Source organism: Streptomyces sp. NPDC058246, from assembly GCF_042881985.1.
Classification (GTDB): domain Bacteria; phylum Actinomycetota; class Actinomycetes; order Streptomycetales; family Streptomycetaceae; genus Streptomyces.
Genome location: NZ_JBHVWZ010000001.1, coordinates 57,672 through 114,711, shown reverse-complemented (window position 1 = coordinate 114,711; position 57,040 = coordinate 57,672). Strand labels below are relative to the sequence as shown.

Below are 57,040 nucleotides of genomic sequence, written 5' to 3'. Positions count from 1 at the left end.
GCGGGTGACCAGGATCAGGCGCATACCCCGTCCCGCGTGGTGCAGGACGAACTCCAGCTGCTCCGCGATCTCCGGGTCGGTCACCCGGTCGAATTCGTCCAGCACCACGATCACGGGCCGGTCCCGAGCGCACAGGTCGGCGGCAAGGCGCGCCAGCAGCGCGCGGTCCACGCGGCTCGCGTCCGCGGGGAAGCCGACCTCGGCCGACAGCGGCACCCCGGAGGCGCGCAGGGCTTGGAGCAGGTAGGCCCAGAACATTCCGCACGCCTGGTCCGCCGCTTCGGTGGTGAGCCAGGCGACAGAACGGTCCCGCCCCGCGGCCCAGTCGGCGACCAACAGGGTCTTGCCCGCACCCGCAGCGCCGCTGACCATGGTCAACGGCGTCAGGAGCGCCTGGTCGAGGTGCTTGACCAACCGCTCCCGGCGCAGGTACGTCGCGGGCCGTGTGGGTAGGGCGAACCGCGTGCGCAAGAACGGGTCACCCTGGGGATCGGCGCGCGGCACGGTCGATCCCGGACCCCTCTCGTCCAGCCCGGTCATGGCGCTCACCACCACGGTTGGTCAGATCATGGGCAGCGCTCCTTCCCTCAGCGTCTCAGTGTTCCCGCGCATGTGCGCGCCGTATCGGGCCCGGTGATCGTCCGGAGGGCCGGCCGGCGCCCGCGGCGCGACGCCCATGGGCCCGGCACCGCCCGAGCTCAGCCGAGGGCGTTCATCTGGTGATCCAGCGAGAGTGCCGCCGTGATCAGCGCCAGGTGTGTGAAGGCCTGCGGGAAGTTCCCGAGCTGCTCCCCCGTCGGCCCGATCTCCTCGGCGAACAGGCCCGCGTAATTGGCGTAGGTGAGCATTTTGTCGAAGGCGTATCTGGCCGGTCCGAGCTGTCCGGCCTGCGCGAGCGCGTCGACGTACAGGAAACTGCAGAGGGAGAACGTGCCCTCGCTACCGCGCAGTCCGTCCGGGGACGCTTCGGGGTCGTAGCGGTGGACGAGGCTGTCGGAGACGAGTTCCCGCTCCATCGCCTCGAGGGTGGACAGCCACCGCGGATCCTTCGGCGAGATGAACCCGACGGTGGGCATGAGCAGCAGGGAGGCATCGAGGGTGGTGTCCTGGTAATGCTGGACGAACGCCTGGCGCCGCGTGCTCCAGCCGCGTTCCATGACCTGGCGCAGGATGTCGTCCCGGGCCGCGCTCCATGCCCCGATGTCGGCGGGCCGGGCGGTGTCGCGGGCCAAGCGGATGCCCCGGTCGAAGGCGGCCCAGCACATGACGCGGCTGTAGGTGAAGTCCTTCTGTCCGCCCCGGGTCTCCCAGATCCCCTCGTCAGGTCGGTCCCAGGCCCGGACCAGCCAGTCGAGCACCCGGGCCAGGGCCTGCCAGCCGTCGTACGGCGGCACCTCGCCGGCGTCCTCGATCGCCTGCGACAGGGCGAGCGCCACCTCTCCGTAGATGTCGAGCTGGAGCTGGTCCGCGGCGCCGTTGCCCACCCGTACCGGCGCCGATCCGCAGTAGCCCTCGAAGTGGTCGAGGACTTCCTCCGGCAGGTCCGGTTCGCCGTCGACGCGGTACATGATCTGCAAGGGCTCGCCGTTCACGGTGCCGGCCGCCCTGAGCCGGTCACCGAGCCATCCGCGGAATGCGTAGGCCTCCTCCTTGTAGCCGAGTCCCAGCAGGGCGTGGACCGACAGCGAGCCGTCCCGCACCCAGGTGTAGCGGTAGTCCCAGTTGCGTCCGCCGCCGATCTGCTCGGGCAGCCCCATGGTGGCCGCCGCGACGGGCGCTCCGGTCGGTGCGTACGTGAGCAGTTTCAGGGTGATGGCCGACCTGTTCACCATGTCCTGCCAGCGGCCGCGGTACCGGCTGCGGCGTACCCACGCGTGCCAGAAGTCCCGGGTCCCCTCGAACAGCGCCCTGACGTCCGCCTCCGTCAGCGGGGGTGAGGGCGTGTCGTCCCGGTCGCCCACCGTCAGCACCATGGCCGCCAACTCGTCCTCGCCCAAGGTCAGTTCGCTGACGACATCGTCCCCTTGCCGGCTCCACGTCACAGGGCCGAGGGTCTGCAGCACGGCCTGCGCGCCGGGAGCGTCGAAACGGATCGCGTCGTCGGCCACGTCGACCCGGTGCGCGGCACGGCCGTAGTCGAAGCGAGGCCGGCACTCCAGGGAGAAGCGGACCTGGCCTCGGGTCACCCGCAGGATCCTGACCAGCCGGTGCCGGGCCGCCGGGCGCTCGGGGTGATCCACCGGCATGAAGTCGATCACCTCGCCGACTCCCTCCTCGGCCAGAAAGCGGGTCACCAGGACCGCGGTGTCCTGCAAGTACAGCTGTACCGGCGGGCGTCGGGTGTCGACCGAGACGGTGAAGTGACCACCGCGGTCGTGGTCGAGGAGCGAGGCGAACACACTGGGTGAGTCGAACCGGGGCGCGCACATCCAGTCGACCGTGCCGTCGGACGAGACCAGCGCGGCGGTCTGCAGATCGCCCACCATCCCGTGGTCAGCGATCGGAGGATAGCGTCGCATGATCGGTGCTCCTTTCCGGAGCCGCGGCGTCCCGGCGCACCACCCCGGCGCACCACCCGAGGTGCCCCTTTCCCGAGTCGGAGCATCCCCGCGCATCCGGGGTGCGCCTTCCCGAGCCAGAGCCGCCCCGCGCACCACCCGAGGTGTCCCTTCTCGAACCAGAGCCGGCCCGCGCACCACCCGAGGTGCTCCCTTCCACAGCCGGAGCATCCCGCCGTACCCGAGGTGCTGCCTGCCCGAACCGGAGCGTCCCGCCGCACCCGAGGTGCTGCCTCCCGAGCCGGAGCATCCCCAGGCGTGCGCGTCCGGGGCGCCGTGTCGCGCCCCGCCTCTGCCACCCTCCGCGTGCCGGGCGGCGCCGGGCCTCCCCCACCACGGGTGAGTTCTCCGGCGCCCGGCGGCGGGGGTCCCGTGGATCTCGCCGGTGCGGAGCCCGGCCGTCAGCGGGTGCGGTCGCGGCTACCGCGGAGGACGCTGGAAATACGCCCGGACAAGGGGCAACCGTGCGCCGGAGCAAGCGCAGGACGGAGCTCGGAGGTGGTTTCCCGTGGCGCACAGCGATCCCGGCCGGCGCGTGGACGAGACGGCGGCCTCGATGCTGGAGGCGCTCTTCACGCAGTCACCGATCGGGCTCCACCTGCTGGACACCGGCCTGCGGGTGGTACGGGTGAACACAGCCGCTCCCGGCATGCGTGGCGTGAACCCGGACGACCTGCGGGGGCGCCGGCTCCGCGACGCGTACGACATCGTCGAAGGCGCAGAGATGGAGGCGCTCCTGCAGGAGGTGCTGGACACCGGGGTCCCCCTGCTCGAGCGCATCGTCCGGGCGCGTGTCAACGGGGACCCGCCGCAGGAGCGGCACTTCGAGGTCAACGCGCTGCGCCTGGAGAGCCCGCGCCGGTCGGTGCTCGGACTGGCGGTCACCGCGATCGACGTCACCGAGCGGGTGCGGGCCCGCACCCGCACCGCCGTGCTCGACGCCGTGCGCCGGCACGTGGGCCGCACCCTGGATCCGTTGATGACCGGCGAGGAACTCGTCCCGACCGTGGTCCCCGCGTTCGCGGATATCGCGATCGTGGAGGTGGTGGAGGCCGTGATCCGCGGCGACGACCCGCCGTCGGCCCCGCTGCCCACGGGTACACCCCTGATGCGTACCGCGTTCCGCAGCCACCGTACGCGGCCGCCGCAGGCCCATCCGGTGGGCGACGTCCACCGGATGCCGGCTCCGACCCCTTTCACCCAGGCCATGGCCGACCTGCGTCCGCGGGTGGTCGCGCTCCATCCGACCGCCGCCTGGCTGCCCGTCGATCCCCCGCGCGCGGAGGCGATCCACCTGTCGGGAGCCCATTCCCTCCTCGTGGTTCCCCTGGCACTGCGCGACGCGGCCCTCGGCGTCGTCAGTCTGTACCGCACCGGGGACTCACCCCCCTTCGACGAAGGGGACCGGGAGCTCGCGGTCGAGCTGGCCACGCACACGGCGCTGTGTATCGACAACGCGCGACGCTACACACGGGAGCACACGGTCGCCGCCACGGTCCAGCGCCAACTGCTGCCCCGCCTCCCGGAGAGCCACGCGTCCCTGGACACGGCCTACCTCTCCGTCACCGGCGCCGACCCCGGGGCCTGGTACGACACGATCGCCCTGTCCGGCGCCCGCACCGCCCTCGTCGTCGGCAAGGTGTCGGGACGCGGTCTGAACGCGGCCGCGACCATGGGGCAGTTGCGCACCGCCGTACGCTCCCTGTCGGCGTTCGACCTCACCCCCGACGAGCTCCTCGCCCGCCTGCATTACACGGCGCGCCAGCTCGCCGCCGAACGCGCCCATCTTCCGCTCGGCGATCCGCTGCGCCGCGAAGCCCTCACCGCCGACTGCGTGTACGCGGTGCACGATCCGCTGACCGGTACGTGCGCGATGGCGGCGGCCGGCCACCTGGCCCCCCTCGTCGTGCAACCCGACCGTAGGGTCTGCGTCCCCCATACACCGGCCGGACCGCGGCTGGGCGCGGCGGAGGGCGCGCCCTTCGCGGCCGTCGATGTCGAGGTGCCGGACGGCAGCGTTCTGGTGTTCGCCAGTGATCCGCTCCTCACCTCGTATCTCGCCGAATCCTCCGGGCCGTTGCCGTCGGCACCGGACTACCGCGACCGCCCCCTCCAGGACCTCTGCGACGCCCTTGTCTACGCGCTTCCGCAAGATCTGGGCGCCGGCGACGCCGCGGTGATCGTCGCGCGCACCCGCGACTTTCCCCCCGACCGGTTCGCCGCGTGGCCGCTCGCCCCCGACCCCGCGGCGGTGGCAGTCGCCCGGCGCCGTGCCCGCAGGCAGCTCGCCGCCTGGGACGTGGACGACGAGACCGCATTCAACACCGAGCTCATCGTCAGCGAACTCGTCACGAACGCGGTCAGATACGGAAGTCCACCGCTCGAGCTCCGTCTGATCCATGACCGCACCCTGACCTGCGAGATGCGGGACGCCGGCTCGGCCGCACCTCACCTGCGCCACGCCGGCACGGCCGACGAAGGCGGACGCGGCCTGTTCATCACCGCGCAGGTGGCCCAGGCCTGGGGCACCCGCTACACCCCTCCGGGTAAGACGATCTGGACCGAGCAGTCACTGCCCGAAGCCACCGGCCCGAGCCGCTCGAACTGACCACCCATGGTCAGTCCCGCGTCGCGCCCGTCCGGGCGGTGGGCCGTGTGGGCCCGCGGCCCCGGACGGGCGCTGGTGGTGCGTGCGGTCAGCAGGTCGCCGACGCCGGCAGCCCGCCGTACTGGTCACCCTTGAGGTAGACCGCGCTGACGTAGCCCTCGGCCAGACGGACCCAGACATCGTTGGTGTAGCCGTTGTCCTTGATGGGCTCACCATGCTTCCAGCAGGACGCCCCACGTACCTCTCCTGCGGCCACATGACCGGTGATGTCGTACGTGGTGGCCGGCCCGGAACGGACGTTCACGTTCTCGTAGGGGGTCACCGCGTAGGGCAGACCGGCGGCCGCCGCCTGCGCGCCCGCCGCCCCACTCAGCAACAGCCCCGCCGCCAACGCCCCCGTACCCGCCGCCGCGAGCACCCTGGTCTTCAACTCCATGCCGATGGTTCCTTCCCCGTTGTCGATGGTGTTCGGTCGTTCAGTCGGTCGTGACGACGGTTCGTCGTGACGACGGTCGGTCGTACGGTCCCGAGGTCAGCAGGGTTGAGGGATGCCGTTGCCTATGGTGTCGGGCAGGGGGTTGGTCTCGCTGTAGATGTCGGTGTCCTTCATGTAGCCCCACTGGCCGTTGTCGGCCTCGGTCCACTCCCACCGGTTGGGGTGCGGGCCGCCGACGTAGGCGCCGTAGTCCGTGCGGCATTCGAACCAGCTCGGGTTCGAGTACATCTTGCCGACCGGGTGGCTGGTGTCGGGGGTGGCATAGACGGTGGCCCCGACGACGTTGTTGCAGTACATGTGCTGTCCGTCCCTGCTCCACCAACAGGGGTTGGCCGCCTCGGCCGTACCGGTGAAGACGGTGCCCAGCGCGGCCAGTGACAGGCCGGCCGTGACGAGAGCCGAGATCTTGCGAGCGGATGCCCTCATGGTGTTCCCCCTGTGATGGTGCGGTGTCCTTCGGTCGGGCGGCGCCGTCTCCCACGCCGCGCGAAGGGTGACGCTGTGTCAGGCGACAGCTATTGAGCGCGACTTGGCGCGGACGGCAGCGAAGATGCCGTCACCTGTGGGAGCCCTTAGGCAGCCAAGTCCCGTTTGTCCGTTTCCCGTGCCCGTTGCCCGTTGCCCGCTGGTCGCTGGCCGTTGGCCGTTGAGCTGGCACCCCCGGTACGCGCGTCGAGCGCTCCTTCGCGGTGGTCGTGCCCGGAAGAGGTGCGCTGCGCCGCCGCGTACCTCGACCGTCGGCGCTCGGTGGTCGCTGACCAGCCTGCCCCAAGTGCCCCGCTTCCGCACGGCGGTTCGGCCTCAGCCGAATGACCTGCCCGTCGCACGCGAAAGGCTTGACATCGGGCCCTCTACGGAGCTCTTCGGGGTCGGGCCGCAGTCACTCAGCGGACGCGGTCCGCCTCGGTAGGCCGGGGCGGATACGTGCGGGGAGGCCGTCGGCCACGGGTGCCCCCGTCGAGGACCGCCCGCCCGAGTGGGGTCGGCAGGTGCCACACCGTGTTGGCGGTCCGGTGGCTGACGATGAGACCGGACTGCCGTAACACGGTGGCGTGTTCGCTCGCCGAGGCGGCCGAGATGTGCAGGCGCCGGACGATGTCCGCGCCCGTGACGCCCTCGGCCGCGACGATCTCCTCCAGAACGGCGGCGCGCGTGGCCCCGAGCAGACGCGCCAGGGAGTCGCCGTCGGACGTATGGGCCGGCTCCACCAGGCGGTGCGCGCCCCGGTTCGCCGGATAGACCAACACCGGGTCCAGCCCTGTGTCGTACAGCGCGATGGGGCGGCCCCAGCAGAAGTACGAGGGGATGAGCAGCAGCCCCCGGCCGCCCAGGTGGAGATCCTTCCGGACGGGATAGGCCACCGAGAGGACCGGCGCCTCCCAGCGGATCTGCGGATGCAGACCGCTCAGCATGCGCTCCACACCTCCGTCGAGCAGGTCGGCCGCGCGGGCTGCCCGCTCGGCCGCCACCACGGCGTGGATACGGTCCCAGGCAGGTGCCAGGACACGTTGGTGATAGCGGAGCATCGCGGTGCCCACCCGCCGTACGGCTCCGGCGTCGCCTTCGGCCAGTGGCCGCATCCAGGTGGCCGCGCCGCGCTGTCCGGCCAGGAGTGTGAGGTCCGTGCGCAGCCTCTCCCGAGCCGTGCTCCGCACGGCGTCCACGGCTGCCTCGACATCGTTGTCGGCCGGGGTGAGGAAGTCCGGGGAGTAGCCCCTCGGTGGAGCGAGAGACAGCAGCAGACGTGCGGACGGATCCAATGTGCCGAGCGTGCGGGCCCGCCACGGCCCGAAGATGCCGTGGTCGGCCGGCCCGCGCAGCGCATGCAGGCTCAGCAGCATCTCCCACGCCGGCACCGGCCCGGCGGCGATACGGATTCGCCCGACGTCCTCGCTGGTGAAGTGGATCCGCAGCACCTTCGCTCCCCCGACGCAGAAGCTGTTTCAGCGTATGACGCCCGAGGACGGTCGCCGGTTCATCGCGAAAGACATGTCGGAGGCATGGCCGACGGTCATCGCCATGGCCGACCCGCCCTTCCGTGCCGCGCACGGCACGTACGGGCCGTGAAGGTGCGCGGCGACAGCTGCACGGGAACAGCAGCACAAGAGCGGGGGGCAGGGCGCAGGCGGTCCGGCAGGGAATACCCCGTAGACGTTAAATATTCAATAACATGTCCCTGGCGGCGGACCGGACGGGAGGCTCGCATGGCACTTTCGACCTCGGGCACGATGTCTGAGCTGGGACTTCTCGACACGGGCGGCATCCTGCGACAGTCATGGGTGAGCCCTGAACGGACCAGCTCAGGGCTGGGCTGGGAGCAGGCGTATGTCTCTACCCAGCGAGAACGGCCGTATCAGGCGACCTTCGACGCTGCCCCCACCCATCTGCTGATCCTGCACCTGGGCGGCCCGGTGACCGTCCGGCGCCGCATCGGCCGGTCGATGCGGACCCAGCGGATCCCGGCCGGGGGGATCTTCCTCCACCCCGCGGGCCGCGCACTGGACGTGGAACTCCAAGGGGGACTCGACACCGTCCACCTCTACCTCGCCGACTCGGTCCTGCAGGGAGCGCACGGGCAGGGCGGGACGGTGGAGCTCGCCGAGGAACTGGGCAGCTCCGACCCGCTCATCGAGCAACTCGTCCTGGCACTGGACGGCGTCGTACGGCGCCCGGAGCCCTCCGCCCGGACCTACGTCGATCACCTTGTCGGGACGCTCGCCGCTCAGCTCGCCCGCGCACACTCGGCCGGCCGGCCCGTGGCCCCCGACAGGGCGTCGTCGGGGCTGACCAGCCGGCAGCTCGTGTCCGCACGCGAGCTGATGGAGACGCGGATGTCCGAGCCGCTGCCCGTCGCCGAACTGGCCTCGGCCACAGGTCTGAGCGCGAGCCAGTTCAGCAGACAGTTCAGGGCCAGCACCGGGAAGTCACCCCACCAGTTCCTGCTCCAACTGCGGCTGGACCACGCACGTCGGCTGCTGCGCACCACGACGACACCCATCGCCGACGTGGCCGTCCGCTGCGGCTTCTCCCATCAGGAACACCTCACACGCGTGATGCGCGCCAAGCTGGGCACGACCCCCGCCGCCTTCCGCCGGGCGGGCTGACCCTCGGTTCCTCGGCCCGCCCGGCCGCGTTCACCCGCGCCTTCCCGCCGTATCCACCCTTGCGCGCCCCGCCGCAGCCCCGTGCGCCCCGAACCTGTTCGCAAGCCGTCGACCACGGCGCGCCGATCCGGCAGAAACACGCGTGGAACGTGCAGGAAACGCGACCCCCACGGCCCCGACACTCGGTGGCAGACGTCCGAGGACCCACGGCACACGCGAAGGCGGCAAGCGATGCGGAACTTCGTCTACACCTCCCACCCCTCGCGGGTCGTCTTCGGCACCGGCACGGTGAGCCAGGTGGTCGACGAAGTCGAGCGGCTCGGCCGTTCCCGCGTCCTTCTCCTGTCCAGCCCGCCGGTGGCCAAGGCCGCCGCCCGAGTGCGCGATGCCCTCGGGGACCTCACCGTGGCGGAGTTCGACGGTGCCGCGATGCACACCCCGGTGGAGGTCACCGAGCGAGCGCTCCGCGTACTGCGGGAGCACTCCGCCGACTGTCTGGTGGCCGTCGGCGGCGGTTCCACGACAGGGCTGGCCAAAGCACTGGCGCTGCGCACCGGTCTGCCGCAGCTGATCCTTCCCACCACCTACGCAGGATCCGAGGTCACCAACGTGCTGGGTGAGACGCGGGGCGGACGCAAGACCACACAGTCCTCGGCCGCGATCCTGCCCGAGACCGTGGTCTACGACGTCGAGTTCACCCGGGACCTGCCGCTGGACATGTCGGTCACCAGCGCGGTCAACGCCCTGGCCCACGCCGTGGAGGCCCTGTACTCGCCGCAGGCGAACCCGGTGATCGACGCCCTCGCACTCGACGCCGTCGCCAGGATCGCCCGCGCCCTGCCCGCGCTCGTCGCCGAGCCGTCCGACACCGAGGCACGCGCCGACCTCCTGCATGCCGCCTGGCTGGCCGGCACCTGCCTCGCCTCCGTCGGGATGGGACTGCACCACAAGCTGTGCCACACACTGGGCGGTGCGTACGGCCTGCCGCACGCCGAGACCCATACGGTGATCCTGCCGCACGCCATGGCGTACAACGCCGCTGCCGCCCCGGACGTCATGAGCCGCATCGCCGAAGCGCTCGGCGTGGTGGACGCCCCGAGCGGGGTGTTCGACCTGATCGCATCCTTCGGCGGGCCCACTTCGCTGGCCGGACTGGGCATGGCGGAGGCGGATCTGGCGGAGGCCGCGCGGCTGGCCACGGCAACGCCGTACCCCAACCCCCGGGAGCTGACGTCCGAGGGGATCGAGAGCCTGCTGCGCGATGCCTGGCGAGGCCGCCGTCCGGCAGTGCCCGCGGTGCGGGCCCCCTCGGCACCCGGTGCGGGCACGGGCACGGACCTGGAGCGCCTGACCGATCAGGTGGTGGCGAGCTTCGCCGACTCACCCGATCCTCGGGTCGGACAACTCCTCGGTGACCTCGCACGGCACCTGCATCACTTCGTGACGAGCAACGACGTCACCGATTCCGAGTGGCAGTACGCCGTCGACTTCCTGACCCGTACCGGGCAGATCTGCACGAACACCCGCCAGGAGTTCGTGTTGCTGTCCGACACGCTCGGCGTCTCCAGCGTCGTCGACCTGCTCACCCATTCACGCACGCCCGAGACCACACCGTCGGCGGTCCTCGGACCGTTCTACACGGAAGGTCCCCCCGAAACCGCGCACGGCGACGACATCTCACGGGGCGTCCCCGGCACTCCGCTGTGGGCCGACATCCACATCACCGACACCGATGGCCTGCCCCTGCCGGACGCCATCGTGGATGTCTGGCAGGCCGACAAGGACGGGTTCTACGACGTCCAGTTGCCCGAGTGCGAAGGCCCGGTGCTGCGCGGCCGCCTGCGCACGGACGAGCGGGGACGGCTGCGCTTCTGGACGATCCTGCCGGCCGAGTATCCGATCCCGGACGACGGACCGGTGGGACAGATGCTCCAGGCCGTGGGCCGCCATACCTACCGCGCCCCCCACCTCCACTTCATGATCTCCGCACCGGGCCACCAGCGCCTGGTCACCCAGTTGTTCGTGAAGGGCGGGCACTACCTGGACTCCGACACCGTGTTCGGAGTCAAGGAGGGCCTGGTCGTCGACTTCCCGCCCCGCGTCGGACCGCCCCCGGGCGGCCGCGCGATCGAAGGGGAGTGGCGCAGCCTGCAGTTCACCTTCCGCGTCGCCCGCCTCGCCGCCGAACCGACCCGCTGATCAGGAGCAGTCCCATGGAATCGACCCACGCCTACGACACCGACGTCCTCGTGGTCGGCAGTGGCCCCGCAGGCGGATCCGCAGCCCTGCTCCTGGCCACGTACGGAATTCGCACGCTGCTCGTCACCAAGTACGGCTGGCTGGCCAACACCCCCCGCGCGCACATCACCAACCAGCGCACCATGGAGGTGCTGCGCGACCTCAGTGTGGACGCCGAGGCCGCCGCGGCCGGCAGCCCCGCCGATCTGATGGGCGACACCGTCCTGTGCACCGCCCTGACCGGCGAGGAGATCGGCCGGATCCGCAGCTGGGGCACCGGCCCGCACACGGCCACCGAGTACGGTGCCGCCAGCCCCACGCAGATGATCGACCTTCCGCAGACCTATCTCGAACCGATCCTGGTGAACAACGCCGCCGCACGCGGAGCCAAGATCCGCTTCGACACCGAGTTCCTCAGCCTGGAGCAGGACGCCGACGGCGTCACCGCCCGGCTCCGGGACCGGGTTCGCGGGGACGAGTTCACCGTGCGGGCCCGCTATCTGATCGGTGCGGACGGCGGCCGTAGCAAGGTCGCGGAGCAGATCGGTCTGCCGATCGCCGGACAGAGCGGCAAGGCCGGCAGCATGAACATCACCTTCAAGGCCGACCTGTCCCGGTACGTGGCCCACCGCCCGAGCGTTCTGTACTGGGTGCTGCGTCCGGGTGCCCACATGGGCGGCATCGGCATGGGTCTGGTGCGCATGGTGCGGCCGTGGAACGAGTGGCTGCTGGTGTGGGGATACGACATCGACCAGCCGCCGCCCGAGATGGACGAGGCGACCGCCCGGGAGATCGTCCACGACCTCGTCGGCGCCCGGGACATTCCCGTCGAGATCACGTCGAGCTCGCTGTGGACGGTCAACCACAGCTACGCCACGACGTACTCGGCCGGGCGGGTCTTCTGTGCCGGAGACGCGGTGCACCGGCACCCGCCGTCCAACGGTCTCGGTTCCAACACCTCGATCCAGGACTCGTACAACCTGGCCTGGAAGCTCGCCCTGGTCATCCGGGGTCAGGCCGGGCCGGGGCTCCTGGACACCTACACCGCGGAGCGGGCACCGGTCGGCAGGCAGATCGTCGATCGCGCCAACCTGAGCCGCGACCAGTTCGGCCCGATCTTCCAGGCGCTGGGCCTCGACGGGTACAGCGAGGACGACGACATCGCGAACGGCCTCGCGGCGTGCCGCAGCGAGACGGCCTACGGCGCCAAGCGGCGGCAGGTGCTGGAGGAAGCCATCCAGCTGAAGAACTACGAGTTCAACGCCCACGGTGTCGAGATGAACCAGCGCTATGTCTCCTCCGCGGTCATCCCGGACGCCGGTTCCGCCGAGGTGTGGGCAGGGGACCCGGAGCTGGTCCACCAGCCCACGACCCGTCCCGGCGCCAAGCTGCCGCACGCCTGGCTCGTCGACGGCGACGGCCATCGCGTGTCCACGCTGGACGTCGTCGGCAAGGGCACCTTCACTCTGGTGACCGGGCCGTCCGGTGGCGTGTGGGAGGCCGCCGCGGCCGCCTGCGCGTCCACCCTGGGTGTTCCTCTCATGTGCGCGCGCATCGGCGGCGAGAACCGTCGCGACGCCTACGGCGAGTGGCGCCGGACATCCGAGGTGGCCGAGGACGGCTGTCTGCTCGTCCGCCCGGACGGATACATCGCCTGGCGGTCCGCCGCGGCGCCGGAGGACGACTCCTCGGCCTCTACCGAGCTGCTCGGCGCGTTGAGGACCGTGCTCCAGCGTTGACGGCTCGGCGGGGGCCCCACACAGGACCACACGAAGCACGGCAGCCGCCCGTCCGGCGAGCTGCCTGACCCGAACGGAGTGCAGTGCACATGGACAAGGTGGTTGCCACCGCCGAGGAGGCGCTGGCCGGCGTCATGGACGGAGCGTCGCTGGCCGTCGGCGGCTTCGGCCTCAGCGGTGTCCCCGACGTGCTCATCCAGGCGCTGTACGCGACGGGCTCGAGCGGCCTGAGCGTGGTGTCGAACAACTGCGGGGTGGACGGCGGCGGCCTCGGCATCCTCCTCGCCGCGGGCCGCATCGCCCGCGTCACCGGCTCCTACGTCGGCGACAACAAGGAGTTCGCCCGCCAGTACCTCTCCGGGGAGCTGCTGCTCGAACTCACGCCGCAGGGCACGCTCGCCGAGCGGCTGCGGGCCGGCGGCTGCGGAATCCCCGCCTTCTTCACCCCCGCCGGTGTCGGCACCCAGGTCGCCGAGGGCGGCCTGCCCTGGCGCTACGCGCCCGACGGCAGCGTGGCAGTCGCCTCACCGCCCAAGGAAACACGCGAGTTCGAGGGCCGGCGCTACGTGCTCGAGCACGGCATCAGCACCGACTTCGCACTCGTACGGGCCGCCAAGGGCGACCGCCACGGCAATCTCCTCTTCCACCGCTCGGCCCGCAACTTCAACCCGCTCGCCGCCATGGCCGGCCGCGTCACGGTCGCCGAAGTGGAGCAGCTGGTCGAGCCCGGCGAGCTGGACCCGGACGAGATCCATCTCCCCGGCGTCTTCGTCCAGCGGGTGGTCGAACTGACGCCGGAGCAGGCCGCGGACAAGCAGATCGAACGGCGCACTGTCTCCGCGCCTCTTGCACGAGGGACGGTACGGCGCTGATGGCATGGACCAGGGACGAGATGGCCGCACGGGCGGCGGCCGAAATCCGGGACGGCGACTACGTGAACCTGGGCATCGGCCTGCCCACATCGGTGCCCGAGCACATCGCCAAAGGCGTCCATGTGGTGCTCCAGTCGGAGAACGGCATCCTCGGTGTCGGCCCGTACCCGGCCGACGCGGACGTGGACCCTGACCTCATCAACGCGGGCAAGGAGACGATCACGGTGCTGCCGGGCGCGAGCTTCTTCGACTCCTCGCTGTCCTTCGGCATGATCCGCGGCGGTCACATCGACGCCGCGATCCTGGGAGCCATGCAGGTCTCCGCCGCGGGGGACCTCGCCAACTGGATGATCCCCGGCAAGATGGTCAAGGGCATGGGCGGTGCGATGGATCTCGTCCACGGCGCCCGGCGGGTGATCGTCGTCATGGACCACTGCGCCAAGGACGGCAGCCCGAAGGTCGTGGAGGCCTGCACCCTCCCCCTGACCGGCAGGGCGTGCGTCGACCGGATCATCACCGGCCTCGGCGTCCTGGACGTCACCGCGGACGGTCTCGTCCTCGTCGAGACGGCTCCCGGCGTCAGCGCGGACGAGCTCGTCAGCCGTACCGCCGCCCGCGTACGCGTGCCCGACCCCGTCGGCTGACTGCGGGTCAGCCCGCCCCCGATCGCCCGCCGGCCGGGTTCCCGGACAGCACCCCGGACCGGCGGGCCGACATCACCCACCTTCCGCTGCTGCCTCTCCACCACAAGGAGTCCCGATGAACGAGCGCCTGCGGGACGTCTACGTCGTCGACGCCGTCCGTACACCGATCGGCCGCTATGGTGGGGCGCTGTCCTCAGTGCGCCCCGACGACCTCGCCGCCGGCGTGCTGCGCGGCCTGCTCGACCGCAGCCCCGCCCTGGACCCGGCCCTCATCGGCGATGTGCTCTTCGGCAACGCCAACGGCGCCGGTGAGGAGAACCGCGATGTCGCCCGCATGGCCGTTCTGCTGGCCGGCCTGCCCGTCACGGTCCCCGGCGCCACCGTCAACCGGCTGTGCGGCTCGGGCATGGAGGCCGTCATCCAGGCCGCCCGCGCGGTGGCGGTCGGCGACGCCTCCATCGCCGTCGCGGGCGGGGTGGAGTCCATGAGCCGCGCCCCGTGGGTCCTGCCCAAGCCGGACAGGGCCTTCCCGGTCGGCAACCAGCAGCTGTACTCCACCACCCTGGGCTGGCGGATGGTCAACCCGCGCATGCCCGAGGAGTGGACCGTTCCGCTCGGCGAGAGCGCCGAGCTGATCGCCGACAAGTACGGAATCACCCGCGTGGCCCAGGACGCCTTCGCGCTCGCCAGTCACGAGAAGGCCTCGCGAGCATGGAAGGACGGTGCCTACGACGCCGAGGTGGTCCCCGTCGACGGTGTCGACCTGCCCCGCGACGAGGGAATCCGGGACGACACGTCCCTCGAGGCGCTGGGCCGCCTCAAGCCCGTCTTCCGCGCGGGCGGCACGGTCACGGCGGGCAACGCCTCGCCCCTCAACGACGGTGCGGCGGCCCTGCTGCTGGCCGACGAGGCAGGGCTGGCCCGGATCGGCCGTGAGCCGCTGGCCAGGATCCGGGCCTGCGCCGTGACCGGCATCGAGCCGCAGTACTTCGGTCTCGGCCCGGTGGACGCCATCCGCGCGGCGCTGACGAAGGCCGGGCGCGATGTCGGCGACCTGCGCACCGTCGAGCTCAACGAGGCTTACGCCGCACAGGCGTTGGGCTGCCTCGCGGCCCTGCCCGACCTCGACTCCGGCCTCCTCAACCCGAAGGGCGGCGCGATCGCCCTCGGGCATCCCCTCGGTGCCTCGGGCGCCCGCATCACCGGAGCGGTGGCCCACCAACTCGCCACAGCGGGGGCGGGCACAGGCCTGGCCGCGCTGTGCATCGGTGTCGGGCAGGGCCTGGCCCTGGTCCTGGAGCGCTGAGTCACGTACTGCGGTCCGGTGACCCACGGCGCTGAGGAACCTGGACGCCAACGGCCGTTACGAGCTGGCCCCCTTCTCCTTCCCCGTGCGGCCGGACGGGTGAGCGGCGTCTCGCGTCCTCGTGCCGATCTCCTTCCCGACGAGCCCCCGCGAACTGCCGCAGCCACTCCGTGAGTCCTTGCGGGGACCCCGCATGAGTAGCGGGGCGGGCACCCGCTGCGACACGGGCGTGACGAGCGCCGGGTGCGGCACCGGCGTAGAAAGGGAACGGGAGGCCGGTACGACTCAGGGAGTGACCAGCCATGCAGACCGTTGTGGACCTCACCCGCTGCCAGGGTTATGCGCAGTGCGTTTTCCTCGCGCCGGAGGTGTTCGAGCTGCACGGTGAAGAGGGGCTGCTGTACGCCCCGGCCGTCCCGGACGACCAGGTCGAGCGTGTGCGCCAGGCCGCGGCGGCGTGCCCGGTCCAGGCCATCCTCGTCGGTGAGGAGGTGAGCGCCGGTGTCCGGTGATCTGCGGGACGGCCGCATCGTCATCGTCGGCGCGTCGCTGGCCGGGTTGCGGGCTGCCGAGACGCTCCGTGACAAGGGCTTCACCGGTTCACTGACCGTGGTGGGGGATGAGCCGTATCCGCCCTACGACCGGCCGCCGCTGTCCAAGCAGGTGCTGCTCGGTAAGGCGCCGGCGGACACCACGGAGCTGCCGACGCGCCGGGCCCCGGACGCCGACTGGCGGCTGGGCGTCCGCGCCACCGGCCTGGAGCCGCTCGGGAAACGGGTGCTGCTGGCCGACGGCGACTCTCTGCCGTACGACCGGCTGCTGATCACCACCGGGACCCGGGCGCGGCCCTGGGCCAACCCGGAGGAAGCCGCCCTGGACGGGGTGTTCACCCTGCGCACCCGCGACGATGCCGGAGGGCTGGCCGATCGGCTGGACGCCGGGCCGGAGAGGGTGCTGGTGATCGGTGCGGGGTTCACCGGTTCGGAGGTCGCCTCGGCCTGCCGGGAGCGGGGCATCGAGGTCACGGTCGCCGAACGCGGCCCCGCACCCCTGGTGGGCGCGCTCGGCGGGACGCTGGGGAAGCTGGCGGCCGCCATGCAGCGCAACCACGGCGTGGACCTGCGCTGCGGGGTGACCGTCACCGCCCTGCACGGCGACGGGAACGGCCGGTTCACCGGTGCGGACCTGTCCGACGGCAGCCGTGTCGACGCGGATGTGTGCGTCGTGGCGTTGGGGGCGGTCCGCAACGTCGAGTGGCTGGAGGATTCCGGGCTGGCGGCGGGCCCGCGCGGGATCGCCTGCGACGCCGGGTGCCGGGCCTTCACCATGTACGGGATCGTCACCGACGACGTCTTCGTGGCGGGTGACGTCTCCCGGTTCCCGCACCCGCTGTTCGGGTACCAGATGCTCGCGCTGGAGCACTGGGGCAACGCGGTCGAGCAGGCCGAGGTGGCGGCCCACAACATGGTCAGTCCGGGGCCGCTGCGGCGCCCGCACCTGGCGGTTCCGGTCTTCTGGTCCAGCCAGTTCGGGCTCAACATCAAGTCGGTGGGCGTGCCCACCTACTCCGACCATGTGGTCATCGCCCAAGGCTCGCTGGAGGCGCGCCGTCTGGCGATGGTCTACGGCTACCAGGGGCGGGTCACCGCCGCGGTCACCGTCGACATGGCCAAGTCGCTCGACTACTACCAGCATCTGATCGAGACGGCTGCTCCGTTCCCGCCCCCGCCCGGCGCGGCGGACCGTGCGATCGCGGCCGACGTCCCGGTCGCCTCCGACGTCCCGGACCCGAAGGGACTGTCCCACGGCCCCACCGTGGCGCTCACCGGGTACCTGCCCGACCGCCGACTGACCGTGGTGCAGCCCACCCGCTGACCCACGTCTCGCCCGACCACGAGGAGCCACCATGGACTCCGACACCTTGCTGGCACGGATCACCGACTACGCGAACCGCCCCAACCCCTACCCGCTGTACGCGGAACTCCGCGACGCCGGTCCCGTGGTGCGGCAGGCGGACGGCAGCTATCTGATCGGCACCTACCACGAGATCGCCGCTCTGCTCCACGACCCTCGGATCAGCGCCGATCCGCGCTCCAGCACCGCCCCGGCCGCGTCCGAGGAGACGGCGAGGCCGCCGTTCCTGCGGCTCGACGATCCCGAGCACCACAGGCAGCGCACCGCGGCCATGCGGCCGTTCGGCCCGCCGCACAGCCCGGGCCGGGTCGACGCCATGCGCGGCGAGATCGCCCAGATCACCAAGGAGTTGGCGGAGGCCTTCCCGACGGGCCGGCAGATCGACGTCGTCGACGATTTCGCCTACCCGCTGCCCGTCACCGTGATCTGCCGGCTGCTCGGCGTCCCGCGCGAGGACGAGCATCTGTTGCAGGCATGGACCGACGTACTCGTCACGTCCGCCGACCTCGGGCCCGCCGGAGACACCACCGAACGGGACCGAGCGGCCCACCAGGCCCGGCAGGAGATGGGCGGGTACCTGGTCGACCTGGCCGAACAGCGCCGAGACCGGCCCACTGGCGACATGCTCTCGGACTTCATCAACGAACCGGACCCCGCCCTCCGGTTCACCGACGAGGAGCTGGCGATCAACACCATTCTGTTGTTCATCGCCGGACACGAGACCACGGTCAATCTGATCACCAACGGCGTCCTCACCCTGCTGCGCCGGCCCGACCAGCTGGACCGGCTGCGCCGCGAACCCGGCCTGCTGCCGCGCACGGTGGAGGAACTGCTGCGCTACGAACCCCCGGTCCACATGCGCGAGAGGATCCCTCTCGTCGACATCGACGTCGCCGGCACCACGATCCCCAAGGGCGCGTCCGTCGTACTGGCGCTGGCCTCGGGCAACCGCGACCCCAAGCGGTTCCACGATCCTGACCGGTTCGACCCCACCCGACCCGACAACCAGCACTTCGGCTTCGGCAGCGGCATCCACCTGTGCTTCGGCGCACCACTCGCCCGCATCGAAGCCGAAGCCGCGCTCGGCGCGCTGATCCCGCACCTGAGCACGGCACGCCTGGTCCAGGACCCTCCCCCCTACCGGCAGAACGCCATGCTCCGCGGCCCCCGCCACCTGCCCGTGCACCTGTGACCGGGTCGCGTGGCGGCATACGGCAGCAACACGTGGCGGCATACGGCAGCAGACAACGGAACGGTGTCGGTCTGCGCCGTGTCCCGCTGGTCGGATCCCGGCACTCGGGCTGACTCCCGATCAGCCCAATCAGCCCGATCAGCCCGAACGGCCGGACCGGAGGCGATGAGGCCATGAGGCCATGAGGCGATGACCGTCGGTCGCATCGCCCGGAGCAGCGCGAAGCCCACGGGAGAGCTGACGTCGACAGGCCTGTGACGAGCGTCACACTCCGAGATGCGAACTTCGACACTCGCCATGCATCTAGTCGGCGTCGGTCACTGGACGGCTTCGGAACAGCACCCCTCCGCAGCCGCCCACTTCATTTCACCAAGGAACACTCAATGGGTTATCTGCGCGGATTCATCCCCTGGATCATCTCCGGCGTCGTCTCGTCCTTCGACTGGCGCTGGGGCGCGGTGGCGGGTCTCGCCTCGGGGCTGCTGTTCCTGTTGCAGGACCGCCGTCGCGGGATCGGCCTCGATGCTCTGATCCTGGAAATCAGCACCGTCGCGTACTTCGTCGTGGTCGGCGCCGTGGCCGTCGCCCGTCCGGACTCGGCCCTGGCGGACCACACCGACGTCGTCTCGTTCGGCTGGCTGGCCGCCACCGCCTGGGGAACTCTGGCGATCCGTCGCCCCTTCACGCTAGGCATCGCCCGGCGCCAGACACCCCGCGAGTACTGGGAGATGCCGGAATTCATCCGGGTCAACAACCACATCACCACCGCCTGGGGCGCCGGCTTCACCTTCATCGGCGTCAGCCTGGCCGTCTGTGGCGCGGTGGACGCCCCGGCCTGGGTGGCCATCGCCGCCCATGTCGCCGGCCTCGTCGGCCCCGCCGTCTTCACGAAGGTCCATCCCGCCCGCGCCCAGGCGCGACTGGCGGCCCAGGCCCCGGTGACGGGCTCGCCTCGACAGGCCGGGTCCTCCGCACCACTCCCGCAACCGCGTATGAGCCGCAACTCCCATGAAGGAGCTGGTCGATCGTGAACGCCATCCCGGAAGCAAGGAACGTCGTTCTCGTCCACGGCGGATTCGTCGACGGATCGGGCAGCCGAGTTCCCCACGCACAACGAAGTCCTCACCGGGCGCCCGAACTACTACCTGTACACCGTCTCCGGTGACGGCATCGCCAAACACGACCTCACGTACCACACCAGGCATGCCTATGAGACGCCCGGCAGCCGCTACGCCGGCGAGGCGGTCTTCGTACCGGCGGCGGACGGCACCGGCGAGGACGAGGGCTGGCTCCTGTCGCTCGTCTCGAACGACGACGGTGCGGCGGGGGAACTGCTCGTCCTCGACGCCGCGGAGCTCTCCGTCCAGGCAGTGGTGGAACTGCCTCACCCCGTCCCGGCCGGCTTCCACGGGAGCTGGCTGCCGGAGCCCGTGCACCGGCCCTGAGATGCTTCAGCCCGCAGAGGCCGGTTCTCCACGATCGAAAGGCGATCCTCGCCGTGGTGGACGCCGATGATCCGCCCTGGCGTATCTTCCTCGGCACGGGCCCACTTGACCTGCTGCGCATGGTCCACCCCGCGCGTATCGTCGAGTGGAAGCGGTGGGAGGGACTCCATCTCCCCAGCAGCGCACGGTTCGTGACTCGTCGGCACGGAGGCGTTCAGTTCATGGTGCCCCTCAATCCACCCACGGATGAGGAACTTGTCCGCAGGGCCCAGGCCGGCGAGACCGGAGCCCTTGGACTACTGCTGGCTCGCCATCAGGCGCCGATGCGCGCGGTGGCGCTGAGCCTGCTCGGTTACGGCCCCGACGCCGAAGACGCGGTGCAGGACGCCGCGTTGACCGCGCTGCGACGCATCGGCGACGTGCGGGACCCGGCCGCCGTGGGGGCGTGGCTACGGGCGGTCGTGCGCAACGCCTCCCGTATGCGCCTGCGCGCCACTCGTGAGACGCCCGGACTGGACGACCTCGACCACCTGCACCTTCGCGACCACGAGCCGTCGCACCCGGAGCGGGTCATCGAGCAGCACGCGATGCGTGACTGGATCTGGTACGCGGTGGAGAAACTGCCGCCGCAGCTTCGGCTGGTGCTGATGCTGCGCCATTTCAGCGGCATCACCTCCTACCAGGAGATCGCCGCGGCTTGCGAGATACCGGTCGGCACGGTGCGAAGTCGGCTCAACCAGGCCAGAGGGAAAATGGCCCGGGTGCTGCTGTCGACCACCGCTCAGACGCATGACGACGCTTCCGCTCTCACCGAGGAGAGCAGACACGAGGCCCTGGCGACTCTGCAGGCATCCGAGCGCGGCCGCCTGCCCCGGGAGATCTCCGAGATGTGGCCGGCGGAAACCGAACTGGTCGGCACGCTCAGCCGGCAAGGAGAACGCACCCACCCCGTCCCGGTCAGGCGACAGACCCTGGAAGTCGGGGTCCGCCAGAGCCTGCGACATGTGGTGGCCAGCCGTGAGATCACCATCTGGGAAATGGACGTCACCAACCCCGTGGGCACCCCCAATCCCTGCCCGCCGACCCTCGCCTGGCTCATGTTCCGCAAGAACGGGAGAGTTCAAAGACTGCGGCTGGTCTTTCCCGAGCCGCAGTGACGAGAGTTGCTCCACCGGGTGCGGTGCGGCTCGAACATCCGCCGAGAGGCGCTGTGGTGGGCGGCCACGGGGTGGAGACACCCTCCCAGTGGGTCCTCCCGCAGTGGGTCCTCCCCCAGTGAGTCCTCCCCCAGCGGCGGAATTGTGCCCCGACCCCGGGCCCACTACCTGGCGCCGACCGTCTTCTCATCCTTGACTGCCGCGTCGAACAGCGCCGCGGCCGCGGCGCGCGCGGTCGTCGCCGCCGACGGGTCTCGGTCCATCCGCGCCGAAACCCCCGCGCCGCCCGCGCCCTCCTGGGCCTTGGCATCGGCGGATTCTGGGCCATCGCGGTAGGTGTCGGCACCCGCCTGGTTCCTGAGCGGTTCGGGCCACGGGCCACCTCCCTCATCTTCGGCGGCATCTCCATCGGCACCGTCGTGGGCGTACCCGCCGGCCCACTCCTGGGCCACCAATTCGGCTGGCGCGCGGCCTTCTTCATCGTGGCCGCCCTCGGCCTGATACCGGTGATCCTCCAGGCGGTCTTCCTGCCCCGTCTCTCGGTCGCCAAGGCAGTCACACTGCGCTCGCTGGGCGCCCTGCTCCGCAACAGTCGTGCGCGCGTCGCTCTCGCCATGACCCTTTTGACCATCACAGCGCAGTTCTCCGCCTACACCTTCGTGGCTCCCTTCCTGCAGCAGCGGACGGGAGCCGGCCCCACCCTGATCAGCACCCTGCTGCTCGTCTTCGCCGCAGCCGGCATCCTGGGCAACTTCGCCACCGCGGCAGCACTCACCAAGGCTCTGCGACCCACGGTGCTGGGCGTGCTGGCGGCACTCGCCCTGTCACAGCTGCTCATGCCCGTCCTCGGACCGTGGACGCCCGGGGCGTTCATCGTCCTCGCGATCTGGGGACTGACGTACGGCGGAGTCCCGGTCGCGCTGCAAACCTGGCTCTTCCACTCCGATCCCGAAGCGGCGAACGAGAACGGGTCGGGCATGTTCGTGGCCACCTTCCAAAGCTCCATCGCCGTCGGATCGCTGCTCGGCGCGGTGATGGTCGATGCCTCCGGCACCCGTACCGCGATGTACGCCGGAGCAGCGCTGGCCACAGCGGCGCTCGCCCTGACCGCCTTCGTGGCCCAGAGAACCGGTGCCCAGACCCCGGCGGACGCGGAGGGCTCTTGAGAGCGGGCCGCCCGTGATCTCCAGCCGCTCCCGGCAGGCCCGCCTTGATGACATCGAAATGCTGGTCCAGAGCCCGCAGTTGTTCGCGCCGCATCGCCCTGCCCCCATCCCCGACACCGCTCATTCGCCTCAGATCGACCGCGCACTGTGGACACCTGAGCGCTGACATGGAGGTCACACTCACACCCCGCTCCCGAACTATGGTGTCTCACCACATGTGCGCCTGACCTGCGTGTTCCTACCGTGTGCCGACACGTACCCGTCCCCACCGAACACCGGAAGTGGTGCACATGGCCTCCGCAGGAACCGCTCCCCCACCACCCGCGAACCTCCGGCGCATCGTCGCCGCCAGCCTTATCGGCACCACCATCGAGTGGTACGACTTCTTCCTGTACGGCTCGGCCGCGGCGCTCGTGTTCAACAAGCTGTTCTTCCCGGACTCCGACCCGCTCGTCGGCACGTTGTTGTCGTTCCTGACGTACGCGGTGGGCTTCGCGGCCCGGCCTCTCGGTGCGCTCGTCTTCGGGCACTACGGCGACCGGCTCGGGCGCAAGAAGCTGCTGGTGCTGAGCCTTCTGCTGATGGGTGGGGCGACGTTCGCGATCGGCCTGCTGCCCACGCACGCGACCGTCGGCGCGGCCGCCCCGGTGCTGCTGACCTCGCTGCGTCTGGTGCAGGGCTTCGCCCTGGGCGGCGAGTGGGGCGGGGCCGTGCTGCTGGTGTCCGAGCACGGGGACGCCGAGCGGCGCGGGTTCTGGGCCTCGTGGCCGCAGACCGGAGCGCCCGCCGGCCAGCTCCTGGCCACCGGGGTGCTCTCGCTGCTGACCGCCACGCTGTCGGACGACGCCTTCGTCTCCTGGGGCTGGCGCATCCCCTTCCTGCTCTCCGGCGTCCTGGTGATCGTCGGTTTGTGGATACGTCTTTCTGTCGATGAATCACCCGTTTTCAAGGAGGCGTTGGCGCAGGCCGAGGCGCGCAAGGCGGTGCGGTCCGATGAGCCGGAGAAGCTGCCGCTCGTCTCCGTGCTGCGCCACCACTGGCGTGACGTGCTGGTCGCGATGGGCGCCCGCATGGCCGAGAACATCAGTTACTACGTGATCACCGCCTTCATCCTCGTGTACGCCACCACCTCGGCCGGTGTCTCCAAGCAGACCGCGCTCAACGCGGTGCTCATCGCGTCCGCCGTGCACTTCGCCGTCATTCCGGCCTGGGGCGCGCTCTCGGACCGCATCGGCCGCCGGCCCGTCTATCTGCTGGGCGCCGCCGGGGTCGGCCTGTGGATGTTCCCGTTCTTCTCCCTCATTGACACCGGCCGCTTCGGGAACCTGGTCCTCGCCGTCACCGTCGGCCTGGTCCTGCACGGTGCGATGTACGCGCCCCAGGCCGCCTTCTTCTCCGAGATGTTCGCGACCCGGATGCGGTACTCCGGTGCATCCATCGGCGCCCAGTTCGCCTCCGTCGCCGCGGGCGCGCCCGCCCCGCTCATCGCGACCGCGCTGCTGTCCGACTACGGCAGCTCCACACCGATCGCCCTGTACGTGATCGGGGCCGCCGTCCTGACCCTGATCGCGGTGGGAGCCGCGAAGGAGACCAGGCACCGCGACCTGGCCGAGGTGGAGGAGCCGACCGGCGAACGGCCCGCGGCGGCCCCGGCGGCGGATGCCCGTACCGCCTGACCCGGGACCACCACCCCTTTCCTTGCCCCCGTGCGCAGATGATGCGTGCGGGGGTAAGTGCGGTGCGGCGGACGGGGGTCAGTGCGGTGCGGCGGACGACAATCTGTGCAGTCGCAGGGCGAGTTGGATCTCCAGTGCGCGGGCCGGGCTCTGCCAGTCGTCCCCGAGCAGCCGGCCCACCCGCTCCAGCCGTTGCGCGACCGTGTTCACATGCACATGCAGATCGTCCTTCGTGCGCGCCGGACTCATGCCGCAGGCGAAGTAGGCGTCGAGGGTGCGGAGGAGATCGGTGCCGCGCCGCTCGTCGTACGCCACGACCCGGCCGATGGTGCGCTCGACGAAGCCCGAGATGTCCCGGTCCCCGGCGAGCAGGAGCCCCAGGAAGCCGAAGTCCTCGGCCGCGGCGCCGTCTCCGGCCCTGCCGAGCAGCCGCAGGGCTTCCAGGCAGCGCTGGCCCTCCGCGTACGCCGCGACCACGGTGTCGGGGCGGGCGGCCAGCTGCTCGACGGGCGCGGAGGCGCCGACGGTGACCCCCTCGGGCACGGCGCTGCCGAGCTCCTTGGCGGTACGGCGGGCCAGGGCCGTCGCGGTGTCGCCGGGCCCGAGGGGCAGCAGCAGGACGGTGCCGCCGTCGCGGGCGGCGGCCAGTCCGTGCCGGGTGGTGGCGAGGTGGGACGCGGCCGACCACAGGCGTCTGCGGGCGGCGGCTTCCTGGTCGGCGTCGGCGGCGGTGACGTCGATCCGGGCGGCCAGGACCACATGGGGGCCGTCGAGGTCGGCGTGCACCCGCGCGGCCCGCTCGCGCAGCAGGCGTGGATCTCGGTCGCGGGCGTCCAGCAGGTCGTCCAACAGCTCGCCGCGGACGCGCTGTTCGGCCTCGGAGGCCGAGCGTCTGGCGAGCAGGAGCAGCGAGGTGACCATCGCGGCACGTTCCAACGTGCGCTGGTCGACCGGGTCGAGGCCCGGATGCCCGCGCAGCACCAGCGCACCGAGCAGCTCGCCTCCGGCGGCCACGGCGGCGACCCAGTCGCCGCCGTGCCGCACGGCGTGGCCCTCGGCCCGGGAGGCCTCCAGGGCGGCACTCGGCGCGTCGCCGGGTTCGGTGAACTCGACGGTCCCGTCGAGGACTTCGGACACGGCGGCGGCCACGTCGTGGACTCCGCCACCGCGCAGCACCAGCTCGGCGAGGCGGTCATGCACGTCCGACGCCCGCTCGATCACCCCGCTCCGGTCGCGGATGATCTCGTTGGCGCGGCCCAGGCGGTCCAGGGCGGACCGGGTCTCCGTCAGCCAGTTCGCCGTGTCGATGGCCGCCGCGGCCAGGGCCGCGAACGAGCCCAGGAGGGCGATCTGCTCCCGCTCGAAGACCCGCGCGCGGCGGTCCGCCGCGAACAGCACGCCGATGACCTGGGGCCCGATCATCAACGGCACGCCGAGAATCGCGACAAGCCCTTCGTCCCGTACCCCGGAGTCGATGGCCTGGGTGTGCTGGAAACGCTCGTCCTTGAAGTAGTCGTCGGTGACATAGGGGCGGGCCGTCTGGGCGACGAGGCCGCCGAGCCCTTCCCCCATGCCGAGCCGCAGCTGCTGGAAGCGGGCGGCGACCGAACCCTCGGTGACCCTCATATAGGTGTCGCCCCTGGCCGCGTCGTTGAGACTCAGGTACGCCACGTCCGTGCCCAGCAGCGACCGGGCTCGCTGCACGATCGCCTGCAGTACGGCGTCGAGGTCGCGCAGGCCCGCCAGATCGTGCGCGGTCTCGAACAGCGCGGAGAGCTCGGCCTCGCGGCGGCGCCGCCCCTCTATCTCCGAGCGCACCCGCAGGGCGAGCAGCTTGGCCTGTTCGAGCGCGGCGACGCGCTCCGGCGGACGGCCCTCGGCGCGGGCGAGCAGCACGGGCTGCTCGTACGCGTCGGCGGACGCGCCTCTGGCCAGGAGTTCCAGAAACGGCGCCTCGGCGCTGTCGGCGGAGTGCTCGGTGGATGGCAGGTGATCGCGGGACATGCTCACAGGATCGCGTATCGGCGGGCCGGCACCGCGGCCCTGTGGATAACTCACGGCTGACTGGGGATCGCCTGTGCGCCGTCTCCGGACCGGCTCTGCGTCCGGTCCGGGTCGGCTGTGTATCGGCTCGGGACCAGACCGGCTCCGATCGGGCGCCAGGCCCAGTGCCTACTCCCCCCAACCCCCACCTCTTGCTCCCGGCTCCGGCCCTGGCTCAGTGGGCCGTCCAACCGCCGTCCAGCGCCAGGGACGTACCGGTGATGAAGGCCGCCTGCGGACCGCACAGATAGGCCACCGCCTCCGCGACCTCCTCCGGCTCGATGAGCCGCTTGATCGCGCTGTCCTGGAGGAGCACCTCGGTGAGTACTCGCTCCCGCGGAATGCCGTGTGTCTCGGCCTGGTCATCGAGCTGCTTCTCGACCAGAGGGGTGCGCACATAGGCGGGGTTCACACAGTTCGAGGTGACTCCATGGGACGCTCCTTCCAGGGCAGCGGTTTTCGAGAGGCCCTCGAGACCATGTTTCGCGGCCACGTACGCCGACTTGAACGCCGAGGCGCGCAGGCCGTGGACCGACGACACATTGATGATTCGGCCCCAGCCCTGCCCGTACATGTGGGGCAGGGCTCCGCGGATGAGCCGGAACGGTGCCTCCAGCATCACGGTCAGCACGGTGTGGAAGACGTCGGGCGGGAACTCCTCGATGGGGCGGACCAGTTGCAGCCCGGCGTTGTTCACGAGGACGTCGGCGCCCGCGGCGGCCTGCTCCGCCGCGTCGAGGTCGGTGAGGTCGAGGACATACGGCTCGACGGTGCCCAGGCCCTGGGCCTGTTCCGCCAGCGTGTCCAGCCCCACCGCGTCCCGGTCGACCGCTCTCACCTTGGCGCCGGCGGCGGCGAGCCGCAGTGCGCAGGCGCGGCCGATACCGCTCGCGGCGCCGGTGACGAGCGCGGTGCGGCCGCCGAGGTCGAGTGCGGGAGTGTGGGAGCCCGGGAGGGCGCTGGGCACGGTCATGCCTCGACCCTAAGCAGCGGCCCTGCCTCCACCGATGTGGTCACCACACACACTTCACTCTCAGGGCATAGGTTCGAACCATGTGGGTGCATCGGACAGTGCCTGCTTGATCCGGAAGAGTGCGTGCTCGCTCAGCTCCGGCAGGGCGTCCACGTCGAACCAGCCGACCTCCAGCGACTCGTCGTCATTGACGCGGGCCTCGCCGCCGACGGCCCGGCACCGGAACGTGGTGTCCATGAACTGGCAGATGTCACCGTTGTGGAAGGTGACCTGCTCACCGGCCCGGACGAGGACGACCCGCTCGACCTCGCAGCGTACGGCGGTCTCCTCGTACACCTCGCGCACAGCGCAGGCCGCGGGCTGCTCGCCCGGATCGGGGATACCGGAGATCAGCGCCCATCGACCGTTGTCCGAGCGCTGTCCCAGCAGCACTCGGCCCTCGTCGTCGAAGACGACGGCGCTCACGCCGGGGAGCCAGAGAAGCTGATGGCCGGCGGAGGCCCGGATCGTGCGGATGAAGTCAGGAGTGCCCATGACTCGACCCTAACGGCCCGGTTCCTTGGCCCCCGGCGATCCGGACTGCCTAGATACCGGCGTTCCGGCGCCCACGCACCACGGTCGCCACGGCCCAGCCGAGGCCGCCCGCAGCGAGCAGCACCAGGGCCATCTCGGGGAGGATTCCCAGCTTCGTGGCCGGGGTCTCGGAGGAGCGCAGCGGGACCTTCTGGACCAGCGAGTCGGCCACGAACATCCCCGTCTTCTGGGTGATCTTCCCGTCCGGCATGATCACGGCACTGACACCGCTCGTCACCGGAACCGTGACGGTGCGGCTGTGCTCCACGGCGCGGACGCGGGACATGGCGAGCTGCTGGTAGGTCATCTCGCTGCGATCGAAGGTCGCGTTGTTGCTGGGCACCGAGATCAGCTGCGCGCCGTCGGTGACGGTGCTGCGCACGGCCCAGTCGAAGGCCGCCTCGTAGCAGGTGGCGAGACCGACCTTGGTGCCGTCCATGGTGAACACGCCCGCCTTGGTGCCGCGGCTGAAGTCCTGGCGCACCATGGTCGTCCAGTTCTTGTTGATGGCTCCCAGGAGCGATCGCATCGGGAGGTACTCGCCGAAGGGCTGGACCTGCCGCTTGTCGTACGTGTCGACCGGGCCCTTGGCCGGGTCCCACAGAATCTGCTCGTTGTAGAGCTTGCCGTCCCGCTCGACGACGCCGCCCACCGAGATGGGGGCGCCGATCGCCTTGGCCGCCGCGTCGATCACGGCGCGTGCGTCGGCGTTCGCGAACGGGTCGATGTCGGAGGAGTTCTCCGGCCACAGCACGAAGTCCGGCTGTGCGACCTTGCCCGCCTTGACCTCGGCGGCCAGCCGTTCGGTCTCCCGCGCGTGGTGGTCGAGGACCGCGCGCCGCTGTGCGTTGAACTCCAGCCCCGCTCGCGGCACATTGCCCTGGATGACCGCGACGGTCGCCGTGCCGTTCTCGGCCTTGTCGCTCACCAGCGTCCGTGCGGCGAGCGCCCCCGCCACGGGAACCGCGACGCTGAGGAGTGCCACCGCGGCGGCCCCTCGCCGGACGGCACGCGTACGGCGGCCTTCGACGACCAGGCGCACGATCTCGTACAGCGCGAAACCGCAGAGCACGACCGCGAAGCCGAGCACAGGGGTGCCGCCCAGCGCGGCGAGCGGCAGGAAGACGCCGTCGGCCTGCCCGAAAGCGATCTTTCCCCAGGGGAAGCCGCCGAACGGCGCACGCGCGCGTGCCGCCTCGCCCGCGATCCACAGCGCGGCCGCCCACACCGGCCACCCGGGCAGCCGGGAGACGAGCGTGATCCCCGCCCCGACGAGCGCGACGAACACCGCCTCCACAGCGACGAGAGCGAGCCACGGCCCCGAACCGACCTCGACACCGGTCCAGACGAGGAGGGGCAGCAGGAACCCGAGGCCGAACAGATAGCCGAGCCCGAGGCCCGCCTTCCACGTGCGGCCGCGCAAGGCCCACCCGAAGACCGCGAAGGCCGGCAGGGCCAGCCACCACAAGGTCCGGGGCGGAAAGCTGACGTACAGCAGCACTCCGGAAAGCGCCGCGGCGGCGGCCGGAACGAGACGCCGTACCCATCCGGCCCCGCGCGAGGCGGCTGCGGCCTGGGGTTCGAGCTGGTCCGGCTCGTCTACGGTGGTTGCGGTGGCGGTCACTCGGGGAGTGTACGGCGCGTGACTTGGGCACCGACAGCACGGTCTCGCCCGCCCCCGTGCGAGACCTGACGAGAGACCCGGCGAGAGACCCGCTGTCCGGTGGTCCGCTCGGCGGGCGTCCCGAGTCGCTCCGCACACATCTGCCGCAACGTTCCTGCGCAACGTGTCCACAAACCGGGGCACCACCCGTTACGGTGTGCCCGAGCCTCTGACGTGCGGCCTGACGCGGCCACGGCGCCCGGGGCCCGTCAAGGTCGGGGGGCGACGGGGTGGGGTCCACGGGGATGACGTCCGCGGCCGACGCGGCGGCAGCGGGCGAAAGACACAGCGCCGCGGACGCCACGGGAGTGATCGCGCTCGCGGCATGCGCCGTCTGGTCGTTGGTCACGGCGGCCGTGCAGGACGGCAGACCCGAGGGCGTACTGCTCGCGGTGCTCGCCGTGGCGGCCGGCTACGCCTCGGGGCGGATCCTGGGGGCACTCCTGCCGGTCGCCGCCCCTTGCGCCGGAGCGCTTGCCGGGCTCACCCTCGCGATCGCCACTCCGGGCCCGCAGATCCTCTTGCCGCTCGGACACACCGGCGCCACGGCCGCCCTGCTGACCCTGGCCACCGGTGGGGCCTGCTGCGCGGCCTGGGCGGCGCGCCCGCCCGCGCTGCGCCTGGCCCTGCGCCTGCTGGCCGCCGCGATCGCGGTGACCGCGGCGGTGCTGGGGTCGACCACTGGATTCGTCACCTGTGCCGGGGTGCTGATGTGTTCGCTCGCCGCCGCCCGTACACGCCATCGCGCTCCGGGACTGGTGGGTCTGGCGCTTGCCGCGGCGCTCGTGGCGGGAGCGACCTGGGCGATGGCCGAGGACGCGCTGCCCGAAGGTCTGACCGCCTCCCTGGAGGGGCGGCTCACCGAGCACCGTGTCCTGCTCTGGCACGACGCGCTCCGCCTCGCCCACCAGAACCCCATGCTGGGTGCGGGGCCAGGGCGTTACGGAGACCTCAGCCCGACGGTCGCGCAGTCGCTGCTGCCTGACGGCAAGCCCCACTCCGCGCCCCTTCAGCAGGCGGCCGAGCAGGGCGTGATCGGGGTGGCGCTGCTCGCGGCGGTGTTCTGCTGGGTCCTGTACGCCTTGTGGCGCTCTCCGCGTCCCACGCCGATCGCGCTGACGGCGGGTGCGGCCCTGACGGCGCTGGCCGCCATCGCGTCGATCGGCAACGCGCTGAGCTTCACCACGGTGACGGTCGGCGCGGGTCTGCTCGCGGGGTTCGCCACGGCGCGGCCGCTGGCCGACGATCAGCCGGAGAACGCCATGGACGCGGTGGAGCGTCTTCGCGGCAGTCGTCAGGAGCCATGAGCGGGACAACAGGACCCATGACCGGGGACAACCTGCACGCGCCTGGCACGGGGTCCTCACCGGCCCGCCGCGAGTCACGCCGATCGAGCCGGCCCGGGTCAGATCGCCGTGCCGGTTTACGCGGTCGGGCTCAGCCGGTCACGAATGATCCGTACCGCCGTCTCGGCGTTGTCCACCGTGATGGTGAACGTATGGCCGTCGCCGAGACGCAGCACCATGCCCTCGCCCCGCCGGACGATGACGGCGGTCCCCTTCTCGGGCCGCCAACGGTAACCCCACCCACCCCACTGACGCGGGGTGACCCGGGGCGCGAAGTCGGCACCGACGACGCTGGAGAGCGGGATACGGCGGCGCGGCAGACCGATGTGGCCGCAGCGCACCTCGACGCAGTCCTTGTCGACCTTCACGGCGACGTGCAGGAACGCGAGCGTGCCGAAGAGAATGAGCAGCCCGGCCGCGATGCATCCGACCACGGACATGGCGAGCGGGGCGGCGCCCGACGTCCAGACGGAGTCGACGGCCAGCTCGATACCGAGCGCCAGGCAGGCGACGCCGGCGAGTGCGGGCAGCCACTGGACGCGGTTGGTCGCGCGACCGGTCCAGATCTCGGGGTGCGAGGTGTCTTCGCCGTGGGGGTGGTCCCTCATGCCATGAGCGTACTCAGGTTCCGCTCCGCGGGCACCGTGTTGCGGAGCGTCACTGCTCCGGCCAGGCGGCAGCCGGACGGAGCGCGCCCCCTCGTGACGGAGCGTGATCGTGCGGTGCATGACCGCCCGTGAACGGCAGCGGTCGTACGCGGAGGGGCCGCGGGTGGCTCGCCGTCAGCGGGCGGGGCTGACCGCATGCAGGAGACGGCCTTCCGCGTAGCTCAGTGCGGTCTCGGGCAGCTCGGCCTCGCGCCCGCTGAGCAGCACCGTGAGGGAACCCTCGGGTGCGGCCTCCGCGGCGGGGTCCGCTCCGATCCTGCGCAGCCCCTGGGCAGCTACAGCCCCGGCAGTTCCGTGCAGGATGAGTGGCGCGGCGCCGGGCTTCTGCACGGCCGCGCGGATGCGCTCGGCGACCAGTTCGTAATTGGTGCAGCCCAGTACGAGCGTCGTCACGTCGTCGGGGGTGAGTGCGGCGGCCGCGGCGACCGCCGCGTCGATCGCCGACTCGTCGGCGTGGTGCACGGCGTCCGCGAGCCCCGGGCACGGCACTTCGGCGACACTCACGCCGTCGGCGAACTCCCGGATGAGACCACGCTGGTAGGGGCTCCCCGTGGTGGCAGGTGTCGCCCAGATCGCGACGGGACCGCCTCCCGCGGCAGCCGGCTTGATCGCCGGGACGGTGCCGATGATCGGCAGGGCCGGTTCGAAACGTGCCCGCAGCTCGGGCAGGGAATGCACGGACGCGGTGTTGCAGGCGACGATCAGGACGTCGGGACCGTGTGCGGCGGCGGCCTCGGCCACGGCCAGGGCGCGCCGCGTGATGTCCTCCGGAGTGCGCGGCCCCCAGGGCATGCCGTCCGGGTCCCAGGAGAGTACGAGATCCGCGTCGGGTCGCAGACGTCGTACCGCGGCTGCGGCGGGCAGCAGGCCGATTCCGGAGTCCATGAGCGCGATCTTCACCCGGCCACGATAGACGATGCCCTCCGGTGGACCGGTCCCGTGGGGCAGACTGCGCCCGTGAGCGCCCTCGTGTGGATTGCCGCCGTATCACTCGCCGCCTGGTTGTGGCTGCTGCTCTGCCAGGGCTTCTTCTGGCGTACGGACATCAGACTGCCGCGCCGCACGGACCCCGCAGACTGGCCCTCGGTCTGCGTCGTCGTGCCGGCCCGCGACGAGGCCCCCGTGCTTCCCGCGAGCCTGCCGTCGCTTCTCGCCCAGGACTATCCCGGGCGGGCGGAGGTCTTCCTCGTCGACGACGCAAGCTCGGACGGCACCGGGCAGCTCGCTCGTGAACTCGCTCGCACGCACGGCGGGCTGCCGCTCACCGTCGCCTCGCCCGGGGAGCCCCCCGCGGGCTGGACGGGCAAACTCTGGGCCGTGCGCCACGGCGTCGCCCTGGCACGCGCGCGTGGACCCGAATATCTGCTGCTGACGGACGCGGACATCGCCCACGCCCCGGACAGCCTGCGCGAGTTGGTGGCGGCGGCGCGCACCGGTGGCTTCGACCTCGTCTCGCAGATGGCCCGGCTGCGTGTGGAGAGCGTGTGGGAGCGGCTGGTGGTGCCCGCGTTCGTCTACTTCTTCGCGCAGCTCTATCCCTTCCGCCGGATCGCGGTGAAGGGCTCGCGGACGGCGGCGGCGGCGGGCGGTTGCGTCCTGCTGCGCGCGGACACCGCCGAGCGGGTGCGGATTCCGGACGCGATCCGGCATGCCGTCATCGACGATGTGGCGCTGGCGCGGGCGGTCAAGCGCGGCGGGGGTCATATCTGGCTGGGGCTCGCCGAGGGGGTGGACAGTGTGCGCCCGTATCCGCGGCTGCACGATCTGTGGCGGATGGTCTCGCGCAGCGCGTACGCCCAACTGCGGCACAACCCCCTGCTGCTCGCCGGCACGGTGCTCGGTCTCGCCGTGGTCTATCTGGTGCCGCCGGTCACGCTCGCCGTCGGCCTCACCGCGGGCCATGGGTGGGCGGCGACGGCCGGAGGGCTCGCGTGGCTGCTGATGACGGCGACGTACGTGCCGATGCTCCGCTACTACCGGCAGCCGCTGTGGCCGGCTCCGCTGCTGCCGGTCACCGCGTTCTTGTACCTCCTCATGACGGTCGATTCCGCGGTGCAGCACTACAGGGGGCGCGGCGCAGCCTGGAAGGGGCGCACTTACGCGCGCCCCGAATCCGCCCTCGACGAGAGCTGATCGTTCACTTCCTGCCGGGGGTCCAGTTCATGCCCCACCCGTAGGCGTAGTCGACGGTGCGCTGCGGGCTCACGCCGCGCTCGGGGACCAGGTAGCGGGCCTCGCGCTGGACGACCAGGTCGCCGCCGTGGTGGGTGATCAGGGCGAGTGCGCAGACGGTCGAGGGCACCGTGCACTCGTCGAGCGAGAAATCGATCGGCGCGCCGTTCAGCGGCTGGAGGGTGACGGTGGCGTGCAGGTCGGCGAAGGAACGCGCTCCTTCGTAGATGGTCACGAAGATGAGGATGCGCCGGAAGCTCTGCTTGTGGTCGAGGTTGATGGTCAGGTTCTCGCCACTGGCCACCGCGCCGGTGCGGTCGTCGCCGTCGAGGTGGATGTACGGCGGCTGGTGCAGCGCCCCGAAGGCGTTGCCGAGCGCCTGGACGACTCCCTTGCGGCCGTCGGACAGCTCGTACAGGGCGCACAGGTCGAGGTCCAGGTCCGCGTGCGTCGCGACGGCCCGGCCCCGCTTGCTGCCCCACCCCGAGAACTGCTTGCGCACCTGCCAGTTGAGGTTCACGCGCATCGCACCGGAGGTGCCGCCCTGTTTGGCCAGCGAGACCGAGGGGGCCTCCTTGGTCAGCGTGACCTTGGACAGACGCACCGGAGCCGGCGGGGCCGCGGGCGGCGGCGCCATCGGGGGCGGAGGCATCGTCACGGGCGGGGCGACCGGGGGAGGCATCGTGACGTGTGGAGCGACCGGTGGGGGCATGGTCACGGGGGGAGCCACGGGCGGCGGGCCCTGCACGCGGGTGCCGGGCGCCGGAGGTGCGGGGGGCGGCGGTGCCGCATGCTGCGGCTCGTCCACCGTGATCCCGTAGTCCGTGGCGAGCCCCTCGAGGCCGCTGCTGTAGCCCTGTCCCACGGCACGGAACTTCCAGGCGCCCTGGCGCCGGTAGAACTCGCCGAGCACGAAGGCGGTCTCCACGGTCGCGTCGGCGCTGTCGAATCGCGCCACCTCCGCGCCCCGCCGCGCGTCGACGACCCGGATGTAAAGGCCCGGCACCCGCCCGAAGGTGCCACCGTCGGCGGAGGCGGCCAGCACCACGGACTCGATCGCGGGCTCCACGCTCGCGAGGTCGACGAGCAGTGTGTCGGTCACCTGGCCGCCGGCGTCCCGCTTGCCCTCGTGCCGTACGGCGCCGGAGGAGTGCGCCGGCTGGTTGTAGAAGACGAAGTCGCCGTCCGAACGGACCTTTCCGGACACCAGCAGCAGCGCGGAGGCATCCGCGTCGGGTACTCCGGGTCCTGAACTCCATCCCAATTCGACGCGCAGTGCGGTCGTCGGGACGGGAACATTCGATCCCTTAGGCATGGACATGTACGCCCCCATCACGTGTCTCCGCGCCGAGTCGCGCCCCAAGCAGGCCGCCGGCCCCGTTCCCGCCAAACCTAATGCCCCGACCCACTGAACTCCCATGACCCGCACAGGAAGATCCGTGGTCAACCGCCGGTAACCCGTCAGGAACTCGGCCTTTACACGATCTGAACGCTCCTTGGCGTCCTTTTTTGCCGAGTTCGCTCGCATTGGGGATCCCGCGTCACTGCCGACACGGAAAACAACCCTCTTATCGGTCTCCCCAACCAGCACATCGTGGGCTTAACTTATGTGCCATGACCTCCCCCCGCTCCACCTATGGCGGCGGTTACTACTCCGCGCCGTCCTTCTTCCCGGACACCCCGATCTACGACTCTCTCGTCGCCGAGCGGGGTACCCCCCAGATCGCTCCGATCCGGGTTCCCGCCGCTTACGACACGGGCAGTCATCTGCCCGCCCTCCCCTCGGCGCTTCCCGCCCTGCCGGCCGGACCCTCCCACCAGGTTCCTTCGTACGGCTACCCGCAGGCCCAGCAGCCCGCACCCCTGCAGCAGGCCCCCGCGCCGTACATCCCGCAGCAGGCGGGCGGACCGCGCGGTTACCCGGGCGCCCAGCCCCAGCAGCAGCGTCCGATGGCGACCGGCACGGGCTACGAGGCGATGCGCCCCGCGGCTCCCCGTCCCGCGCCGGCTCCCTACCAGGATCCGTACAACGGTCAGCAGTACCGCGGCTACTGAGTCCTTCGCGCCGGTATGTCGGTGCCACCTGGCACCATGGCGGTCATGGGGAACGCGGAGCTGCACTCGATCCATGTCCATCCGGTCAAGGCGTTCCGGGGCCAGTCGCCCCGGGAGGCCGTGGTGGAGCCCTGGGGGCTGGCCGGTGACCGACGCTGGGTACTGATCGACGACGGGGGAAAGGTCGTCACGCAACGCCAGCAACCACGGCTGGCACTGGCCGCCGCCGAGCTGTTGCCCGGCGGCGGTATACAGCTGTCCGCACCAGGCCGTGCGCCGGTGAGCATTCCCGTGCCCGAGCCGATCGGCACGACGACGGTGGACATCTTCGGCGACAAGGTGGAGGCCGTCCTCGCCGACGCCGCCGCGCATGCCTGGTGCAGCGACTATCTGGGTGCCGAGGTCCACCTCGTCCACATGGACGATCCCGCGAGGCGCCGGCCCGTCGACCCCGACTTCGCGCGACCGGGCGAGACCGTGAGCTTCGCCGACGGCTATCCGCTGCTCGTCACCACGCTCGCCTCGCTGGACGCCCTCAACGCCTTGATCGCTCAGGGCGATCACGCCCATGAGGGTCCGCTCCCGATGAACCGTTTCCGGCCGAACGCGGTCGTGTCCGGTGCGGCCGCCTGGGCCGAGGACGACTGGTCCCGGATCGCCATCGGCGAGGTCACCTTCCGGGTCGCCAAGATGTGCGGCCGGTGCGTGGTGACCACCACCGACCAGAGCACCGCCGAGCGCGGCAAGGAGCCCCTGCGCACGCTCGGGCGCCACCGTCGCGTCGGAAACCAACTGATCTTCGGGCAGAACCTGGTGCCCGAGTCCCCCGGCACCCTGCGCGTCGGCGATCCGGTCACCGTCCTCGAATAACCCGCGCGATCGAGTTCCGTGAAAGAGCGCGCAAGGTGGGAACCCGGGCCCCGGACACGATCGTTGAGTCGTCGTGAGAAGTTCATGAGAGGCCCATGGGGAAGGGTGATTTCGCTCTCTCTTCCCCGGGCTCTCGCGTGAAGGGCTCCGCTGCGGGTTATCACAGACGCGGAAGGGGGTGCGGGACGGTGCGTGCTATCAGTGGGCTGTGGCGCTGGCGGCGCAATCCGCTGCGCCGCGCGACCGATCTCGTCGAGGCATGGCTGGCCCTGGCGGCCATCCTGCTCATCCTCGTCGCCGCGCCTCTCATCGGCGCCGTCGCCGGGGCGGCGGCCCAGGGCGTCCTGCAGGAGTCCGTGCGGGACCAGCGCGAGGCCCGCCGCGAGGTGGCGGCCACCGTTGTCAGGCGCCTGTCTCTCGGCCCCCTTCAGCCCGACCCCGAGACGTCGTCCGCGCAGGACGCCCACAGCCGTGTGCTGGCCGACTGGACCGCCCCGGACGGCACCGCGCGTCACGGGACGGTGATAGCCACCCTCAAGTCCCCGCACCACGGGGACCACTTCACGATCTGGACCGACCTGCACGGCCGAATAGTCGGCCGCCCGCTGGACAGTGCCACCGCGACGACCCACGCCGTGCTGGCCGGGTTCGGCGCGGCCGCGATGTTCGCGGGACTCGTCGAGGGCGGCAGACGGCTCCTCGTCTGGCGCATGGTCCTTGGCCGGTACGCCCGTTGGGACCGGGCATGGGACAAGGCGGGCCCCGACTGGGGCAGGACGGGCACCGGCAGCTGACCGCCTTCCCGCTCCGGTCAACCCGGCGCCCCCGCGCACGCTACGGTGGACCGGCCGAAGTGTTCGGCACCGCCGTGAGAGGCTGTCCGTCCGGGACCAAGATCCCGACGGCCTTTCAGCACGGCCTCGCAGGACCCGCGTACGACGAGGTGGGGGCACAACAGCGCCATGGCACAGGGCACGGTCCAGGTGACGCACACCGGCACCTCGCGGTGGCGGCGCCGCACGGGAGAGTACGCATCGCTGGCCGCCGCCCTGGAGGCCGCCGCGGACGGTGACGTGCTCACCGTCGCTCCCGGCACCTACCGGGAGAACCTGGTGGTGCAGCGCGCGGTGACGCTGCGCGGCCCTGAGGGCTCCCCCGGCTCCGTGCGGATCGCGCCGGTGGACGGGGTGCCGCTGACCGTGCGCGCCTCCGCCGTGGTCCAGGACCTGCATGTGGAGGGCCAGGACTCGGCGGCGCCCGCGCTGCTCGTCGAGGAGGGCACTCCGGAGCTTCTGGACGTGCGGATCGTGACGCGGTCCGCGGCCGGGATCGAGGTGCGCGGCGGCGCCCGCCCGACCGTGCGCCGGTGCACCGTCGACAATCCGGCCGGTATCGGCATCGCCGTACTGGACGGCGGCGGTGGGGTGTTCGAGGAGTGCGAGGTCGTCTCCGCCGGTCAGTCGGGCATCGTGGTGCGCGGGGGCGCCCGTCCGCGGCTGGAGCGGTGCCGGGTGCACCACGCCTCCGGCGCGGGCCTGTCGGCGACCGGTGAGAACTCGTCGCTGGAGGCGGTCGGCTGCGAGGTGTACGAGGTCAAGGGGTCCGGGGTGCAGATCACCGCGCGGGCCACGGCTCATCTCACCGACTGCGATGTGCACCGTACGACCGCCGACGGCGTCACGCTCGACACGGACGCGGTGCTCACACTCGCCGACTGCCGCATCCACGACATCCCGGAGAACGCGGTCGATCTGCGCTCCCGCTCGGTTCTCACCCTGACGCGCACCACCGTGCGGCAGTTCGGGCGCAACGGTCTGTCGGTGTGGGACCCGGGCACGCGCGTGGACGCCAACCAGTGCGAGATCTTCGACAGTACGGGCGACTACCCCGCGGTGTGGGTCAGCGACGGCGCGACCGCCGTACTCGACTCGTGCCGGGTGCACGACGTGCCGGACGCCCTGTTCGTCCTCGACCGCGGTTCCCGCGTGGACGTCGTCGACAGCGATCTCTCGCAGGTGCGCAACACGGCCGTCTCGGTGAGCGACGGTGCCACCGCGCAGCTGGACGACTGCCGCATCAGGGACGCCGCGACCGGCGCCTGGTTCCGCGACCACGGCAGTGGCGGCACCCTGTCCGGCTGCACCGTGGACGGGACGCAGACCGGTGTGATCGTCACCAAGGGCGCCGATCCCAGCATCGAGCGCTGCACGGTCACCTCGCCTGCCGAGGCGGGCTTCTATGTGTCGGCGGGCGGCCGGGGCAGCTTCCTCAACTGCCGGGTGACGGACAGCGGGGGCTACGGCTTCCATGTGATCGACGGCTGCCGCGCGACGCTGAAGAAGTGCCGTACGGAGCGTTGCGCGCGCGGCGGTTACGAGTTCGCCGACGGCGGCGCGCAGGGTGCGGGCGGCGGCCCGGTCGTCGAGGACTGCACGAGCGACGAGAGCGCCGGACTGCGTCCCCCGGCGCACGAGATCGCCGTACAGACGTCCAGGCCGTCGCCCAGCCTGCTGGGCGCGATCCCCGGCCAGCGCGGCACCGAGCAGGAACCGCTCGTCGTCGCCACGGAGCCCGAGCGGCCGACGCGCACGTCGAAGGCCGTCCTCGGTGAACTCGACGCGCTAGTGGGCCTGGAGAGCGTCAAGCGCGAGGTGCGGGCCCTCACCGACATGATCGAAGTGGGCCGCCGACGGCAGCTGGCCGGCCTCAAGGCGGCGTCCGTCCGCCGCCATCTGGTCTTCACGGGCTCCCCCGGCACCGGCAAGACGACGGTCGCCCGGCTGTACGGCGAGATCCTCGCCTCGCTCGGCGTCCTGGAGAAGGGACATCTGGTCGAGGTCTCCCGGGTCGATCTGGTGGGCGAGCACATCGGCTCCACCGCGATCCGTACGCAGGAGGCGTTCGACCGGGCGCGCGGCGGTGTGCTGTTCATCGACGAGGCGTACGCGCTGTCGCCGGAGGACTCGGGCCGTGACTTCGGGCGCGAGGCCATCGACACGCTGGTGAAGCTGATGGAGGACCACCGGGAGGCCGTGGTCGTGATCGTCGCGGGCTACACGGCCGAGATGGAGCGGTTCCTTTCGGTCAACCCCGGTGTGGCGTCCCGCTTCTCACGGACCATCACCTTCAGCGACTACGCACCCGAGGAGCTGCTGCGGATCGTGGAGCAGCAGGCCGAGGAGCACGAGTACCGGCTGGCGCCGGGCGCGGCCGAGGCGCTGCTGAAGTACTTCACGGCGATCCCGAAGGGACCGGCGTTCGGCAACGGCCGTACCGCGCGGCAGACCTTCGAGGCGATGGTCGAGCGGCACGCGGGACGGGTGGCCCAGCTGGACGAGCCGAGCACGGACGACCTCACGCTGCTCTACGCGGAGGACCTGCCGGAGCTGCCCTGAGAAGGCGCCATCAGCTGCACCGGGGCATGCCACGACCGGTCGGCTGTCGGAGCACGCCGCCTCCGGTCGGCTGCCTCGGGGCACCGCCCGAGAGGGTGCCGTCAGCTGCCCCGGTGGATGCCGCCCCCGTCGTCGTCCTGCGCGCGCGGCGCCGGTACGTCCGGCTTCAGCCGTGCCAGTAGCTGTGCGCGCTCCTCGGCGAAGACCGGGTCCGCCTGGTAGTCGGAGTGGCCGAGGATCGGCGCGGGCAGCGGATGCCGTTCGGTGCGTCCGTAGGCGAGCGGATCCCCCAGGGGCTCGTGGTCGACCTGGGGGCCGCAGTCGCCGGGCAGCCGGACGGGTCCTCCGATGGGGTCGGTCCGGCGGTGCAGATTGCGCCAGCAGGCGACCTCGCGGTGCAGCGAGGTGAGGGCGGCGGGGCCGAAGTGGGCCGGGAACCAGCGCCCGTACAGGCGCTCCAGTGGTGAGCCGTAGGTGAGCAGGGCGATCCGTTTGCGTACCGACGGTTTCAGCTGCCAGGCCGCGGCGGCCGCCAGCACACTGCCCTGGGAGTGGCCGGAGAGCACGAGCCGGCCCCCGGTGCTCTGGGTCCAGGTCGCCATGCGCCAGGTCAGGTCGGGCACGGCGCGCTCGGCGTAGCAGGGCGGTGCGAAGGGGTGGGCGGCACGCGGCCAGAACGTGCCGACGTCCCACAGGATGCCGATGGTGCGGCGCGCGGCCGGGTCCTTGTAGGCGCGGCGCCCCCAGGTGACGAACACTATGAAGCCGAGGCCGATCAGCCAGGAGCCGAGTGCCTGCGCGGTCTCCGCGGCGCCTTGGACGACGGCGTACGACCCCTGTGCGGCCTCGCTCGGAGGGTCCTCGGTCGCGAAGGCACCGGCCAGGGCTCCGGCGCCCAGCAGCAGTGTCACGAACGAGATGATGCCGACCATGCGGGGCGCCCGGTCGGTGAGGGCGGCCATCGCGCGTGTGCTCGCGATGCGGCGGGTGCGTGCGGTGTCCTTGGGTTCTCCCTTGTAGTCGAGCTCCACGGCGTTCATCTCCCGGCGGCGCAGCGTCCAGGTCAGCCGGGCCAGCCAGCCGATGAGACCGAGCAGGACGACGAGCAGTGCGGGGATCACCGAGGCCTGCCAGGTGAGCAGGACGGGCGGGCCCGGAATCGAGTCGCGGGTGCCGTCCAGCCAGTCGGCGACGCGCTGGGACACGCCGCCGGACATCACACCGCCCAGCGCGCAGGAGAGCATCGCGACGGCGGGACCGGCGAGGCCGCGCATGGCGGTGCGCGTGTCGGGACGGGTGCGGTACAGGATGCGGGCGACCACGCCGAGCACGACGACCAGCAGGCACTGTACGAGGGTGATGCAGCCGAACGTCATGTCGCCGGGCAGTCGCCCCGCCGAGTGCCAGCCCGGCCGTGACCACCCCGCGTACACCAGGGTCAGGGCGAACAGGACGATCGAGCCGATGGGCAGCCAGCGGACGAGGGTCTGGTCCAGTTCCTGGTCCAGCCGGTTCTCGCTGCGGCCGCGGCGGCAGACCACCCACAGCACGACCACCGCGCCCACGACGAGGATCGCGTCCAGGAGCCGGCCCAGCGTGTCGAGCACGGCGGGGCCGCCCGGGGCGCGGTCGTAGCGGGCTGCGGAGGTGCCGACGGCCGCGGCGACGGTCAGGAAGCCCGCGGCGGTGTGCGCGGCACGCAGTCTGGCGACCAGGCGGCGCCCGTACCAGAAGCCGGGCCGGCCGAGCCCGGTGCGCCCGGTCTCCTCGTCGGGCTCGGCCCGGCGGGACATCGGCTGCTGCGATTCGTACGCGCTCCAGGTGCGGTGGGACAGGTACCACAGGAGGCCGGTCAGCGCTGCGGGCACCAGGCCGGCCAGGGCGAGGCGGCGGCCGGGGCGGCTCCACCAGCTGTCGCCCGACGTGGCCGGGGACAGGAATCCCAGCCAGGAGTGTTCCTGGGCGCACGCGCGCGTGCCCGCGCACTGCCAGGCGGTCAGGTCGAGGGCCACCTCGCACGCGGCGGCGACCAGTAGCACCGTGAGGGTGAGTCCGGTGAGCCGGACCAGCAGGCCGTAGAGGCGGACCGTCCGGGTGCGGCCGCGCGTGGTGGGGCGCATCCAGTGCGCGAGGTTGACCACCATGAAGGGCAGGAGCAACAGCCACAGAGCGCGGGCTCCGTTGCCCGAGGTGAGGTTGCACCACACATAGGCCTCGCGGACCGGGCCGGTGCGGTGGTCGTCAGGGCGCCGTTCCGTGTCGGCGTCGGGTAACCCGTCCCCCTCCGCGTCGGCGTCGTCGGCACGTCGGTAGACGGCCGCCGTCTCGTCGCCGGTGATCCGGACGGTCCGCGGATCGCCCAGCATCTCCTCCGGTGTGGCGCCGCCGACTCCGTGGACCAGGAGTTCCAGGGCGGTTCCGGCCGCTTCGGGCCGCTGTGAGGGGCCCTCGGGCTCCCCCGTCGAGACATGTTCCCGTGCACGTTCCACTGTTCTGCACTTCCCCCGTGCCGCGTGTGGCGTGTGTCATGTGCAGGCACAGGATCTCCCTTCCTGGTCGTCCGCACACCTGTAGTCACGGAATCTCCCCGATACGTGTGACAGTGGCGCGGCGGGTGGGGCCCGATGTCCCTGCGGGCAGTGGCGCGACTGTCGGTGAGCCGTGCGAGGATGGGACGTCCTCCAGACCTCGGACAAGGAGAATGTCCACGTGGGAGTGGGTTCGGACGGAGTGTCGGGCAGACAGCGGCGAAGGGACCGGAGCGGACGTGAGTGAGAATCAGAACCTCCTCGCGGAGCAGCGCCGTGCCCTGATCCTCGACGAGGTGCGGCGCCGCGGTGGCGTCCGCGTGAACGAACTGACCCGCAAGCTCGGCGTCTCCGACATGACGGTCCGCCGAGACCTCGACGCGCTGGCCCGTCAGGGCGTCCTGGAGAAGGTGCACGGCGGCGCGGTTCCGGTGGTCGAGGCGAGTACGCACGAGCCGGGGTTCGAGGCCAAGTCGGGTCTGGAGCTGACCGCCAAGGAGGACATCGCGCGCGCCGCCGCCGAGTTGGTCACGCCGGGTTCGGCGATCGCGCTCTCCGGCGGTACGACGACATACGCGCTGGCCCATCAGCTCCTGGACGTGCCGGACCTGACCGTGGTCACCAACTCGGTACGCGTGGCGGACGTGTTCCACTCCGCGCAGCGCACCTCCGGCCAGCGGCAGGGTGCCGCCACGGTGGTCCTGACCGGTGGGGTGCGTACGCCGTCCGACTCGCTCGTCGGACCCGTGGCCGATCAGGCCATCGGAGCACTGCACTTCGATGTGCTGTTCCTCGGTGTGCACGGGATATCGGTCGAGGCGGGACTGTCGACGCCGAACCTGGCGGAGGCCGAGACCAACCGACGGCTGGTGCAGTCGGCGCGACGTGTCGTCGTGGTCGCCGACCACACCAAGTGGGGCACGGTGGGCCTGAGTTCGTTCGCGGCGCTGGAGCAGGTCGACACGCTCGTCACCGACGCGGGGCTGCCGCCCGAGGCCCGCGTGGAGATCGCGGAGCACCTGAGGCGGCTGGTGGTGGCCGGTGAGCCTGAAGACGGTACAGACATCTGACGGTCCGCCAGCTATGGTGTCGCTGCCCGCGCCGCCGTGACGCTGCCCGCGCCGGTCCACGCAGCGGGTGCGCCCCGGTCATCGCCCACTGCCGTCCGGGACTCCGTTCCCGCTGGGGGGTTTGGTACATGGCACGCCGTCTGCGTCCGGTGGGACTCGACTTCGTCGAGACCGCTCCGCTGCGTCTGGTGTTCGCGCGCGAGATGGCCGCGTCCCCGGAGGCGGTCTTCCACGCACTCGCGGAGGACGTGCCCGGCTGGAGCCAGTGGTTCCCTGCGGTGACGCTCGCCCGATCGACCGCCGAGGGTGCCGGCCGCGAGATCCGGCTCAGGGGCGGCACACGCTTCGAGGAGGCGGTCCTGGTGGCCCGGGCGCCCGAGGTGTACGCCTACCGCGTGGACGTCACGAACGCGCCCGGGGCCCGCGCCCTGGTCGAGGAGTGGCGCCTGACGCCGGCCGGCGAGGGCACGCGCGTGCAGTGGACCTTCGCCGCCGACGGCGCGGCGCCCTTCCGGCTGGCACTCCGGCTGGGCCGGGCAGGTCTGGGCCGCGCCTTCCGCGAGGCGGTGAAGGCGCTGGACCGGCGACTGGCGTCGACGCTCGCCTGAGGCCGCTTCCGCGAGCGCGGATGTGATGAGCCGTGACCGCCCGCGAGCTCGGTCACGCCGCCGCTGTGAGAGCGGAGGGCGACGGGACGAAGCGGGACTCGTTTCCGTTCACTCGGCCCCTGGGGCGGCAGTCGGCGTGCTAGGTGTATTGCCCCGCAGGGTTGTTGACTCGGCTGATGGGTGGCTTGCCTTCGAGTGCGGTGTGGCAGCGGTGGTGGTTGCAGGTGTGGAGGAAGTCTGCCAGGGCGGCGGTGCGTTCGGTGTTGATGCGGCGCCGGAGCCATCCTCCGACCTGATCCGCCGGCCAGGCCCTAGTCCGGCCACACGCCCGTCTCCAGCAGCGAGGTGATCGCCGCCGTGTACGGCGCGATGTCCAGGCCCTGTTCGGCCAGCCAGGCGTCCGAGTAGTACTTGTCGAGATAGCGGTCCCCGGGGTCGCACAGCAACGTCACCACGCTCCCCGTACGCCCCTGCGCCACCATCTCGGCGACGATCTTCAGCGCGCTCCACAGGCCGGTGCCGGTGGAGCCGCCCGCCTTGCGGCCGATGGCCTGTTCCAGCGCGCGTACGGCGGCGACGCTCGCCGCGTCGGGCACCTTCATCATCCGGTCGATGGCGCCGGGCACGAAGCTCGGCTCCATACGCGGCCTGCCGATGCCCTCGATGCGCGAGCCGCAGTCGCAGGTGACGTCCGGATCGCCGGTGGTCCAGCCCTCGAAGAAACAGGAGTTGTCCGGGTCGGCGACGCAGATGCGCGTGTCGTACTGCATGTAGTGGACGTAGCGCGCGAGGGTCGCCGAGGTGCCGCCGGTGCCGGCCGTGGCGACGATCCAGGCGGGTTCCGGAAACCGCTCCAACTCCAGCTGACGGAAGATGGATTCGGCGATGTTGTTGTTTCCGCGCCAGTCCGTGGCCCGTTCCGCATAGGTGAACTGGTCCATGTAGTGGCCGCCGGTCTGTACCGCGAGGGCGGCGGACTCCTCGTACATCTTGCGCGAGTCGTCCACGAAGTGGCACTGCCCGCCGTGGAACTCGATCAGGCGGCACTTCTCCGCGCTCGTGGTGCGCGGCATGACCGCGATGAAGGGGACGCCGATGAGCTTGGCGAAATAGGCCTCGGAGACGGCCGTGGAGCCGCTGGACGCCTCGATGACGGGGCGGCCGGGCCGGATCCAGCCATTGCACAGCCCGTAGAGGAAGAGGGAGCGGGCGAGGCGGTGCTTGAGGCTGCCGGTGGGGTGCGTCGACTCGTCCTTCAGATAGAGGTCGATGCCCCACGTCTCGGGGAGCGGGAACCGCAGCAGATGCGTGTCGGCCGAGCGGTTGGCGTCCGCCTGGACCTTGCGGACGGCTTCTTTGAGCCAGCTCCGGTATTCCGCGTCGCTGTGGTCGACGTCGAGGGTTTCGCCGGTCCGGGTCTGCTGGGGGGTGCTCACGGCGGGGCTCCTTACACATCGCGCCGACGCCGGTTCAGCTGGTCGGACACCTCGATCATAGACACACTCCGCACGCTTCTCACCTGCATAAACACAACTTTGGGTCCCCCCAAGGCACCCCTGGGGCAGGGGTCTGCGAGGCGGTGGGGGCGCATCCCGGCGAGTGCTCCCGTCCGTGCTGTCACCTCGTCATGCGCACTGGTGCTCCTCGCCCGGTGCGGGCAGACTGCACCGCGTGGGGCGCACGGCCCCGCAGCGGGACGCACACTGGATCAAGACCCACGCCGGAGCACCACGCGCGCGGGGTCACGACAGGGCACAGCCGAAGCGCACAAGGGGGCGGGGCATCATGGCGGAGCCGGAGTTCACGGCCACGGGCGTGCGGATCGGGAAGAGGCTGCGCTCGCTGACGCGGGCCGGACAGGTCCGGATCAGCGACGGCAGGCTGCAGTTGCTCACCAGTTACGGCAGTGAGATCGACAGCGCGCCGGTACAGGCGGTGCGGGCGTCGAAGCCCTGGTTCGCGCACGAGGACCGGGCGTTGGCGGACGTCAACGGCACGCGCTACTCCCTCACGCTCGGCGAGCACGACCCCGCACCCGGCAAACCGGGGCCGCCCTCGGCGCGCCGGTTCATCGAGGCGGTACGCAGGGCGGCGGGGCGCAATCACTGAAGCGCTCGGCGAGGCAGCGGGCCGACAACAGAATCATCACGCACACCGGCGGGGCGCGGCGGCTGAAGTCGACCGCCGGCGGCACGGCGCAGCAGCTCAAAGGGTTGCCGCAGCGGCGGAACGTGCCGCGAGTTGCAGGACCGCACCCCCTGGGTCACTCTGGTCTCACATCATCACTCTGGGTTTACCGGCGATAACGCTGCGAACCAGCCCGCCGGCCACCACAGCAGGCGGCCGTTCCACTCAGCCACTCTGCTGGATCCGATCTCCGTCTTCTTCCGGACCTCAATTCGGGGAGTCGCAGCCGTGATCAGCCAGCCAAGCAGGCATTGCACGGTGGAGCTCCAAGCCCTGCCGTCGCGGATCGGCCAGGTCCGCAGAATCGTATCTGCGCAGTTGCGCTACTGGCATATGGACCCCTTGATAGACCGGGCCGCGCTCGGTGTCACCGAACTGTTGTCCAACGTCCACCGGCACGCCGAGCCCGACAAGCTGTGCACCGTGGAGATCGAGCTGCTGCTCGACCGGCTCACCGTTTCGGTGCACGACCACGACCCCCGCCTGCCCGAGCTGCGGGACGCGGAAGCCTCCGCCACCTGCGGACGCGGCCTCGCGATGGTCGCCGCGGTGAGCGAGAGCTGGGGCGCGCGCCCGGACGGAGATTCCGGCAAGGTCGTGTGGTTCACGCTTCCCGCGCCGACACCGGTGCTGGTGGCGCCCGGGGTGGCCGCGCCCGTGGTGACGGCACCCGCAGTGGCGGCGCCCGTCCGTACGCCGTACGACACGGCCCGCGAGACCCCGCGCAGGCACGCTGTCGACGAGCGCAGGCCGGAACACGCTCCCGCCCGGTCCGCCGTTGCCGGCTGACCGGGCGGTGACCCCCACCTGGCACATCGCGGTGCCCTACGCCCCCTGGTGGCTCACTCGGTGGCGATGGCGCGCAGCACGTCCAGGCGCGCCGCACGCCGTGCCGGGCGCAGGCCCGCGAGAGCTCCGGCCGCGAGGCCCACCAGCGCCACCACGACGAGTTGCGCGGGCGGCACCGCGAAGGCGAAGGCGCTGTCCGACGCTCCGTCGGACGCCTTGACGAGCACCCAGCCCAGGAAGGCGCCGAGGGTGAGCCCGCCGGCCGTGCCGAAGGCGGCCACCAGGACCGACTCCCAGCGGACCATGGCACGCAGTTGCGCCCGGGTCTGTCCGACGGCCCGCAGCAGACCGAGTTCACGGGTGCGCTCGTGGATCGCGAGCGTGAGGGTGTTGGCGATGCCGAGCAGCGCGATGAGCACCGCGAGGGCGAGCAGCGCGTAGACGAGGGTCAGCATCATGTCGATGCCACTGGCCGAGGACTGCGCGTACTCCTGCCGGGTCTGCACCTCGGGATTCCCGTACTGTGCCGCGACCTTCCGCACCGCCGCCTTGCCCTCGGCCGTGCTCACGCCGCCCTTGAAGGAGACGGCGACGAGGCTGTCGGAGTCCTGGGTGCGGTGCGGGGCCCAGGCGGCCCGGGTGATGACGTAGTCGCCCGCGAGTTCCGACCGGCCGTAGACCGCGCGGACGGTGAAGTTCTGCTTCTTGCCGTCGGTGAAGGTGAGTCGGGCCGTGTCGCCGGTGGTGAGGTGCTGCTTGTCGGCCTCCTTCCTGGTGACGGCGAGGCCATCGGTGCCCAGGTGGTCGAGCGAGCCCCGCACGTCGCCGAGGTCGAAGACCTTGCCGAGCGTGACGGGATCCGTGACGGTCAACGCGCGCCCCTTGCCGTCGACTTCGGCGACACCACGGCCCAGGCCTACGGCGTGCTCGACGGTCGGCTGCCCCGCGAGCGCGGGTGCCAGCCTGGGGCTGAGCCCGCTGCCTCCCGCGCCGAACGACGGGGTGCTGACGGCGACGTCGCCCGCGAAGGAGCGGGAGACCGTCTGGTCCATGGTCGCCTTGAGCGAGGCGCCGAAGACCGTGAACAGCGAGACCACGGCGACGCCGATCATCAGGGCACTCGCGGTGGCGGCGGTCCGCTTTGGACTGCGCAACGCGTTGCGCCGGGCAAGCGCGCCCGTGACACCGCGCAGCTTGTCGAGCGGCGCGCCGATGGTTCGTACGGCTGTCGAGGACGCGACAGGGCCGAGGACCACGAACGCGGCGAGCGCGAGCACGGCGCCGAGGCCCGCGAGCCACAGGGAGGGGTTCGCCAGGACTCCGGTCAGGGTGGTGCCCACCGCCAGTGCGGCCAGGCCGCCGCCGACGACCGCACGTCCACGCGAGGCCCCGGACTGGTCGACGGCCGTCTCGCGCAGCGCGGCCAGCGGGGCGATGCGTCCGGCGCGCACGGCGGGCAGCAGCGCGGAGCCGAGGCAGACCACGATGCCGACCGCGAGCGGCAGCAGCATGGACAGCCCGCTGATCACCAAGTCGCCGCCCGGGAACGGGAATCCGATGGCCGGGAAGAGTGCCTGCAGCCCGGCCGCGATGCCGATGCCGCCGGCGAGCCCGACGCCCGACGCGGTGACGGCGACGACGCTCGCCTCGACGAGGCTGGCGACGGTGACCTGACGGCGGGAGGCGCCGAGGGCGCGCAACAGGGCGTTCTCACGGGTGCGTTGGGCGACGACGATCGCGAAGGTGTTGTGGATGGAGAACGTCGCGACGAGCAGGGCGATGCCGGAGAACACCAGCAGGAAGGTCGTGAAGATGGTCAGGAACTGGCTGGAGATCATATCGGTGTTCTCCTGCGCCGAATCCTGGCCGGTGATCGCCTCGACTCCCTTGGGCAGGACGGGAGTCAGGTCGGCGACGAGCCTGTGCTGACTGACACCGGGGCCTGCCCGCACGCGGATGCTCGCGGCCTCGCCCGGCTTCGCGGTGAGGTACTTCTCGGCGTCGGCCTGCGTCATTCCGGTGAACGTCACCTGCGCCATGCCGTCCTCGCCCCCGAAGGTCGCGAGGCCCACGATCGTCACCTGGACGGGATCGGGCGTGCGCAGCGTCGTGGTGTCGCCGATCTTCAGGTGGCCCTTCTTGGCGGCGCCCCGGTTGACGACGACCTCGCCGGACTTCGACGGGAGGCGGCCTTCGGCGAGTCGGTACGGGTTGAGCTTCGGGTCGGCGATCCAGTTGCCGGCGAGGGTGGGCGGCCCCTGACCGCCGATGGGCTTGCCGTCGCGGCCGACGAGCTGGCCCGCGCCCTCGATGTCGGGGGAAACGGCCGCGACGCCGGAAACCCGCTCGATGGCCGCCACCAGGGCGGTGTCGACGGGCCGGCGCACGCCCTGGCTCTCGCCGGGCGTCGTGATGGCGTCGGCGCTGCGGACGACGGCGTCCGTGCCGCTGGTCGCGTTGCCGAACATCGTGTCGAAGCTGGCGCGCAGCGTGTCGCCCATGACCAGCGTGCCGGCCAGGAAGGCGACACCGAGGAGCACCGCGAGGAACGTTCCGGCGAAGCGTCGTTTGTGGGCGCGCAGCGAGGAGAGGCTGATGCGGAGCGAGGCGTTCATGAACGCGCCCCCTGGCCGTCGAAGGCCTTCATCCGGTCGAGGACCTTGTCGGCCGTCGGGGCTTCCATGCGGTCCACGAGGCGTCCGTCGGCGAGGAAGACGACCTCGTCGGCATGGGCGGCGGCGACCGGGTCGTGGGTGACCATGACGACCGTACGGTCCATCTGGCGCACCGCCCGGCCGAGGAGGTTCAGGACCTCCTCGCCGGAGCGGGAGTCGAGGTTGCCGGTGGGCTCGTCGGCGAAGACGATGTCGGGCTGTCCGGCGAACGCCCTGGCCACGGCGACGCGTTGCTGCTGCCCGCCGGAGAGTTCGCTGGGACGGTGGTGCAGCCGGTCGCGCAGGCCGACGACGTCGACGAGCGCGTCGATCCATTCGCGCGAGCCCTTGCTCCCGGCGAGGTCCATCGGCAGCGTGATGTTCTCCGCGACGGTCAGCGTCGGGATCAGGTTGAACGCCTGGAAGACGAAGCCGACACGGTCGCGGCGCAGCAGGGTGAGGCGGCGGTCGTCGAGCGTGCCCAGCTCGGTGTCACCGATGAACGAGGCGCCCGAGGTGAGGGTGTCCAGGCCCGCCGCGCAGTGCATCAGGGTGGACTTGCCGGAGCCCGAGGGCCCCATGATCGCGGTGAAGCGGCCGGCCGGAAAGCCTACGCTCACCCCGTCCAGGGCCCTCACGGCGGTGTCGCCGGAGCCGTGCACCTTGACGGCGTCGTCGACGCGTGCGGCGTGACGGGTGACGGTCACGATGGTCATACCGCGCCGCCCTTGCCCGCAGGTCCGAACTGCTCGTCCAGGACGGAGAGCCGGCGCCAGTACTCGTCCTCGTCGATCTCGCCGGAGGCGAAGCGACGGCCGAGCACGGCGATCGGCGAGTCACCGGTGGGACGGACGCTGCCACGGGGGTCGCCCATCGCGCGCCACGGTCCGCCGCGACCGCCCCACACGGTGCGGCGCAGGACGGTCACCACGCCGATCACGACGGCCGCCCAGATCAGCGGGAAGAACAGGATCCACGGGCCGGGCCCGCCGTCCCAGTTCGCCAGGGTCTGCATCTCGATTCATCTCCTCGGTTTCTCGGGGGTTTTCCGCTGTCTCGAGACTCGCGCCGGGCGGGGGTCCCCGTCGTCGTACGGCCAGCGGCCGTACGCGTACCTCCCCGGGAGTACGCGGGGGCGGTGCGGCTGCTCCCCGGAGGTGCTGCTCGGTTCCCCGAGGGGGTCTCGACTTCTGTACCTACTGGTATGTACAGTTGCTTCATGAGCACTCCCGAGCGACTGATCGAGTCCACCCGCGAGCTGCTGTGGGAGCGCGGGTACGTGGGCACCAGCCCCAAGGCGATCCAGCAGCACGCCGGCGCGGGGCAGGGCAGCATGTACCACCACTTCAAGGGCAAGCCCGATCTGGCCCTCGCCGCGATCCGCCGCACCGCCGAGGAGATGCGCGGTACCGCCGAGGCGGTACTGGGCGCGCCCGGCTCTCCGTACGAGCGGATCGAGGCCTATCTGCGCCGGGAGCGCGACGTCCTGCGCGGCTGCCCTGTCGGGCGGCTGACGATGGATCCGGACGTGATCGCGAGCGACGAGCTGCGCGCGCCCGTGGACGAGACGCTCGACTGGCTGCGCGAGCGCCTCGCCGGAATCGTCGAAGAGGGCAAGGAGCAGGGCCAGTTCGCGCCCACGCTCGACGCGGAGGAGATCGCCGCGACCCTTCTCGCGACCGTCCAGGGCGGCTATGTGCTGGCCCGCGCCTCCGGCTCACCGGCCGCCTTCGACACGGGAGTCCGCGGCCTCCTCGCTCTTCTCACTCCTCTCCGATAAGGGAGTTTCATCACCATGCACGCCATGCAGTACGAGGTCACCTTCCCCGCCGACTACGACATGAGCATCATCCGTGGCCGTGTCTCCCGCATCGGGCACCTGCTCGACGACTGGGGCGGGCTGGGATTCAAGACATTTCTGCTGCGCGAGCGCGGGGTGGACGGTTCGCCGGTCAACCAGTACGCGCCGTTCTACCTGTGGAACACCGCCGAGGGCATGAACTCCTTTCTGTGGGGCGGAGCGTTCCAGGGGCTGGTCAATGATTTCGGGCGCCCCGTGGTGCAGCACTGGACCGGTCTCGCGTACGAGGAGGGCGGCGCCGCCGGTTCGCACGCCAAGGTCGCGGTGCGGCGGCGACAGCCCGTGGCCGAGGGAGTCGAGCTGTCCGAGGTGATGGAGGAGGCCGCGCGGGAGGCGGAGCGGCTCGCCGCGCTGGACGGCGCGGTCTGCGCGGCGGCGGCCGTCGATGCGCGGCACTGGGAGGTGGTCCACTTCTCGCTGTGGGACCACGACTCCCCCAAGGCGTCGGGGGAGATCTTCCAGGTGCTGCACATGTCGGCGCCGGAACGCGACCGGCTGCCGCGGGGGCGGCAGTGGTGAACACGTCACCGAGGCGATGCGGCCGGCCGCCGCGAGGCCGGCCGTGGTGAGCACATCGCCCGGCACCGTGCGGACGGTGCTCGGCGATGTGCGTCCCGAGGATCTGGGCGTCTGCGACGCGCACGACCACCTCTTCTTCGGCAGCCCCCGGCTCCCGGGGCAGGAACTGCGCGACGCGTCGGCCGCGCGGGCGGAGCTGGCCGCGTTCCGCGCGCAGGGCGGCACGGGCGTGGTGCAGTGGACGCCGTACGGTCTGGGCCGGCGCGCCGCGGATCTGCCGCTGCTCTCCCGCGACACCGGCGTCCATGTGGTCGCCGCTACGGGACTGCACCAAGCGGCGCACTACACCCCCGAGTCGCTCGCCGAACTGCGCGGCAAGCTGGCGGCCCTCTTCGTCTCGGAGCTCACGGCCGGCATCGGGACGTCCGGCGTCCGGGCCGGGCTGATCAAGGTCGCGGGCGGCTTCCATGCCCTGGACGCGCACGCCCGTTGGACGATGACCGCCGCGGCCGAGGCGCACCACGCCACGGGGGCGCCGATCGCCGTCCACCTGGAGCTGGGCACCGGCGCCCTCGACGTACTCGACCTGCTGTGCGGGGAGTTGGGCGTGCCCGCGCACCGGGTGGTCCTTGGCCATCTCAACCGCTCACCGGACTCCGTGGTGCACCGCGAGGCCGCCGAGGCGGGCGCATACCTCGCCTTCGACGGCCCCTCACGCGCGAACCACGCCACGGACTGGCGCATGCCCGACGCCGTACGGGCCCTCGCCGACGCCGGTTTCGGCCACCGCCTGCTCCTCGGCGGCGACACGACGACCGCCGCGGCCCGCTCGGTCAACGGCGGCCCCGGGATGCCGTATCTGCTGCGGCGCATACGCCCGAGACTTGAACTCGCCCTGGGCCAGGACCTCGTGGAGCGCGTCCTGACCGAGAACCCCGGGCGCGCCTTCGCCGTCGAATGGCGTTAGGCCACGGAGACGTCGCCGAGCACGTCCACGAACACGTCTGCGGCGGGACGGAGTTCGGCCGCCGCGGGGCGGAGCCTCGTGCGGCGGGTGGGCGACGTGGGCCTCGGTCGGTTCCGGATCCGAAGGACGTCTCAGATCAGATTCCGGCCAGCGCCGCCAGTGGGTCGTCGAGAACCGGCTGCCAAGCCAACTCGGCCGCCCCCACCAGGCTGTTGTGGTCCAGGGTGCAGGCGAGGATCGGTACGCCGCCGCTCTGTCCCCACAGGCTGCGGTCGGCGACGACGGCGCGCAACCGGTCCGGGTCGGCGTCGAGCAGGCTGCGGTGCAGGCCGCCGAGGATGATGCGGTCCGGGTTGAGGATGTTGACGAGGCCGGCGAGTCCGAGGCCGAGTCGGTCGATCAGCGCCTCGGTGGCCGTGCGGACGCCCGGATCGTCGTACCGGCCGCGGATCAGGTCGTTGGCCTGCTGGAGCAGCGACACCTCGGGGCCCGGCTCGCGGCCCGCCGCGGTGAGGAAGGCCAGCGGGTCCGCCTCGACGTCGAGGCAGCCGCGGCTGCCGCAGTAGCAGGGGCGGCCCTCGGGGTTGACGGTGAGGTGCCCTACTTCGAGGGCGAGCCCCGAACTGCCCGTGTGCAGCCGCCCGTCGAGCACCAGCGCCCCGCCGACTCCCCGGTGCCCGGTGGCCACGCACAACAGGTCGCGGGCGCCGCGCCCCGCCCCGTGGCGGTGCTCGGCGAGGGCGGCGAGGTTGACGTCGTTGGCCGCGAACGCGGGCCCCTGGATGCCGGCCGCGCGTACCCGCTCGGCGAAGATCTGGCGTACCGGCGCACCCGCGGGCCAGGCCAGGTGCAGGGGGTTGAGGGCGAGGCCTTCGGGTTCGGCGACCGCGGACGGTACGGCGAGTCCGGCGCCCACGCAGCGGCGGCCGGTCTCTCGGAGCAGTTCGGCTCCTGCCTCGACGACCGAGCCGAGCACTTTCGCGGGGTCCGCGTCGACGGTCTCGCAGCCGGGCGCGGTCGCGACGATTCGGCCGCCGAGGCCGACCAGCGCGGCGCGGAACCCGTCGGCGTGCACCTGTCCGGCGAGCACGACGGGCCCGTCCTCGGCGACCTCGAGACGATGTGAGGGCCGCCCCTGCGAACCGGCCGCCGCGCCGGGCCGCGCGTCGACCCTGATCAGCCCCAGCGCCTCCAGCTCGGCGGCCACGGCGCCCGCCGTCGCCCGGGTGACCCCCAGCTCGGCGGTGAGCACGGCACGCGTCGGCGCCCGCCCGGTGTGCACGAGTTCCAGCGCCGGGCCGAGCGCTCCGCGCCCCCGGTCCAGTCGCGTCCGCGTGTTCCCTTCCCCCGCAGTCCGGGGGCCCGCCTTGCCGTTCATGAGGGCGAGTCTCCCATGATCCGCTCCTCCGGTGCCCCGTCCGGTCGCCGGACGGCCCCGCGGAGGCGGTGGTCTAGAAGCCGCTGACCCGGAGCGTCACGTTCAGCCGGCCGGTCAGCCCCAACTCGGGCGGCGAGGTGCCCGCGAGCACCCGCGGCACACCGTGGAAGGCGCTCCGCGACACCCCGCCGAACACGAAGAGATCGCCGCTGCGCAGCTCGACATCCGTGTACGGCCGCGCCCGCGACTCCGTGTTCCCGAAGCGGAAGACACAGCTGTCACCGAGGCTCAGCGACACGACCGGGGCATCCGACTTCTCGTCGCTGTCGCGGTGCATACCCATGCGGGCATCGGCATCGTAGAAGTTGATCAGTGCGATGTCGTACGCCATGTCGTACGGGGCTGTCGCGGCGGCCTCCGGGCCGAGGGCGTCCCGCACCGCGTCCCGGCCCAGATCGGCCAGCCAGGTCGGGAACGGCTTCACCGGGGAGCCGTCCCCGTCGACCACGGTGCGCGCGTACCCGTACGGATACCAGTGCCAGCCGAGACAGACCTGCCGCGATGTCATGGTCCCGCCGCCGGGCGTGCGGACCGTGCGCAGGCCGGCCGGCGGGCGCGCCCAAGCCCGGCAGGCCTCCAGGAGCTGCCCCTGGCCACCGGTATCCAGCCAGTCCGGAACGTGCACCGCGCCGGGCGCGATCTCCCTCCGGCTCCGGGGGAACAGCTCCGCGTCCGTGGACATGGCCCCATCCTCGCGCACCTGCACCGGAACGGGGCGGGTGGGGTGGGTGGAGTGAGGTGAGGTGCGGCTGGGGACGCGGAGGCCGGCCGACGCGCGGACACCGGGACGCCGGCGCACGGGCCGCGGAGGCCGCGGCGTGGGCGGAGGCCGGAGCGTGGCCGGACGCCGAGGCGTGGGCGGAGGCCGGAGCGTGGTGTGGGGGCGGCTCAGCCGGGTCGCTTAGCCTTGAGCCACGATGAACGACCGGATGAGTACGCCCTGGGGCGAGTACACGCTGGCCCGCTTTCCCGAGGAGCCGCGTGAGCAGTTGCGGGCCTGGGACGCGGCCGACACCTATCTGCTGCGGCACCTGGCGGAGAGCAGGACCGCGCTGACCGGATCGGTGGTGGTCGTCGGCGACCGGTGGGGAGCGCTCGCCACAGCGCTGTCGGCGCACCGACCGACGCAGATCACCGACTCGTTCCTCGCGCAGGAGGCGACACGGGCGAATCTGGCGCGGGCCGGCGCCCCCACGGACGCGGTACGGCTCCTCACCACGCGGGACGCTCCGCCCGAGCGCATCGACGTCCTGCTCGTCCGGGTGCCCAAGAGCCTCGCCCTGCTGGAGGACCAGCTGCACCGGCTGGCGCCCGGTGTGCACGAGGGGACGGTCGTCGTCGGGACCGGGATGGTCAAGGAGATCCACACCTCGACGCTGCACCTCTTCGAGCGGATCCTCGGTCCGACCCGCACCTCGCTGGCCGAGAAGAAGGCCCGGCTGATCTTCTGCACCCCGTACCCGGGGATCGCGCGGAACACCAACCCGTGGCCGTACAGCTACGAGCTCCCCGACGGCGTCGGCCCGGTCTCCGGCCGCACCGTCGTCAACCACGCGGGCGTCTTCTGCGCCGACCGTCTCGACCTCGGCACCCGCTTCTTCCTCCAGCACCTGCCGCGCAGCCGCGGTGCCGAGCGCGTCGTCGACCTGGGCTGCGGGAACGGCGTCCTCGGTACGGCGGTCGCCCTGGCCAATCCCGAGGCCGAGGTGCTGTTCGTCGACGAGTCGTACCAGGCCGTAGCCTCGGCCGAGGCGACGTATCGGGCCAACGCCGAGGGGTACGCGGAGTTCCGTGTCGGTGACGGGCTCACCGGCATCCCCGCCGACAGCGTCGACCTCGTGCTCAACAATCCGCCGTTCCACTCGCACCAGGCGACGACGGACACGACGGCCTGGCGGATGTTCTCGGGGGCGCGGCGCGCGCTGCGGCCGGGGGGCGAGCTGTGGGTGATCGGCAATCGCCATCTCGGCTATCACCTGAAGCTGCGCCGCCTCTTCGGCAACAGTGAACTCGTCGCCGGGGACGCCAAGTTCGTGATTCTGCGGGCCGTCAAGAAGTAGCCCCGCGCAGCACGCGGGGGGAGGCTCCGAGTTCGCGGCGGCAGGCCTTGTTGAAGGCCTGCAGGTCCGGGATGCCGACCGAGGCGGCCACGGCCGGGATGGAGAGGGTCGAGGCGCGCAGCAGGTGGTGGGCGCGCTCCAGTCGGCGGTGACGGATGTAGGCCACGACCGTGGTGCCCGTCTCGGTGCGGAAGAGCCGGGTGAGGTGGTTGTGGGAGACCCCGGCGGCGCGGGCGATCTCGGGGACGGTGAGCTGGGCGGTGAGGTGGGCCTCGATATGGGCGATCGCCGTGCTCACCGCGGGGTGCGGGCCCGGGCTCGTCACGCGGGGCGGGGTGAGGTGGGCGATGCGCCACAGCGCGGTCCAGATCTCGGCCCGGGTGCGCTCGGGTGCGCCGGGGGCCGCCGCGATCGCGTGGCGCAACAGGCCGGACAGCGTGGGGAGTTCGGTGCCCGTGTCCTGCATGACGGGGACGGTGCGCGGCG

The 57,040-nt window shown here is 71.6% G+C and carries 48 protein-coding genes and 2 pseudogenes (2 of these 50 only partly in view); 29 read left to right on the top strand and 21 right to left on the bottom strand.

All coding sequences use genetic code 11. The annotated features are described in order from the left end of the window. Together ACFVXA_RS00435 and ACFVXA_RS00430 are read right to left on the bottom strand one after the other, a co-directional pair. Positions 1-540 carry the 5' portion of a LuxR C-terminal-related transcriptional regulator gene (locus tag ACFVXA_RS00435; RefSeq protein WP_390023227.1) on the bottom strand. It extends 2,154 nt beyond the left edge of the window, so 540 of the gene's 2,694 nt are visible here — the first part of the coding sequence; it begins with the start codon at positions 538-540; its stop codon lies beyond the left edge, outside the window. Between the two features lie 158 nt (positions 541-698). Beyond that, on the bottom strand, positions 699-2,519 hold the full coding sequence (locus ACFVXA_RS00430) for a glycoside hydrolase family 15 protein (RefSeq protein ID WP_389464347.1): 1,821 nt from the start codon (positions 2,517-2,519) through the stop codon (positions 699-701). 547 nt (positions 2,520-3,066) lie between these two features. Between ACFVXA_RS00430 and ACFVXA_RS00425 the strand changes: the two genes are divergently transcribed. Beyond that, the gene (locus ACFVXA_RS00425; RefSeq protein WP_383735404.1) at positions 3,067-5,166 is read left to right on the top strand and encodes a SpoIIE family protein phosphatase; all 2,100 of its coding nucleotides are present in this window, start codon (positions 3,067-3,069) and stop codon (positions 5,164-5,166) included. A gap of 88 nt (positions 5,167-5,254) precedes the next feature. Here the strand turns inward: ACFVXA_RS00425 and ACFVXA_RS00420 are convergent, their stop codons facing one another. From ACFVXA_RS00420 to ACFVXA_RS00410, 3 genes are all read right to left on the bottom strand, one after another. Continuing rightward, a complete protein-coding gene (locus ACFVXA_RS00420; RefSeq protein WP_362015804.1) occupies positions 5,255-5,602 on the bottom strand; it encodes an SH3 domain-containing protein in 348 nt (115 codons plus the stop codon). Positions 5,603-5,698: 96 nt separating this feature from the next. Next, a complete protein-coding gene (locus ACFVXA_RS00415) occupies positions 5,699-6,088 on the bottom strand; it encodes a hypothetical protein (RefSeq protein ID WP_383905821.1) in 390 nt (129 codons plus the stop codon). Between the two features lie 458 nt (positions 6,089-6,546). Next, the gene (locus tag ACFVXA_RS00410) at positions 6,547-7,578 is read right to left on the bottom strand and encodes a winged helix-turn-helix domain-containing protein (RefSeq protein ID WP_383735408.1); all 1,032 of its coding nucleotides are present in this window, start codon (positions 7,576-7,578) and stop codon (positions 6,547-6,549) included. A gap of 288 nt (positions 7,579-7,866) precedes the next feature. Here ACFVXA_RS00410 and ACFVXA_RS00405 point away from each other — a divergent pair, with 288 nt between their 5' ends. From ACFVXA_RS00405 to ACFVXA_RS00340, 14 genes and pseudogenes are all read left to right on the top strand, one after another. After that, a complete protein-coding gene (locus ACFVXA_RS00405; protein WP_362015795.1) occupies positions 7,867-8,766 on the top strand; it encodes an AraC family transcriptional regulator in 900 nt (299 codons plus the stop codon). 231 nt (positions 8,767-8,997) lie between these two features. Continuing rightward, positions 8,998-10,965 (top strand): maleylacetate reductase and hydroxyquinol 1,2-dioxygenase domain-containing protein, encoded by a 1,968-nt coding sequence (locus ACFVXA_RS00400; protein WP_390023223.1) that lies wholly within the window; start codon positions 8,998-9,000, stop codon positions 10,963-10,965. Between the two features lie 14 nt (positions 10,966-10,979). After that, positions 10,980-12,743: an FAD-dependent monooxygenase gene (locus ACFVXA_RS00395; protein WP_362015790.1), complete on the top strand. Its 1,764-nt coding sequence runs from the start codon at positions 10,980-10,982 to the stop codon at positions 12,741-12,743. 89 nt (positions 12,744-12,832) lie between these two features. Further along, the gene (locus ACFVXA_RS00390; protein WP_362015787.1) at positions 12,833-13,615 is read left to right on the top strand and encodes a CoA transferase subunit A; all 783 of its coding nucleotides are present in this window, start codon (positions 12,833-12,835) and stop codon (positions 13,613-13,615) included. After that, positions 13,615-14,259 (top strand): CoA transferase subunit B, encoded by a 645-nt coding sequence (locus tag ACFVXA_RS00385; RefSeq protein ID WP_362015784.1) that lies wholly within the window; start codon positions 13,615-13,617, stop codon positions 14,257-14,259. Before ACFVXA_RS00390 ends, ACFVXA_RS00385 begins: the two co-directional genes overlap by 1 nt. A 115-nt stretch (positions 14,260-14,374) precedes the next feature. Beyond that, positions 14,375-15,565: a thiolase family protein gene (locus tag ACFVXA_RS00380; protein ID WP_383735415.1), complete on the top strand. Its 1,191-nt coding sequence runs from the start codon at positions 14,375-14,377 to the stop codon at positions 15,563-15,565. Positions 15,566-15,867: 302 nt separating this feature from the next. After that, positions 15,868-16,077, top strand: coding sequence for a ferredoxin (locus ACFVXA_RS00375; RefSeq protein ID WP_383735417.1), 210 nt, complete (start codon positions 15,868-15,870; stop codon positions 16,075-16,077). Next, a complete protein-coding gene (locus tag ACFVXA_RS00370) occupies positions 16,067-17,440 on the top strand; it encodes an NAD(P)/FAD-dependent oxidoreductase (protein ID WP_390023220.1) in 1,374 nt (457 codons plus the stop codon). The genes ACFVXA_RS00375 and ACFVXA_RS00370 overlap by 11 nt, the downstream gene beginning before the upstream one ends. A 31-nt stretch (positions 17,441-17,471) precedes the next feature. After that, on the top strand, positions 17,472-18,671 hold the full coding sequence (locus ACFVXA_RS00365) for a cytochrome P450 (RefSeq protein ID WP_383905814.1): 1,200 nt from the start codon (positions 17,472-17,474) through the stop codon (positions 18,669-18,671). Between the two features lie 383 nt (positions 18,672-19,054). Continuing rightward, the gene (locus tag ACFVXA_RS00360; protein WP_383735423.1) at positions 19,055-19,702 is read left to right on the top strand and encodes a hypothetical protein; all 648 of its coding nucleotides are present in this window, start codon (positions 19,055-19,057) and stop codon (positions 19,700-19,702) included. Positions 19,703-19,756: 54 nt separating this feature from the next. Continuing rightward, positions 19,757-20,116: pseudogene (locus tag ACFVXA_RS00355) on the top strand (carotenoid oxygenase family protein); the annotation flags it as partial. Between the two features lie 56 nt (positions 20,117-20,172). Further along, the gene (locus ACFVXA_RS00350) at positions 20,173-21,273 is read left to right on the top strand and encodes a sigma-70 family RNA polymerase sigma factor (protein ID WP_390023218.1); all 1,101 of its coding nucleotides are present in this window, start codon (positions 20,173-20,175) and stop codon (positions 21,271-21,273) included. A 296-nt stretch (positions 21,274-21,569) separates the two neighbouring features. Beyond that, positions 21,570-22,439 (top strand): MFS transporter, encoded by an 870-nt coding sequence (locus ACFVXA_RS00345; RefSeq protein WP_390023520.1) that lies wholly within the window; start codon positions 21,570-21,572, stop codon positions 22,437-22,439. A 290-nt stretch (positions 22,440-22,729) separates the two neighbouring features. Next, entirely contained in the window at positions 22,730-24,115 is a 1,386-nt protein-coding gene (locus tag ACFVXA_RS00340; RefSeq protein WP_362015756.1) for an MFS transporter, read from the top strand. Between the two features lie 78 nt (positions 24,116-24,193). Here the strand turns inward: ACFVXA_RS00340 and ACFVXA_RS00335 are convergent, their stop codons facing one another. The 4 genes from ACFVXA_RS00335 to lnt all read right to left on the bottom strand — a co-directional run bounded on the left by ACFVXA_RS00335 (position 24,194) and on the right by lnt (position 29,328). Beyond that, complete coding sequence (locus ACFVXA_RS00335) at positions 24,194-26,119, bottom strand: helix-turn-helix domain-containing protein (protein WP_389744524.1); 1,926 nt, start codon at positions 26,117-26,119, stop codon at positions 24,194-24,196. A gap of 214 nt (positions 26,120-26,333) precedes the next feature. Next, positions 26,334-27,131, bottom strand: coding sequence for a 3-hydroxybutyrate dehydrogenase (locus ACFVXA_RS00330; protein WP_390023216.1), 798 nt, complete (start codon positions 27,129-27,131; stop codon positions 26,334-26,336). A gap of 60 nt (positions 27,132-27,191) precedes the next feature. Continuing rightward, positions 27,192-27,665, bottom strand: coding sequence for an NUDIX domain-containing protein (locus ACFVXA_RS00325; RefSeq protein ID WP_383735443.1), 474 nt, complete (start codon positions 27,663-27,665; stop codon positions 27,192-27,194). Between the two features lie 49 nt (positions 27,666-27,714). Then, a complete protein-coding gene (gene lnt, locus ACFVXA_RS00320; protein WP_362015745.1) occupies positions 27,715-29,328 on the bottom strand; it encodes an apolipoprotein N-acyltransferase in 1,614 nt (537 codons plus the stop codon). A 284-nt stretch (positions 29,329-29,612) separates the two neighbouring features. On the opposite strand from lnt, the gene ACFVXA_RS00315 reads away from it, so the two are divergent. Then, positions 29,613-30,674 carry an O-antigen ligase family protein gene (locus tag ACFVXA_RS00315; RefSeq protein ID WP_390023213.1) on the top strand — a complete coding sequence of 354 codons (1,062 nt, stop codon included), beginning with the start codon at positions 29,613-29,615 and terminating at the stop codon, positions 30,672-30,674. A gap of 116 nt (positions 30,675-30,790) precedes the next feature. Here ACFVXA_RS00315 and ACFVXA_RS00310 read toward each other — a convergent pair whose 3' ends face one another. Together ACFVXA_RS00310 and ACFVXA_RS00305 are read right to left on the bottom strand one after the other, a co-directional pair. Continuing rightward, the gene (locus ACFVXA_RS00310) at positions 30,791-31,321 is read right to left on the bottom strand and encodes a hypothetical protein (protein ID WP_362015740.1); all 531 of its coding nucleotides are present in this window, start codon (positions 31,319-31,321) and stop codon (positions 30,791-30,793) included. Between the two features lie 174 nt (positions 31,322-31,495). Beyond that, entirely contained in the window at positions 31,496-32,281 is a 786-nt protein-coding gene (locus tag ACFVXA_RS00305) for a glutamate racemase (RefSeq protein WP_389752617.1), read from the bottom strand. 57 nt (positions 32,282-32,338) lie between these two features. Between ACFVXA_RS00305 and ACFVXA_RS00300 the strand changes: the two genes are divergently transcribed. Further along, positions 32,339-33,514 carry a glycosyltransferase gene (locus ACFVXA_RS00300; protein WP_390023211.1) on the top strand — a complete coding sequence of 392 codons (1,176 nt, stop codon included), beginning with the start codon at positions 32,339-32,341 and terminating at the stop codon, positions 33,512-33,514. A 4-nt stretch (positions 33,515-33,518) separates the two neighbouring features. Here ACFVXA_RS00300 and ACFVXA_RS00295 read toward each other — a convergent pair whose 3' ends face one another. Then, positions 33,519-34,874: a TerD family protein gene (locus ACFVXA_RS00295; RefSeq protein ID WP_389752615.1), complete on the bottom strand. Its 1,356-nt coding sequence runs from the start codon at positions 34,872-34,874 to the stop codon at positions 33,519-33,521. Between the two features lie 293 nt (positions 34,875-35,167). On the opposite strand from ACFVXA_RS00295, the gene ACFVXA_RS00290 reads away from it, so the two are divergent. From ACFVXA_RS00290 to ACFVXA_RS00275, 4 genes are all read left to right on the top strand, one after another. Further along, the gene (locus tag ACFVXA_RS00290) at positions 35,168-35,608 is read left to right on the top strand and encodes a DUF6643 family protein (RefSeq protein WP_362015729.1); all 441 of its coding nucleotides are present in this window, start codon (positions 35,168-35,170) and stop codon (positions 35,606-35,608) included. Between the two features lie 45 nt (positions 35,609-35,653). Then, entirely contained in the window at positions 35,654-36,478 is an 825-nt protein-coding gene (locus tag ACFVXA_RS00285; RefSeq protein WP_383735453.1) for an MOSC domain-containing protein, read from the top strand. A gap of 188 nt (positions 36,479-36,666) precedes the next feature. Next, positions 36,667-37,272: a hypothetical protein gene (locus ACFVXA_RS00280; protein ID WP_383735454.1), complete on the top strand. Its 606-nt coding sequence runs from the start codon at positions 36,667-36,669 to the stop codon at positions 37,270-37,272. 168 nt (positions 37,273-37,440) lie between these two features. Then, positions 37,441-39,873, top strand: a complete 2,433-nt coding sequence (locus ACFVXA_RS00275; RefSeq protein ID WP_389464373.1) for a right-handed parallel beta-helix repeat-containing protein — start codon at positions 37,441-37,443, stop codon at positions 39,871-39,873. Between the two features lie 101 nt (positions 39,874-39,974). Here the strand turns inward: ACFVXA_RS00275 and ACFVXA_RS00270 are convergent, their stop codons facing one another. Beyond that, a complete protein-coding gene (locus ACFVXA_RS00270; RefSeq protein WP_390023208.1) occupies positions 39,975-42,362 on the bottom strand; it encodes a hypothetical protein in 2,388 nt (795 codons plus the stop codon). Positions 42,363-42,640: 278 nt separating this feature from the next. Here ACFVXA_RS00270 and ACFVXA_RS00265 point away from each other — a divergent pair, with 278 nt between their 5' ends. Both ACFVXA_RS00265 and ACFVXA_RS00260 read left to right on the top strand, forming a co-directional pair. Further along, positions 42,641-43,471 (top strand): DeoR/GlpR family DNA-binding transcription regulator, encoded by an 831-nt coding sequence (locus ACFVXA_RS00265; protein ID WP_362015718.1) that lies wholly within the window; start codon positions 42,641-42,643, stop codon positions 43,469-43,471. 128 nt (positions 43,472-43,599) lie between these two features. Then, on the top strand, positions 43,600-44,079 hold the full coding sequence (locus tag ACFVXA_RS00260; RefSeq protein ID WP_383735459.1) for an SRPBCC family protein: 480 nt from the start codon (positions 43,600-43,602) through the stop codon (positions 44,077-44,079). A 139-nt stretch (positions 44,080-44,218) separates the two neighbouring features. Here ACFVXA_RS00260 and ACFVXA_RS00255 read toward each other — a convergent pair. Further along, positions 44,219-44,344, bottom strand: a pseudogene (locus tag ACFVXA_RS00255) (IS481 family transposase); the annotation flags it as partial. A gap of 46 nt (positions 44,345-44,390) precedes the next feature. After that, positions 44,391-45,515 (bottom strand): PLP-dependent cysteine synthase family protein, encoded by a 1,125-nt coding sequence (locus tag ACFVXA_RS00250; protein WP_362015714.1) that lies wholly within the window; start codon positions 45,513-45,515, stop codon positions 44,391-44,393. A 349-nt stretch (positions 45,516-45,864) separates the two neighbouring features. Between ACFVXA_RS00250 and ACFVXA_RS00245 the strand changes: the two genes are divergently transcribed. Further along, a complete protein-coding gene (locus tag ACFVXA_RS00245; protein ID WP_362015711.1) occupies positions 45,865-46,188 on the top strand; it encodes a hypothetical protein in 324 nt (107 codons plus the stop codon). A 306-nt stretch (positions 46,189-46,494) separates the two neighbouring features. Beyond that, entirely contained in the window at positions 46,495-47,055 is a 561-nt protein-coding gene (locus ACFVXA_RS00240) for an ATP-binding protein (RefSeq protein WP_390023205.1), read from the top strand. A gap of 53 nt (positions 47,056-47,108) precedes the next feature. On the opposite strand, the gene ACFVXA_RS00235 is transcribed toward ACFVXA_RS00240, so the two are convergent. Genes ACFVXA_RS00235 through ACFVXA_RS00225 form a run of 3 tightly spaced genes read right to left on the bottom strand, consistent with a single transcriptional unit; the run spans position 47,109 to position 50,724 of the window. Continuing rightward, entirely contained in the window at positions 47,109-49,670 is a 2,562-nt protein-coding gene (locus ACFVXA_RS00235) for an ABC transporter permease (RefSeq protein WP_390023203.1), read from the bottom strand. Further along, positions 49,667-50,425 carry an ABC transporter ATP-binding protein gene (locus ACFVXA_RS00230; RefSeq protein ID WP_390023200.1) on the bottom strand — a complete coding sequence of 253 codons (759 nt, stop codon included), beginning with the start codon at positions 50,423-50,425 and terminating at the stop codon, positions 49,667-49,669. The genes ACFVXA_RS00235 and ACFVXA_RS00230 overlap by 4 nt, the downstream gene beginning before the upstream one ends. Further along, the gene (locus ACFVXA_RS00225; protein WP_390023198.1) at positions 50,422-50,724 is read right to left on the bottom strand and encodes an SHOCT domain-containing protein; all 303 of its coding nucleotides are present in this window, start codon (positions 50,722-50,724) and stop codon (positions 50,422-50,424) included. The genes ACFVXA_RS00230 and ACFVXA_RS00225 overlap by 4 nt, the downstream gene beginning before the upstream one ends. A 189-nt stretch (positions 50,725-50,913) precedes the next feature. Here ACFVXA_RS00225 and ACFVXA_RS00220 point away from each other — a divergent pair, with 189 nt between their 5' ends. From ACFVXA_RS00220 to ACFVXA_RS00210, 3 genes are read left to right on the top strand one after another with little or no spacing between them, the layout of a single operon-like run. Next, positions 50,914-51,489: a TetR/AcrR family transcriptional regulator gene (locus ACFVXA_RS00220; protein ID WP_362015697.1), complete on the top strand. Its 576-nt coding sequence runs from the start codon at positions 50,914-50,916 to the stop codon at positions 51,487-51,489. A 15-nt stretch (positions 51,490-51,504) separates the two neighbouring features. Further along, positions 51,505-52,089 (top strand): DUF4865 family protein, encoded by a 585-nt coding sequence (locus ACFVXA_RS00215; protein WP_390023196.1) that lies wholly within the window; start codon positions 51,505-51,507, stop codon positions 52,087-52,089. A gap of 16 nt (positions 52,090-52,105) precedes the next feature. Further along, positions 52,106-53,056, top strand: a complete 951-nt coding sequence (locus ACFVXA_RS00210; RefSeq protein ID WP_390023194.1) for a phosphotriesterase — start codon at positions 52,106-52,108, stop codon at positions 53,054-53,056. 136 nt (positions 53,057-53,192) lie between these two features. Here ACFVXA_RS00210 and ACFVXA_RS00205 read toward each other — a convergent pair whose 3' ends face one another. Beyond that, positions 53,193-54,434, bottom strand: a complete 1,242-nt coding sequence (locus ACFVXA_RS00205) for an ROK family protein (protein ID WP_362015689.1) — start codon at positions 54,432-54,434, stop codon at positions 53,193-53,195. Between the two features lie 73 nt (positions 54,435-54,507). Continuing rightward, positions 54,508-55,176, bottom strand: coding sequence for an alpha-ketoglutarate-dependent dioxygenase AlkB family protein (locus ACFVXA_RS00200; RefSeq protein ID WP_383905749.1), 669 nt, complete (start codon positions 55,174-55,176; stop codon positions 54,508-54,510). A gap of 235 nt (positions 55,177-55,411) precedes the next feature. Here ACFVXA_RS00200 and ACFVXA_RS00195 point away from each other — a divergent pair, with 235 nt between their 5' ends. Continuing rightward, positions 55,412-56,554 (top strand): methyltransferase, encoded by a 1,143-nt coding sequence (locus ACFVXA_RS00195; RefSeq protein ID WP_383735473.1) that lies wholly within the window; start codon positions 55,412-55,414, stop codon positions 56,552-56,554. Here the strand turns inward: ACFVXA_RS00195 and ACFVXA_RS00190 are convergent. Then, on the bottom strand, positions 56,544-57,040 hold the 3' portion of the coding sequence (locus tag ACFVXA_RS00190) for a helix-turn-helix domain-containing protein (protein WP_389752605.1). Its footprint extends 277 nt past the window's final position; 497 of the gene's 774 nt are visible here — the last part of the coding sequence; its start codon lies beyond the right edge, outside the window; it ends in the stop codon at positions 56,544-56,546. The genes ACFVXA_RS00195 and ACFVXA_RS00190 overlap by 11 nt on opposite strands.

Bases quoted from the DNA above. Each gene is read 5' to 3' on its own strand.
- ACFVXA_RS00430 (WP_389464347.1), bottom strand. From the start codon at position 2,519: ATGCGACGCTATCCTCCGATCGCTGACCACGGGATGGTGGGCGATCTG.
- ACFVXA_RS00420 (WP_362015804.1), bottom strand. From the start codon at position 5,602: ATGGAGTTGAAGACCAGGGTGCTCGCGGCGGCGGGTACGGGGGCGTTG.
- ACFVXA_RS00415 (WP_383905821.1), bottom strand. From the start codon at position 6,088: ATGAGGGCATCCGCTCGCAAGATCTCGGCTCTCGTCACGGCCGGCCTG.
- ACFVXA_RS00405 (WP_362015795.1), top strand. From the start codon at position 7,867: ATGGCACTTTCGACCTCGGGCACGATGTCTGAGCTGGGACTTCTCGAC.
- ACFVXA_RS00400 (WP_390023223.1), top strand. From the start codon at position 8,998: ATGCGGAACTTCGTCTACACCTCCCACCCCTCGCGGGTCGTCTTCGGC.
- ACFVXA_RS00395 (WP_362015790.1), top strand. From the start codon at position 10,980: ATGGAATCGACCCACGCCTACGACACCGACGTCCTCGTGGTCGGCAGT.
- ACFVXA_RS00390 (WP_362015787.1), top strand. From the start codon at position 12,833: ATGGACAAGGTGGTTGCCACCGCCGAGGAGGCGCTGGCCGGCGTCATG.
- ACFVXA_RS00385 (WP_362015784.1), top strand. From the start codon at position 13,615: ATGGCATGGACCAGGGACGAGATGGCCGCACGGGCGGCGGCCGAAATC.
- ACFVXA_RS00380 (WP_383735415.1), top strand. From the start codon at position 14,375: ATGAACGAGCGCCTGCGGGACGTCTACGTCGTCGACGCCGTCCGTACA.
- ACFVXA_RS00375 (WP_383735417.1), top strand. From the start codon at position 15,868: ATGCAGACCGTTGTGGACCTCACCCGCTGCCAGGGTTATGCGCAGTGC.
- ACFVXA_RS00365 (WP_383905814.1), top strand. From the start codon at position 17,472: ATGGACTCCGACACCTTGCTGGCACGGATCACCGACTACGCGAACCGC.
- ACFVXA_RS00360 (WP_383735423.1), top strand. From the start codon at position 19,055: ATGGGTTATCTGCGCGGATTCATCCCCTGGATCATCTCCGGCGTCGTC.
- ACFVXA_RS00340 (WP_362015756.1), top strand. From the start codon at position 22,730: ATGGCCTCCGCAGGAACCGCTCCCCCACCACCCGCGAACCTCCGGCGC.
- ACFVXA_RS00335 (WP_389744524.1), bottom strand. From the start codon at position 26,119: ATGTCCCGCGATCACCTGCCATCCACCGAGCACTCCGCCGACAGCGCC.
- ACFVXA_RS00330 (WP_390023216.1), bottom strand. From the start codon at position 27,131: ATGACCGTGCCCAGCGCCCTCCCGGGCTCCCACACTCCCGCACTCGAC.
- ACFVXA_RS00325 (WP_383735443.1), bottom strand. From the start codon at position 27,665: ATGGGCACTCCTGACTTCATCCGCACGATCCGGGCCTCCGCCGGCCAT.
- ACFVXA_RS00315 (WP_390023213.1), top strand. From the start codon at position 29,613: ATGACGTCCGCGGCCGACGCGGCGGCAGCGGGCGAAAGACACAGCGCC.
- ACFVXA_RS00310 (WP_362015740.1), bottom strand. From the start codon at position 31,321: ATGAGGGACCACCCCCACGGCGAAGACACCTCGCACCCCGAGATCTGG.
- ACFVXA_RS00295 (WP_389752615.1), bottom strand. From the start codon at position 34,874: ATGTCCATGCCTAAGGGATCGAATGTTCCCGTCCCGACGACCGCACTG.
- ACFVXA_RS00290 (WP_362015729.1), top strand. From the start codon at position 35,168: ATGACCTCCCCCCGCTCCACCTATGGCGGCGGTTACTACTCCGCGCCG.
- ACFVXA_RS00285 (WP_383735453.1), top strand. From the start codon at position 35,654: ATGGGGAACGCGGAGCTGCACTCGATCCATGTCCATCCGGTCAAGGCG.
- ACFVXA_RS00275 (WP_389464373.1), top strand. From the start codon at position 37,441: ATGGCACAGGGCACGGTCCAGGTGACGCACACCGGCACCTCGCGGTGG.
- ACFVXA_RS00260 (WP_383735459.1), top strand. From the start codon at position 43,600: ATGGCACGCCGTCTGCGTCCGGTGGGACTCGACTTCGTCGAGACCGCT.
- ACFVXA_RS00245 (WP_362015711.1), top strand. From the start codon at position 45,865: ATGGCGGAGCCGGAGTTCACGGCCACGGGCGTGCGGATCGGGAAGAGG.
- ACFVXA_RS00235 (WP_390023203.1), bottom strand. From the start codon at position 49,670: ATGAACGCCTCGCTCCGCATCAGCCTCTCCTCGCTGCGCGCCCACAAA.
- ACFVXA_RS00230 (WP_390023200.1), bottom strand. From the start codon at position 50,425: ATGACCATCGTGACCGTCACCCGTCACGCCGCACGCGTCGACGACGCC.
- ACFVXA_RS00225 (WP_390023198.1), bottom strand. From the start codon at position 50,724: ATGCAGACCCTGGCGAACTGGGACGGCGGGCCCGGCCCGTGGATCCTG.
- ACFVXA_RS00220 (WP_362015697.1), top strand. From the start codon at position 50,914: ATGTACAGTTGCTTCATGAGCACTCCCGAGCGACTGATCGAGTCCACC.
- ACFVXA_RS00215 (WP_390023196.1), top strand. From the start codon at position 51,505: ATGCACGCCATGCAGTACGAGGTCACCTTCCCCGCCGACTACGACATG.
- ACFVXA_RS00210 (WP_390023194.1), top strand. From the start codon at position 52,106: ATGCGGCCGGCCGCCGCGAGGCCGGCCGTGGTGAGCACATCGCCCGGC.
- ACFVXA_RS00205 (WP_362015689.1), bottom strand. From the start codon at position 54,434: ATGAACGGCAAGGCGGGCCCCCGGACTGCGGGGGAAGGGAACACGCGG.
- ACFVXA_RS00200 (WP_383905749.1), bottom strand. From the start codon at position 55,176: ATGTCCACGGACGCGGAGCTGTTCCCCCGGAGCCGGAGGGAGATCGCG.
- ACFVXA_RS00195 (WP_383735473.1), top strand. From the start codon at position 55,412: ATGAACGACCGGATGAGTACGCCCTGGGGCGAGTACACGCTGGCCCGC.